Source organism: Streptomyces sp. NRRL S-87, from assembly GCF_000719335.1.
GTDB lineage: Bacteria > Actinomycetota > Actinomycetes > Streptomycetales > Streptomycetaceae > Streptomyces.
In genome coordinates this window covers 57,672-112,884 of record NZ_JOGB01000010.1, presented here as the reverse complement: position 1 = coordinate 112,884, position 55,213 = coordinate 57,672, and the positions used below count along the sequence as shown (strand labels likewise).

The following is a 55,213-nucleotide window of genomic DNA, read 5'->3' as shown; positions in this document are numbered from 1 at the left end:
ACTCGCGGCGACCGCCGGGCTTCCCAGCGGCCCGCCGCGATGGGACCATGTGCCCACCGGCGGCACCCACCATCGTGGAGGAGCGTGCGCGTCCGGAGTCACCGTCCTGGAGTCCCCATGAACCTTCGGCTCCGGCTCACCCGTCGCCTCCGCTTCCTCACCGCCGCCACGGCGGTCACCGGGCTGCTGCTGGTCGGCTGCGACGGTTCCCCAGGGCACCCGACTCCGACGGGCCCGCCGTCCGGCACCCTCAGTGCACCGTCCGGGTCGAACCCGGCCACCCCCACCCCCACCCTGACCCCTGCCTCCACCACCTCGGCACCCGCAGGCGCCGAGCCCGCCCTCGGGCCGGGCCTGCAGCCGCTCTGGCCGTTCACCACCCCCGCGCAGGCCCTGGACTGGCAGCGCTCCCACCGGCAGGGCGGCCACCAACCCTGGCACCTGGACGCGGACCAGACCGCTCTGGCCTTCGTACGGGGCTACCTGGGCTTCGGGGAGATCGACCGGATCTCCTCACGCTCGGTCACCGGCCGCCACGCCCGGATCGGCGTCGGCCCGGGCCACCCCGAGGAGGCGCGACGGGGCACCGCGGCGGTCATCCACCTCGTGCGGTACGGCACCGGCCCGGATGCCCCCTGGGAAGTGGTGGGCACCGACGACACGACGTTCTCCCTGACCCGGCCCGTGTACGGCTCCCCGGCCTCGACCCCGCTCAAGGCGGGCGGACGGATCACCGGCGTCGACGAGAGCATCACGGTGCAGGTGCGCCAGCCGTCGTCGGCACGGCCCCTCGGCGCCACATGCTGCACCTCGGCCGGCGGCTCGCACACGCCCTGGAGCACGACCGTCTCGTACACCCGGCCGACCGATCCGGTCCTTACCGTCGTCGCCTCCACGGGCGGCCACCTGGCCGAGGTCGAACGCTTCACCGTCACGGCCGTACGCACCCGCTGACGCCGTCCACGACCGGCACCACCCCACGAGCGCCCGGCCGCTCGTTCGGCCGGGAGGCCTCGCCGCATCAGGACCGGCCGGCCAGGGACGCGGTACCGGCCGCGCTGCGCACGGCGATCAACAACACCGAGCGGTACGGTCCGGTCGGCGCCCTGCCCGAAGCACAACTTTGCGATCTGCCGCGGTGGTTGCAGCCTCCCCGGGCAGAATGGTCGCCATGGCGGACACAGCAGCGTTGTACGCGCTGATCGGGGCAGCGGGTGGGGCCGTCGTCGGTGCAGCGGGCGCGGTAGTCGGGCCACTCCTGCTGCATCGACGGCAGGCGGCGGAGCGGCGGGAGACGCTGGTCCGGCAAGAGGAGAAGGAGCGCGCGCAGCAGCGTCGCGAAGACGAACTCCTCCATCGTCAACAGCAGTTCGAGTTGCGGGTGGCCGAACTGAACCGGCAGGCAGCCGAGGAGCGGGAGCAAGCCGCGGAGAGACTGGCGCGACAGACGGCCACGACGGAACGACTGAACCGCATGCGCTCGACCACCCGGGCATGGCACCTGCTCCTCCTCGACACCTATGCCGAACTGAGAGACGGCCGGCCCGTCGACCCCGTGACCTATTCCGAGTCGTGGCACGCGGCCAGGGCCGAAGTCAACGAGGCCTTCGACGAAGCGCTCCATGACGGCCTCTGGTTTGCACACGCAGGCTCTGTCCGCACTCTGATGCGCCGCGGCTCGATGCTGCGCGCGCTCGAAGCGAACGGCCACGGGATCGACGCGACCACGCTCGGGCACGCCCTGTCGTCGGCGACCCACACCATGACGAAGTGCGTGGAGGCCGGGATCCCGCTCCCTGAGGACCTGGCCGAACGGGCACGGACCGAGCTGCGGTACCTGAATGCCGCCCGGGAGGCGCTGGGCGCGCACATCGTCGGTCGACTGGCAGCGCTCGGCGTCGACGTACTCGGCCGCACCGCAGCCGACACCGGGGTCGACTGAGTACCCGCTTCCCCCCTCTCCGTGTCAGAACATGGTGTTGTCGTTCTTCGAGGTGGGCGGGATGACCTGGAGGACGTCCCAGTGCTCGACGATCCTGCCCGCGGAGTCGAAGCGGAAGACGTCCATCCCGGCGTACTCCTCCTCCGGCCAGGTCTGGTGGCAGTGCAGGACGACGTGGTCCCCCTCGGCAATGACGCGCTTGAATTCGACCTTCTTGCCGGGGAACTCGGCGGCCATGCGTTCGAAATAGTCGATGAAGGCCTGTTTGCCGTCGGCGACGTGGGGGTTGTGCTGGATGTACGTGTCCCCCGCGTACCGATCGATGGCCTCGGCCGGCCGGCACTCGTTGAACATCAGGTCGTAGAACGCCACGGCGGTGGCCTTGTTCTGCTCCGGGGTACTCATGGTGACCACGGTAGGTCCTGCCGACCGCGGGCACGGCAACGACTCGTTGCGGGCGCGCCCGGTCCGGCTCGGCCCCTTGCCCGGTGCGCGTTCACGGGGCGGATGCCGGCCCTCGGCTCTGACGGGCTCGCGGGAGGCAGCCGGACGGGGGGTACCTGCAGCTTTCCGGGGATGACGCCGATATTCTCGGCAGGGTAGGCGCCGCTCTGCGCGCGCTCTGAGCCAGAGCGCCTGCGCCGTCGGCGGCTGTCCTCCGCGGCACGGCGCGCTCGCGGATCCTTCACGAGCCGGCAGGAACGCCGGCCGCTACCAGCACGACGACAGGACCCACCTTGACCCTGATGCCCGGATCACGCGTGCCGGGACGGACCTGGACGGTCCGCCTCGCCGGCCACTCCGATCACACCGTGTCCGTCACCTGCAGCAACGCCACGTGCCGGATGCCGCCCCGTTCGAAGGACGCCGCGAGCCTGCGACGCTTCGCCGCCGAGCACATCAAGGCCCACGGGCGCCTCGCCGGAGCCCGCCCCAACGCCGCCTGCAGCTGCGGCAGCGCGCAGTGCGCCCTCCACGAATCCCGCGTCCAATGCGCCGGCACCAGCCTGCTGGTCCTCGTCCACAACCCGGCCGTCGGTCAGGTCTGGACCCTGGCCGAGGTCTGCCAGGCCTGCGCCCGGCACGTCCCACACCTCGCGGTCCTGGCCACCGCCAGGCCCGTCCTCCCCACGCCGGCGACCCCTCCCGCGGAGCGCCTGGCGCAGCGGGCCGCGGTGCCCGGCGGATTCTCCTCACCGGAGGCCGCTCCCGAACCCTCACCGGGGCGCCGTCGTCCACACCGGCCCCGCCGGTCTCGGGGCTGAAGCTGGCGCGGTGCACCGCAGGCGGTCTGTCCCGCCGAGTGCTCAGAACGCTGCGACCACCTGCGCGCTCAGCCACGAACGCCGCGGCTTCGGCGCGGCGGGCATGCAGGACGAACGCGCGGGTCGGCGTCGTGCGCCGTACACGTGGCCGGAAGCTCCCACCGCGGTCGTCTTCGCGCACCGCAGGAGAAGCAGGTCGAAGCTGGGCGATGGTTGTCCCTGGATGCCCACCTGGACGTGCGGCGTGGGGAGTTCGTGCCAGAGCTGCGCGCGGCCGTCGACGGGCGGGGTCGGCGGCCGTGACCCACCGACGGCAGCCGGACCGGGGCGCCCGGCCCCCGAGCGGTCCGTCGGGCTGCCCAGGAGGGCGTCCTCGTTCGAGCGGGTCACCGTGTCATCCCACCCAGTCGAAGACCTTCTCGACGTCAGCGTGTCAGGATGCCGGGGGAGGGGGGACACGACCGCCTGCAGACGGACGGAACGGAGCCGGCAATGATCAGCGGTGCGCATGTCATCCTCTACAGCCAGGACGCCGAGGCGGACCGTTCCTTCATCCGTGAGGTCCTCGACTTTCCCGGGGTCGACGCGGGCGGCGGCTGGCTCGTCTTCAAGCTGCCGCCGGCCGAAGTGGCGGTGCACCCGACCGAGGGCCCGCCCCGGCACGAGTTCTACCTGATGTGCGACGACCTTGACTCCCAGCTGGTCGAGTTCCGTGCCAAGGGCGTTGAGATCACCCGCCCGGTCAACGAACAACGCTGGGGCAGACTGACTGCGATCCGTCTCCCCAGCGGCGCCGAACTTCCGCTGTACGAACCCCTGCACCCGGTCGCCCACGAGCTGTGAGCCCGGCGGACTCCACTCAGCTCGTCGCAGAGTGGGATGCCGGGTCGCGCGAGGGGGGACCTCGACGCCGGCCGTGGGGCTGACTCCGTACGGGCCGCCTCCGTACGGGGGCCTCCGCACGGGCCGCCTCCGCACGGGCTGACTCCCGCGGGCGGCGGACGTAGGCCGCGGACCCGTCGACGGTCAAGCCCCGAGATGCAGGGGCATGCCGCGCTCTCCGCGGTGGGGCGTACTGGAACCAGGCGCCGCAGGGCGCCCGAGAGCGAGCCCATGAGCCCGAGACGGACGGGCCGCACGTGAGGAGGCAGCCGTGGCGATGGTGGGACTGTTCTGGATCACCGAGCACTCGGTGTACGTGGGTTCCCCGCCGGATCCGGCGGGGCACTGCGTCCGCATCACCTCGGAAGGAGTGCGGGCGCGGGGCCCCGACGGCATCCGGGCGTGGCCGTGGTCGACCCTGGGCTCGGTGGAGGTCGAGGCCGCGCCCGTGGGCAGCCACGCAAAGGACGCCGGGCGCTTCCTGGCGGTGGTGGCGGAAGCGGTGCTCACGCTCGGGTCCGGTTACGGAGGTGGGGAACCGCCCCAGATGCTGCTCGTCCTGGGGACGCAGGACGGGGCGCAAGAGGAGGTACGGGTGGCAGCGGCGACCAGCGGCTACACCTCCCGGGAGATCGCCCTGTCCCAGAACCTGCTCGCCCGCTTCCGGGAGGGCACCGCAGACCCCCGGACCCTCCTGGGCTGGAGCCGGCAGCACGGCGACGACACCCCGAGACCGCCCGAGCGCGAAGCCCTCCTGCACGGGTGGACGCACGGGTGAGCCCTGGGCGTACGGCTCGGCCCCCCGCGGGCCCGCACGGCCGGTCCCGGACGCGGCGGCCCCGCTCCCGATGCGGCCGGTCCGACGGGACGCTCCTCTACGGTCCGCCGCCGAAGAAGCCGGACCGCAGATCCCCGATCACGCTGTCGATCGCATGGCCGCTCACGATGAACGGTCCACTCCACGGCGCGCTGAGCGCGAAGAGCAACGCCAGGCTCAGCCCGACCACACTCGCCACGCCCACGACGAGCAGCGACGTTCGCAGGCTGCTGCGGAAGACGAGTGCGCCGGCATTCACGATCAACGCCAGTCCGCTGGCCACGAGCGTGACGACGTACAGCGTGGGAACTTCACGCGAGGCGGCCGCGATGCGGGCGCGACGACCACTGGTGACGCCGTCCAGGGAAACCAGCAGCTCCGTGCTCGCCGGAGACCCCAGCTCGGGCCGGGCCGCCTCGGCGCGCACGCTCCGCTCCATCCGTGCGATCGCGCGAGCGGTCGCACGGTCGTCGACGGACGCCGCCGGCGCCCCCTCCCATTCCCTGGCCCGCGTGGTCCGCAGGTAGTCCTGCAGCGCCGTATGAATCGGCTCGGACCGGACGCGCGGACTCGTCGCCGCCCACGCCAGACGGGAGGCCGCGGCCGCCTCGTCACTCACCAACCCCTCCGCCGCGCGCAGGTAGCCGGCCTCGCTGGCCAGGGAGAGCGCCGCGAAGATCGCGAAGGCAGCCCCGAGCGTGGGCATCAGGGGCATGGCGATCTGCGGCACACGGTCCTGCTCCCCGGCCGGTACGAGCGCCCGGACGCCGATCCGCGCCACGGCCGCGACCAGTAAGGCAACGGAGAGCCAGCCCACAACCAGCACCACCGCCGGCAGCGAGGTCAACCAGTCCACCACATCACCCACAGTGTTCCCGGAGCGTCACGCAGCCGCGACACGTGCGCCCCCCCAGCCGTCTCGGAGCTCCTCGTCGATCACCCGGAGCGACCCATGGTCACAGACCGAAGACCTCCCGTTCCGGCGACGCCCGGCACACCCCCCGCTTCGTGGGCCGAACGGCCGAACACGTCCGCGGGCCCGGAGGGGTGTCCCGGCGGGGAGTGGATGCGCGGCCGACAGTGCAGAGGCGGACCGTGAGGCCCTCGGCGCGGACACCTCAACCCGTCCGCGCCCCCTGGCGCGGACGCGGGTCGGGGCGGCGGCGCCGCAGCAGGACGGTGAACGGAGTCGCCACCAGGGCCGCGGTACCCACCCCGCCGGCCGTGAAGACGGTCGGGTTGACCCAGCCCGGCACTTGCTCGTCCCCGTTCCTGCCGTCCGGAGTGTCGGAGCAGACGACGGACACGGGGAACACCGACCTCGTCACCAGGTGCCGTTCAGGGGTTTCCCGGTCAGGGGCCAGCCCGTTGCACTGGGCATAGGGGTCGGGGACGCTGAAGCCGGTCATGTGCCCCCAGCCGAAGGCGAGGGCCGCGATCCCGAGTCCGGCCAGCGCCAGTTGGAAGCAGGCGACCGCTCTCATGAGAGGGCGTAGCGAGCGGTGGCGCACCGAGACGCCCACGCGGACGAACACCGCACCAGCCATGGCGACGGTGAGGACGGGGAGCCCGATCACCAGCAAAACGATCATGTAATCTCCGACGCGGGCGCGCGGCCGGCGGTTGCGCGGGGCGGACAAGTACGGCCGGGCGGCACCAAGGTGGAGTCCACGAGTCCACGAGTCCACGAGTTCACGAGTTCACCCCGCGCCGCAGCCTCCTCCACCGGTTCTGTCGGCCGCCCGCCTGGTCGGCCGGAGCGAACCCTGTAGGGGGCACCCCACCCTGCTACCACCCTGCTACCTTCCAAGGATGAGCAGCACGACGCAGCAGACCCGACTCCGTCCGGAGCCCGACGTCCTGGCCGCCGGGAAGGACGACGCCGCCGCGCGCGGCCCGGACTTCGACCAGTACGTGCAGCGCCTGATCACCGAGGGCACCCCCGGCGCCCGCGCGGCCGGCATGGCAGCCGCCCAACGCCTCCTCGACGCCCACGGCGCCTACCTGGAGCACCTCGAAGCCCGGCTCGACGCCCGGCACACCCCCGCTCCGCGTACCGGCCGGGGCGCTGCCGCGTGAGTATGTCCCTGCATGTCGACCTGACCTGGATCCTGGAAGTCGCCGAACGCGCCGGCCACCGGGACCCGGCACCCGAAGACCTCGGCGTGCCCCTGGCCGCGGTCGCCCGCCACCGGGCCGAACTCCTCGAGCACCCCGTCTACGACGCCCCCCACGTCCGCGCCGCCGCCCTCGTCCACACCCTCGGCCGCCTGCGCTGGCTGGAACGCTCCAACCTCGCCGTCGCCTGTGCCACCGCCGCGATGTACCTCACCGCCAGCGGCGTCCCCGTCGCCCCCACCCGCGACCAGCTCACCGCCCTCGCCCAGGAGCTGTACGACCCCCGCACGACGGTCGGCCGGATCGCTGAGCTCCTGCAGTCCTGGACGCACTGAACCGGCAGGAAGGGCAGGTGCAGTCGGCCGCGGTGGCGCGGCGGCAGGGCGCCCGGGACGCGCCCGGGCGGGTTGCTGCCGCGGCCGGCGGGCGTCGGGCGTGGGATGCCACCCCCGTACGTGCCTGCCGGGGGTGTCACTCCGCACCCCGGGCCGGCGCGCCGGCCGGTTCCGGGGTCGGCTCGGTGAGTTCGGGTTCCAGCCCCTCCGTGAGCGGCGTGCGGTGGCGGCCCGCGTCGGCCCGCCACGCCTCGAACGCCCGGGCGGTAAGGGCGGTGACGGTCAGGCCGAGGAGCCAGCCGCCCAGGACGTCGCTGAACCAGTGCACGCCGAGCGCCACCCTGGTGAAGCCGACGCCCAGCACCGATACGGCGGCCGCGCCCCAGCACGCCGGCCGCCACCCCCGCGGGACCAGCGGGAGCAGCACCAGCAGGAGGACGGCGAAGGACGTGGTCGCCGTCATGGCGTGACCCGAGGGGAAGGAGTAGCCGGGGGCCTGGGCGACGGCGTCCTGCAGCGCGGGCCGGGCGCGCTCCACCACGGCCTTGACCAGCATGCCGGTGAGCCCGCCCACCCCCGCGGTCACGGCGGCCCAGGCTGCCAGCCGCCACGCCCTGCGGTGCAGCAGCCACAGCGTCAGGACCGCGACGACCGTCCGCAGGGTGAACGGGTCCCACACCACGTCGGACAGGAAGCGCAGGGTCCCGGTCCACGCCGGGTGGTGGAGGGCGACCGCGTGCAGCCGGTGCGCCGCTCCCGCGTCCACACGCAGCAGCGGTCTCCAGTGGCCCTCGACGAGGAGCAGCAGCAGCACGAAGGGGACCGCGGTCACGGCGGCGGCAACCGCCGCCGCGAGCAGCCGCGCGCCGAAGCGGAGGTCCGCCCGTCCGAGGCGTCGTTCGCGCAGGCGCCGTACGGTGTCGCGAGTCGGCATTCACACTCCCGGATCGTCTTGGACGGGACCCGGGCGCCGGCCGCGTACGGCTTCCAGCTGCGCGGCGAAGGACAGCCCGAGGAAGAGGGCGATCGACGTCAGGTAGGCCCACAGCAGCAGGGACATGAATGCGCTCAGGGGACCGTAGACGGCGTCGAACGAGCCGCTCGCGTCGAGGTAGAGGCTCAGCAGCCACGTCAGGGTCGTCCACAGCACCAGGTACACGGCCGCGCCGAAGGCCAGCCAGGTGTATCCGGGTTGTCGGCGGCGGGGCGAGCGGCGGAAGACGGCGCTGGCGGCGATGAGGGCGAGCAGTAGGCCGCACGGCCAGCGCAGCAGGTTCCACGCCTGCCGGGTGGCCCCGTCCAGGTGGTAGACGGTCACCGCTGCCGAGGCGAGGGCGTCACCGGCGACCACGGCGACGAAGCCGAGACCGAGCGGCAGCCCGGCGCACACCGCCATGATCAGGCCGCGCAGGTACTTGAGGTGGAAGGGACGGTCCCGTTCGTTGCCGTAGATGCGGTTGGCGCCGCGTTCGATCTGGCACATGGCGGTGGTGACGTTGACCAGGGAGAACGCCGCCCCCAGCCAGAGGGCTGCCGCCGCACCGACCCCGGCGGTGTGGCGACTGCGCTCCAGCGCGTCGTCGACGACGCGGGCGCTGGGACCCTCGGCGATCCGGTGGATCGTCAGTTCGGCCATCCGTCCCGCCCCTTCGGTGTGCAGGGTGCCCGACAGTCCCACGAAGGCGATGAGCAGGGGCACCACGGCAAGGACGGTCTGCAGGGCCAGGGCGCGGGAGTGGCTGAAGCCGTCGGCGTAGCGGAAGCGGACGAAGGAGTCGCGCAGCAGGGGCCAGCCGCCGTAGCGGCGCAGGGTGGCCCACGCCTCGTCGGCGGACAGTTCGTCCCCGCTCATGGCCCGGGTCTCGGGGACCTTGGCGGCCGTGCCCATCAGCCCTCCCGCGCGGACGAGGGTGCGGTCACGGGCAGCAGGACGCCCAGCGCGCCCGGCCGGACCTCGACCTCCAGACGCCGGCCGGGGCCCACCGGGTCCCCGTCCAGCTCCCGGGGCCGGGGGGTCTCGAACGTGAACTCGGCCCGCCGGAAGGCGAAGAACTCGACCGGGCCGCCACGGCGGTCCGCCCCGGGCCCGCGGCGTCGGCCGCGCAGCAGCGCCCGGACGGCCCCGAACCAGCCGCGCGGCCCCTTCGGGTGCAGGACCATCAGGTCGAGGCGCCCGTCGTCGGGGCGTGCGTCCGGCAGGAGGCGCAGCCCGCCCTGGACGGTGCCGACGTTCCCGCAGAGCACCATGCGCGCGCGACGGTGCAGCACCGGACCGCCGTCCAGGCGGATGCTCACCCGTACGGGCGGTGTGCGCAGGACGCGCAGGGCGGCCAGGACGTAGACCGGCCAGCCGAGGAGGGACTTGGCGCGGCCGCTCTCGTTGGCGCGCTGGACCATGGCGGCGTCGAGGCCGGCGCCGGCCATGGCGGCGAAGAGTGCGGCGGGGCGACCGTCGCCCTCGACGCGTCCGAGGTCGATGGGGTGCACCGTGCCGTGCAGGGCGGCGTCGAGGGCGTCGGTCGGGGCCGGCGGCAGGCCGAGGTTGCGGGCCAGGAGGTTCCCGGTGCCGCAGGGCACCACCGCGAGCGGCACCCCGGTGCCGGCCAGTGCGTCGGCGGCGGCACGTACCGTGCCGTCGCCCCCGCAGACCACCACCAGCGACGCGCCGGTCCGCACCGCTTCCGCCGCCTGGCCGCCGCCGGGGTCCTCGGCGGTGGTCGCGACGTACGACGGGGCGGGGCAGCCGTGTCGGGCCAGCACGCGACCGAGGGCGTGCAGGACGGGTGCGGCCACGAGGGTGGGGTTGAAGACCACGACCGTGCGGCCGGAGCGCCCCGGAACCGGATGCGGTGCGGGTGCGGGAGGTGTGTCAGGGGCGGGCGGGCCGGCCGCCCGGGCCGTCCCGTGTCCCTCGGCGAGAACGGCGTGCCTGGCGACCACCAGCGACAGGCAGCCGTTGACGAGGCCGCCCACGATGTCGGTGGGGTGGTGCATGCCCCGGTAGATCCGGGCGACGCCCACCAGGAGCGGGATCACCAGCAGCAGGGCCGCCGCCGCCCGGCGCCAGGGCCCGCGGAGCCGGGTCAGGGCCAGTACCGCCAGGCCCCCGTAGAGGGCGGTGGCCGCGCCCGTGTGGCCGGAGGTGTAACTGGAGGTGGGCAGGGAGCCGTCGAGGCGGTCCACATCCGGTCGGTGCCGCTCGACCGCCGCCGTGACGACCAGGAAGACCAGTGACTGGAGCGACACCGCGAGGGCGAGGAACACCGCCTGCCGCCACAGGGGAAGCCGGGGCACGACGACCAGCCCCAGGCAGCACGCGAGGCAGGCGGTGACCACGGTCAGGGTGTCGCCCGCCCCCGACGCGACGGAGGACAGCGCGGTCAGGACGGGCGTGCGCATCCGCGCCACGGCGGTGACGACGTCGTCCTCGGCCGTCATCGGCCACAGGTGGCGGGCGGGGCCGGTGACCAGGAGACCGGCGCCCACCAGCAGAGCCGCCTGACAGGCGGTCAGGACCCCGATCCACCCGACGGTGCGGCCCACCCCGCGCGGCGGCGCGGCGCGGCCGGCCGGGGCGGCCGAGCGGGCCCGTGGAGCCTGCGTCACTCGCCCGTTTCCACCGCCCCACCCGGCTTCCGGACCTCGCGCCCGGTGCGGAACCCGTCCGCCTCGGGGGCCGCGCCCGGCTCGCCCCTCCGGCGGGCCCGCAGGTCTTCCCGGCACAACGGTCGGCATCGGTCCTCCCCGTGTCCGTCGCCTCGCGGCCGCGTTCGGCCGGAGGTCGCCTTCCCGACTCACCCCGTATGCCCACTGGACCGGGATGCAGACGGGCGACGGCTGTCCCGCGTCGAATTCCGCGCATCACGCTGCGGGCAGGTCAGGACGGCGCTGGTGGCGGGCCGGTGCTCCCGGACGACACCTCTCCCCGCGCGCGAGCCGAGGGGAAACCGGGGCCGCGGGCGGCGCCCCGCGGGCCGGAGACGGCAGGCTGCGCAACCGCGGCTCCGGCGCCGGCCCGCGGGGAGTCAACGCCGGCAGGAGGGCCGGACGCGCAGCAGTTCGGTCCGCAGCACGGGTGCGCCGTCGACAGGTGCCGGGTTCTCCGCGGTCGGCTCGATTCCTCCGGCGGCGGTCTTGTCGAGTGTGGCCAGGCCGTCGGGGCCGACCGTGCCGAACACCGTGTAGTTCGGTCGAAGAGCGGAGTCGCCGTAGACGACGAAGAACTGCGAGCCGTTCGTGTCCGGACCGGCGTTGGCCATCGCCAGCAGGCCGCGCCCGTACAGGCGGCGCGCGCCGGTCGGATCGGTCGGTGCGGGCGGCAGATCCACCGGCAGCTCGTCCTTGTACTTGTATCCCGGCCCGCCCTCACCGGTACCGGTCGGGTCGCCGCACTGCAGGACCTTCAGCGTCGGATACGCCGTCAGACGGTGGCACACCGTTCGGTCGTAGAACCCGTGCCGTGCCAGGTGCAGGAAACTCTGGACCGTGCACGGCGCCTTGGCCCGGTCCAGACGCAGCGGGAGCGGGCCCTGGCTGGTCGGAACAGCCATGTCGACCGTGCCGCGGCTGGGGGTGCGCCGCGGGTCGGGCGGCAGGGGAACGGAGCGCGCGGGCGGCTCGTCCGGGGTCTGTGTGTACTGGCAAGGGCCGTGGGTGGTGCGCGGCGGAGCGCCGTCGGAAGCGGTGGCGGCACTTCCCCCGGACACGACTAACGTCACGGCCGCGAATGCGCTGATCAGTACTCGGTTCATCCTGCGCGCCCTCCTGATGATCGACAGTTGTCGGAGCGGTCGCAGTTTAGGGCGTGGTGTGTCCGGCGGGAATGGTGACTGACAGGAGGCCGGCGCGGCCGCCCGACCGTGACCAGCGGTCGTCACAGCGGCCGGGCCGCGGACCGGATGTCCGAGGGCGGCGCGGCTACCACTCGGGGTGCCGGCGAGGCCCTCCAGGGCGAACTGCGTACGCCTTGGAGGGCCGGTCGGCCTGCGTCCTGCTCACACCGGGGGCTGAGCGCCCGGTGTGGGCGCGGGGATGGGAGGCCTGGCCCCCCCCGCTGCAGGAAGAGAAGCGGGTGTCGGCTCAGCCGTCGCTCCCGGCAGCGGCCTGGGCCACCCGGCCGCGGACCGCGTACCAGCCCGCGACCAGCACCGCGGCAATCAGCGGCACGCACAGCACGGTGGTGCGTGCCGCTCCTCCGTCGGCGTACATGAGGACCAGGACGGAGACGAGGAAGGCCAGCGTCACCAGTTCGGTCCACGGGGAGCCCGGCAGGCGGTAGGAGGGGCGGACCAGCTCGCCGCTGCGGGTCTTTCGCCAGAAGAGCAGGTGGCAGACCATGATCATGCCCCAGGTGGCGAGGATGCCGATCGCGGCGAGGTTGAGCACGATTTCGAAGGCGTCGGCGGGAACCACGAAGTTGAGCCCGACGCCGAGAACGCACATGCCGCTGGTGAGGAGGATGCCGCCGTAGGGGACCTGGGTGCGGCTGAGCCGGGCGGTGAAGCGCGGGGCGGAGCCGTTGACGGCCATCGAGCGCAGGATGCGGCCGGTGGAGTAGAGGCCGGAGTTGAGCGAGGACATCGCCGCTGTGAGTACGACCAGGTTCATGACATCGCCGGCCGCCGGGACGCCGATGTGGGAGAGCACGGTCACGAACGGGCTCTGACCGGCGCTGTAGCTGCTCCACGGCATGAGCATCGACAGCAGGACGACCGAGCCGACGTAGAAGAGGCCCACGCGCCACATGATCGAGTTGATCGCCTTCGGCATGATCTCCTCGGGGTTCTCCGTCTCGCCGGCCGTGACGCCGACCAGTTCGACGGAGGCGTAGGCGAAGACGACGCCCTGGATGATCAGCAGCATGGGAAGCAGGCCGTTGGGGAAGATCCCGCCGTTGCCCGTGATCAGGGCGGGGCCGGGGACGGTGCCGTCGACGGGGTGCCGGGTGGCGAGGAGGAAGATCGCGATCCCCATGAAGACGACCAGGGCGCCGACCTTGACGATGGCGAACCAGAACTCCAGTTCGCCGAAGATCCGCACCGAGATGAGGTTCACGGTGAGGACCACGGCCAGGGCTATGAGGGCGATCACCCACTGGGGGACCTCGGAGAACAGGTGCCAGTAGTGGGTGTACGTGGCGACCGCGGTGATGTCGGCGATGCCCGTGGTGGCCCAGTTGAGGAAGTACATCCAGCCCGCGGTGTAGGCGCCCTTCTCCCCGAGGAACTCCCGGGCGTAGGAGACGAAGGCGCCGGAGGACGGCCGGTACAGGACCAGTTCGCCGAGCGCGCGCACCACGAGGAACGCGAAGATCCCGCAGACGGCGTAGGCGACGAACAGTGAGGGGCCGGCGTCGGCGAGGCGGCCGCCCGCGCCGAGGAAGAGCCCCGTACCGATCGCGCCGCCGATGGCGATCATGTTGACGTGCCGGGGCTTCAAGGACTTGCTGTAGCCGGTGTCGCCGGCGTCGACGTGACGGGTCGTGGGGCGCTTCTCGTCTTTGAGGAACTGCTCGCTCACGCCTCGGGTCTGCCTTCCGTAGGGGCGGTCGCGCGCTGGGGGCGCACGATGTCGGTGAGGGTCGTCTCGACCCGTAGCAGGTGGTGGGACATGGCCTCCACCGCGTCGTGCTCGCTGCCGTCGGCCAGCGCTTCGAGGATGGCCCGGTGCTCGCAGTTGGACTGCTCGCGCCGGCCGCCCAGTTCGTTGAGGAAGGTCGACTGACGCGCCAGTGCGTCGCGGATCTCCTCGATGACGCGGCGGAAGACGGGATTGCGGGAGGCCTCGGCCACCGCCAGGTGGAAGACGGTGTCCATGGCCACCCAGGCGGTGGTGTCGTTCTCCTGCTCCATCCGGTCCAGCAGATGGTTCAGATGGTCCAGGTCCTCGGGGGTGCGGCGCAGTGCGGCGTACCCGGCGACCGGGATCTCGACGTGCCGGCGCACTTCCAGCAGGTCGCTGGCGGCGTAGTCGCCGAAGGTGGGGTCCTCGACCGTGTTCGCCAGGACGAACGTGCCCTTGCCGCTCCTGGAGACGGTCAACCCCATGGCCTGCAGGGCCCGCAGTGCCTCCCGTAGGACGGGCCGACTGACCTCGAGGGTGCGGCACAACTCGGCTTCGGAGGGGAGCTTGTCGCCTACGGCGTACTCACCGCGTTCGATGGCGCTGCGCAGGTGGCCGAAGACCGCTTCCATGGCGCTCACGCGTCGCGGAAGGGGGCCACCTGTCTGGCTGTCTGACAGGTTCACGCTGTGATCTTGCTGGGTGCACCCCGGGGTGTCAAGACCAGCCCGCCGGCCCGCTCGACCACCTCCGCTTCTGCCTCCGGCACGCCCCGAGAGGGGAGCGCGGCGCGGCCGCCGGCTGCGCGGAAGCGGTCCAGGAGGCCACGGGCGGCACCGCGGCGGGCAGGTCCCACCGCCGTCCCGGCGGGGTGGCGAAGCAGGGGAGTCCGGCCAAGGGCGGCTGGGGCATGGCGTACCACTTCCTCTCGGGCAGGGGGTACCTCGGTCGCCGGAGCCGGATCGTCCCCGCGGTGGCCGGTTGCGGCGCGGGTGGAGCGGTACTGGCAGGCACAGGTCACCGTGACGGCGGATGAGGACCGCGGCCCACGGGGGCGCTTGCGTTTTCTCGCCGCGAGCAAGAATCCTGCTGGCGTTCATCTTCAATCACAAGAAAACACATCTTCGCGACAGATAAGTGAGCCTTAACGCCCGTGCATGGACTCGACCCCCGCCTGCTCGCCACCCTCGAAGCCGTCGTACGGCACGGCTCCTTCAGCGCCGCCGCACGCGAACTCGGCTACAGCGCGCCCGCCGTCTCGCAGCAGATCGCCGAACTCGAACGCCGCGCCGGCCTCAGGGTCCTGGAGCGCCGCCCCGTACGCGCCACACCCGCCGGCGAGGTCCTCCTCGACGCGGAACAGGGCGTCCGCAGTGCGCTGGCGGCGGCCTCGGCCGAACTCGGCGCCATGCGCGCCGGTACGGCCGGACGGATCCGGCTGGCAGCCTTCGCCTCGGCCGCCACCGGCATCGTTCCCCAGGCCCTGGCCCGACTCCACGCGGCCTACCCGCACGTCCAGGTCAGCCTCAGCCAGCTGGAGCCCGAAGCCGGCTACCACCGGCTCAAGCGGGGGGACATGGACCTGGCCCTGAGCTACGACTACGACTTCATCCCCGTCCCCCCGCCCAGAACGCTGCGCCGCACGCTGGTGGCGCGGGACCCGGTCGTGGCCGTGGTCCCGGCACACCACCCCCTGGCCGACAGGGAGGTCATCGACCTGGCCAGCCTCGCGTCCGAGACGTGGATCGCGGCTCCCGAGGCCGCGCTGCGCCTGGAACTGCTCTCCCAGATGGCCAAGACGCCCGGCTTCCAGGCCCGCCTGCAATACGAGGGGGACGACTTCAACACCGTGCTCGGGTTCGTGGCCGCCGGCCTGTGCGTGGCCGTCATGCCGAGGCTCGCCCTGCCCCGCGCCAACACCCAGGTCGTGGCCCGCCCCCTGGCCGAGCCGCAGCTGACGCGCTTCATCTACGCCGTCCGCATCGACACCCGGCACACCCCGCGCGCCGTCCTGGACCTGGAACAGATGCTCGCCGCGCAAGCGCTGGCCGCGCTCTCGTAGGACACGGGCCGCGCCGCCGGTGGTCGGGCGACGTGAACGGGCCAGGGAGGTCACGTGAAAAGTGGCCAACTTCGCGGCCGCCGCACGCGCGTAGACCTCCCCGTCCTCCTGACTTCCCACCGTGTCCGACTACCGGACACGGTGGCTGAAAGTTAAACTATTGCGGGACGGGCGCACTACGTTTGCCGCGGTTGACGTTCCACGGAGAGGAAACCCCTCATGACCGCAGCCGACAGCGCGCCCAGAACGGCCCACGTCCTCACCGGCTACCGCCCCGAGGACGGGTTCATGGCCGCAGAGCTCGACCCGCCCCCGGCCGAGTACGTATGGCACGACGAGCACGCCGAGCAGCAGGACCGGCGCTACGGCCCGGGAACCAGCTACCACCAGTGGCTGGCCGTGGACGCACGTGACGGCGCCGTCTGGTTCGGCGACACCGACTGGCGGGCCCCGAAGGAATCCCTCGGCAACCGCCTCCCCGGCCTCCCCCGCAAAGCACTCGGCGACGGGACCGTCCCCGATCCCGGAATCATGGTGCAGCTGCTCGGCCACCTCACCCACGACGAACAGCACGGCTGCGCCTGGCACTTCTTCAGCGCTGACGAACTCCACGCGCTCGCGCAGCGCCTCCTGCCCGCCGTGCAGCGGCTGGTGGACTCGATCCACCGGATCGGGCCCGCGGGCGAGCTGGAATGGTCGGCCGAGGCCGCCACCGCGTGGGACGACATCGAGCAGGCCGCAACCCCCGCCTTCGACCCCTCGGGGAAGCTCCTCTGGCCCAGGCCCCGCACGACGCCCGTCCCGGGATGGCGCGTCGAGGTCGGCGCCTTCCTCGACGCCAACCCCGAGCTCTGCGAGCCGTCCTGGGGCCTCGCCACGGACGCGGAACTCGACGCCTATGCCGACTACAGTCCCCATGACGGCTACGGCGGCGTACCGGGACGGGTGTGCCGCGCCGCAGACCAGCAGATAGAGGAAGGATTCGCCTTCTACGGCCACCGTGCCGCCCTGTACGCCTACCGCGCACGGGCCTGCGGCGACCGAACCCCCACCGACGCCCGCGCCTGGCTGGAGACGACGGAGGCCGGACGCGCCACCTGGGAGGCGGCCAAGCCCCTCGGGGCCACCCTCGCCGACGTCCCCGACCGCGTGCTGGCGTCCCTGGCCGAAGGGTTCCAGAACGCCGCGCACGAACACGGCCTGGCCCTGACGGGCCTGACCGCCCATCTACGGCGCCTGCGCGACGAGGAACGCTCCGCCGTCGACCGGCAACTCGTGTGCGAGGCCGCGGAGGTCGAACGCCTGGAAAGCATGCTCAAGGACTTCCGCGCCGCCCGCAACCGCACCGTGACGCGCATCCTGGCCTGGTCCGACGGACGCGGGGACGCGGAGATCGCACGCCTCGCCTCCATGCCCGACGCGTACGTCCGCGACTGGAGGGCCCGCCTGACCGACGAGGACACCACCACGCCCGGACCGTGAGCCCGCCCGGTCCGCCGGCAATTGGCCCGGGGGAACGCGTCAGCGACGCGCCCGCCCGGCACCCCCGCTCCCTCGGGTCGAGCCGCACACGGGGTCGCCCGACCGGCTCCGCAGGTAGGCCCGAGTCGCTCAACACCCTTGCGCGGAATGTCGATCAGCCGTCTTGGAGGCGCTGCTCTCCCTGAGAGGCGGGAACCCTCAAGCCGGACGGCGGCGGCACTTCTCACGGCTCGTAGCAGGGTGAATTCGACCGGTAGTGTTTAGGTGAATCCTTGACTGAATTCCCGTCAGTAAGCTTGGGTTATTTGTCTTGATCTTGTAACAGCATCACCGAAAAGGTATGGACCTTGGCATGACGACGGTTGCAACCTCCTTAATTTTAAAGGGAATTGACGTGTCATCAGATCAGATGTGCACGTGACATTCTGATATCTCGAGGCCTGTTCCGGTTTGCCGGAATTCTCCGCACGATCCGTCTGGCAGGCTTCCGGGCACCCACTCCTTCGACCAAAGGAATTGAGGTGCGCATGAAGATTCATCGTCGAGAGAAACCTGCCAGGGCCTCGGCGGCGATGGCGGGGGATATCGCCTACACCGGCCTCGGGGGGCCCGCCCATGACACGGTGCGGCTCGGTCCACGACGGCTTCTAGGTCGCGCCGGGGGACGACGGCTAGCGCAAGCGACCGTATGGCACCCGGCACCCACTACACCCTCGGCAGCGGCAGCGGCAGCGGCAGCACAGGCATGGCCGCCGAGCTGCGGGCCAGCCGCAGCGCCGATGGGACGCGCCGTGAGCAACCGTCCGTACCGCGACGAGTGGCTGCCCGACCTCCAGAGCGCGGATGACCGCGCCGCCCGGGTCTGGACGGTCCCCGAGGCCGGCTGACCGTCCTCCAGTCGGCATCCCCACCGGCCGGTCGTCCAGCGGCGGACGGCCGCCCGTGCCTGGCCCGCCGGGGCACCCGCATCCCAGTCCATCAGCCATCGCGCGGGCATGCCGAGAACGAGGCCGTCGTATCGGCGTCGTCGAGTCTGCCGGGGCCCGATGACAGCCCATCACCCCTCGACATGACCGAACCAGAGGTCGCAGTCGCACCCCTCGCCAGCTGCGCCGCAGCCCGGACGGCCGGGTTGCGGGCAGGCAACTTCCCCGAAGCTCTCAGATCAAGGAGCATGATGCACAAACGTCGCACGTCCCCCCGCAAGAAAGCATTGATAGCCGGGATCACCACCGCCCTCTCCGGCGGTCTGCTGTTCGGCTTCGGCGCCCTCGCCCAGGCCGATGCGGTCAGTGGCACGGTCACCGGCGGGCAGGGCCACTACCAGACGGTCAACCACCGTGCCAAGCCGTCCCTCTCGGCCCAGGTCAACGGCTCCTCGAAGGTCGGCGACACGATCCGGATGTCCTGCCGGACCACCGGCGACACCGTGGAGAACAACCCGCGGTGGATCTACACCGGCTCGTACTACATCGCGGACGCGTTCATCCAGGAGAACACCACCTCCCTGCCCGTCTGCGGCTCGAACCCGAACCCGAAACCCACCCGGACGACTCCGACGACCGCGAAGTCGCTCCGGATCGACATGCAGAAGCAGGTCAGGACCCAGTGGTGCTGGGACGCCTCTGGCGTGACCATCGCCAAGTACTGGGGTCGCAACGTCACCCAGGAGCAGTTCTGCCAGCTCGCTGCCCAGGGCACGTGGGTGAACTGCAACAACCAGCCCGCGACGCTGGAGGACATGGCCAACGGCCTGGCCAGGCTGGGAATGAGCAACAGCGGCCGCAGCCTCTACCGCAACGCCTCGTTCAGCGAGTCCGCTGCCGAGATCGCCGCGGGCCGGCCGTTCGCCGTCCGATTCGGCTGGCGCAGCGGCGGCGGCCACATGAACGTCATCTACGGCTACGACCGCACCAGCAACATGATCGCGGTCGGCGACCCGTGGCAGACCACCCAGACCTACACCTGGTGGAACTACAACACGTACGTGAACAACAACCAGTTCCAGTGGACCCACTCGCGCATCGGCATCCAGGGCTGAGGAGAAGACCGACCATGCAGACCACTCAGACCCTGCGACGCGCCAGGCGCGCCGCCGTACGGGCCGCCGTCCTCACCACGGCCACCCTCGCCGCCGCCCTGTGCGGCAGTGTCTCCGCACACGGCGCGGAGGGCGACGGCATCGCGGGCTACCCGTCCGCCCAGCAGACCCTCCGCGACGACCAGCTCCGCGACACCGTCTCCCGCTTCCTGGTCTCGGCCCGACAGGCCGGCACCGCCTCCGCCGCGGACGGCGGCTCGGTCGGCAGCCCGGCCAACGCACCCGCCGCGGTCGGCGCGCCGCCGAGGTTCGACCTCAAGGACCCGGTGCCGATGTTCGAGATCAGCCCCGAGTTCGTGGCCGGCAAGACCCGGGCGACCCCGCAGACCGCACTGCGGCTCTCCTACCTGGCCTCCCGGGTGACCACCTCCGACGGCAGGAACGCCGCCGTACTGCTCGCTCCCAAGGGGGACACCGCCACGAGGGGAAGCGGCCCGCAGAACGTCGGCGCCGAGGGCTGGGAACTGGCCGGCATCCGGGACGGGGACAACGATGTCAGCCTTGCCGAACGCGGCACCCCGCAGAGCCGTGCCTTCACCGAGCCGCAGATCCACGCCTGGTACCGCCTCACCGACGGTGGCATGGTCGAGCCGCTCAACAAGGAGGCGACCACCGGCCTCCGCGGAAAGCGCTCCATGACCCTCGCCGCCTACCAGAAGCTGGTCCACGCCCGGTACGGCGACAAGCTGCCCGGCTCGGAGTACGACCGCAAGGGCCTGGCGGGCGGGTACGCCGGCCTGGCCGAGGGCCGGCCGGCACGGACAGCCGCCGCCGCCCCTGCGATACCCGCGCCCGAGACGTCCTGGCAGCCCGTAGCCGTCACCGGGGCCGCGGTCCTCGCCACCGCTGGCGGCGCCGTGGCGTACGTGCACCGCCGGAGGACGGCCGGCGCCCGCTGACCTGCCCCTTCGGGACGGCCGGGTCCCTCCCGTGTACAGCCTGAGGGCTCGCTCCGCGCATGCCCACGAGCGCGGGAAGGGGATCCGGCCGTGCGGGCGACCACTACGTATCCCCCCGAGCCGACTGCGAGGGTCCCCACGGAGAACCTGCTCGGCTACGGGATCCGGTGAATCGAAGTATTGGGTTGTGATGACAATGCGGCCAATCTGGTCATGTATATGCTCAGCAGCGTCGGCGCTCTGTCGTGACGCACGATGCGAGAAGAGGTCAGGAGCGCGTTTGCGCTCGGTGGGGATCTACACGGCCGTCCTCTCCGTGGCGGCCGGGTCGCTCGTCGGGGCGGGGGTGGTGACGGCGCCGCGGGCGGCCGCGTTGACCGCCCCGGTCGCCATCACGGCGGACGCGCTGCCCACATGGCAGACCAACGGCATCGTGTGGGCCATGGCCCACACGAACGGGGTCGTCTTCGCCGGTGGCACCTTCTCCGCGGTCAGACCGCCAGGTGCACCGGCCGGCAGCAAGGAACGGCCCGCAGTGAACCTCGTGGCACTGAACGCGGCCACGGGCGCGCCAACGTCATGCGCACTGTCGTTCACGGTGAACAGCGGAACGGCGACGGTACGGGCGCTGACGGTGTCGCCGAACCACAAGACCCTCTACGCAGGCGGCCGCTTCGGAGCCGTCAACGGCGTCAAGGTCAGCAACCTGGCGGCCATCGACATCGCCACCTGCACCCCCAAGCCAGGCTTCAGACCGTCGGTGAACGCCACCGTGCGGGCCCTGGCCGCCACCGCCGACAGCGTCTACCTCGGCGGCGACTTCACCAACGTCGCCAACCGGCCCCGCCGCTCCTTCGCATCCGTCACCACCTCGGGTGCGCTGCGCCCCTGGACGGCGGACGCCGACGAACCCGGCCGCGCCGTCGACGTCACCCCGAACGGCCACAACGTCATCCTCGGCGGCGACTTCTTCCACCTCAACGGCGCCGACTCCCACGCGCTCGCCGTCGTCAACAGCAACAGCGGAGCCCTGACCAAGAGTTATCCAGTGGGATTCTTCGCCGCCTCCACAGTGGTGAAGGACATCACGACCGACAGCACCAGCTTCTACACCGCCAGCGAGGCCGTCGGCAGCCAGGACGAAGGCCGGACCGCCATCAGCCTCTCCGACTTCAGCCGGCGCTGGCGGGACCCCTGCAAGGGCGCGACCCAGGCGGTCGAGGTCTACAAGAACGTGGTCTACTCCGCGTCACACGCACACGACTGCAGCGGCATCGACGGGTTTCCCCAGCAGGCCGACGGCGTGCGCCAGCACCTATTGGCCCAGTCGGTCAACGCCCCGGCGCTGCTGGGCTGGACCCCCGATACCAACAACGGGATCGGGGAGGGAGTGGGACCACGCGTCATAACCACCGCCTCCAGGAACGGCACCGACTACCTGTGGGTGGGCGGTGAGTTCACCCACGTGACCGGCACCTCGACCAGCACCCGCGCGGACAGGCCGCAGCAGGGCCTGACCCGCTTCGCCAGTGGCCCGGACACCGGCGCACCGTCGGTGCCGCAGGAGGTCAGGGCCACCAGTACCCGGCGGGGCGAGGTCGACGTCCGTTGGAAGGCCGGCTTCGACCACGACGACAGCAGACTGACCTACCGCGTCTACCGCAACGGCTCCAGCACCCCCGTACGCACCGTCACCGGCTCCTCCATGTACTGGAAACGTCCGCAGCTGACCTTCACCGACACAGGACTCCAGGCCACAGCGACCTACACCTACCGGATCACCGCCAGCGACGGCACGAACACCAGCGCCCTGTCCGCACCCGTCAAGGTCACCACGTCCACGACGCCGCCCCACACAGAGCTGCGCCGCGGCTACAACCCCAGCCAGGGCCACGTCGCCACCTCCCGCGCTCTGCCACCCGGATTCGCCCATGAGGCGACGTGGTACCTGTACACCAGCGCACGGCCCGGCACGGTCAGCCTCTACGAGTGCCAGGTGGGCGGGCACTCCCTCCTGACCCGGGACCCCGGATGCGAGGGCCAGCGCCCGCTGGGCCCCGTCGGCCACATCCGCACCAGCCAGGTACCCGGGACGGTCCCGCTCTACCGCTGCTACGTCCCGGGCAACGGCGACCACTTCGTATCCCCCCGAGTCGACTGCGAGGGTCCCCACACCATGGAGTCCCTGCTCGGCTACGCGATCCCCTGAACCACCCGGGGCGGGAGCCTACGGCTCCGACCCACGCCGGTGTTCGGCGTGATCCCAAGCCCTGGCCCGAACTGTGGACCGGTCGTCCCCGCGGCTGCGGGCCGCCGCGGGGACGACCGGAGACCTAGGCTGGCCGGGGTTCGCCAATGGGCGCGCCCCCCGGGCCGACAGCCCGTGAGCTGCAGCTGCCGTTGGCGACGGAGCCTGGAGCCAGCGCTATGAGCACGGCCTCCCGGTGACCGATCTGCAGCCCGCCGAAGCCGACGGGACCACGGGGACCTGCGTGCGCTTCCTGCCGGACGAAGCCGTACGCTCGCGGTGGTCGTTGACCCCGGACGACCTGGTGCGGTGGTCCGAGTACTGGCCCTACCTGACTGCTCACCTCGACGATCAGCGCGACGGCGCGGACCGGTCAGGTCCGTGACCACGAGGCGGCACGACCGAACCGTGCCGGGGCGGCCGGGAGAGTGCCGCTGCGCCGCCGATGAGGAAGCACGTCGCAGTGCACTGCGTGTCCGTCACCCACGTTCCCCGGCCCTGACCCGCACGCCGCGACGCCCCGTCGCAGGGCGGAGCGTCGCCGCACGCCGGGCGCAGGGGGGCGGCGCTATGAGGACCGGGGGAAGAACCTGACCGGCGTGTCGCCGGTGTAGGGGAACTCGCCCGCAGGCAGGCAGCTGAGGTCACTGCGTCGGGTCAGCCCGTCGCAGTGCTCCGCGCTCAGCCGCATGAAAACCGTGGACGTGTGCGCCCCGGCGCTGAGCGGGGACAGCGGGAGCGACCCGAAGTACGCGAAGGGGATTCCTTCGAACACGGCGAACCGGCGGATGGTCTCGGGGCCGAAAGTGCGGCTCTGCTCCTGTGCCGTACCGATGTCGTTGACGACCCGGATCCCCAGGAACTTGGAGACGAAGTCGTCCATCGGGTTGAACCGCGCGGGCGTGTATCCCCGTGGATAGCGTGCGCGGTCTCCACTGGCCGCCGTACCCCAGCTCGGGAAGGACCTGACCCACTGCTCGCCCACGAACGCCTCACGGCAGGCCGGCGGACCGATGATCCGTTCGCTGATCCCGAGGAAGGTATTGAGATTGGTTCCGTCGGGGCTCAGGCAATTGTGGTCCGCGGGAGGAACGGCCACCCGTGCCGCGGTCGGCGCCTGCCCTTGCGCCGTGCCGGTACCCGTGGCGACCAGCATCGCCGCCAGCGCAGCCGAGACCACGGCCGCGCGCATCCGAATGGGTTTCATGGGGGCTGCTGTCCTTCGGCTCGACTGCGCGATCGAGGCCGAGCATCCCCGCCCCCGTGGCACACCCGGGTCGGCCACGCCGATCGATCTGCCACGCGGCTGACGAATCGTCAGGCAGATGGCGCATCCCCGATCGACGGGTCGACCGGCCCCGACCGCCCCGGGCCCCAAACCGGGCCCCTCCCGGTCAGCTCCACCTCGAGCTCTGCCCGGCGTCTCGGTGCAGGAGACCCAGGACGCCCGACGGATCGCCCGCCGCAGGTGGTGTGTCCCCGCCGCGTCAGGAGTTCTTGGTCTTAAGGGAGTCGTCCTCCAAGGGCATCAGCAGCTTGCGGAGCAGGGATGCCAGCTGCTGGCTCTCCTTGGGGCTGAGGCTCCCGATGAGTTCTCGCTCGTTGGCCAGATGACCTTCGATCAGGCCCTCGGCAACGCTGCGGCCCTCGGCGGTGAGTTGTGTGCGCACCAAGCGTCGGTTGTCGGGGTCGGTGGCGCGGGTGACCAGGCCCTTGGCGACCAACCGGTCGATGCGGTGGGTGAGGGCCGCGGGGCTGATCATCGCGGCGCCGGCCAGGTCGCTCATGCGGAGGGTGTTGCCGCCGCCCGCGCGCAGGAGCGTGGCCAGGATGTCGTACTCCCAGGTCTCCAGTCCGTGTTCGTCGAAGTAGCCCTTGATGCCCTGCTCGAGGAGCCGTGACGCACGGAAGATCCGTAGGACGACGCCGATCGGCTCCGTGTCCAGTCCGGGGCGGATCGCGTCCCACCGCTCGATGACCTCGTCCACCGTGTCGCGCATGACGCCGAGACTACCAGCATGCTTCGACGTCGAACCGTTTGACTCCGACGGGATGCCTCGTTAGCGTTCATTCAACAAAAGCTTCGACGTCAAAACTTTCGCCATGCGACCTTTCGAAGCTAGGTGCGTGCCCTCGGCGGGCACGCCGGAGCGACCAGGAGAAGCCTGTGCACTACGTACTGTTCGTCCGCACCGACGACACACCCGACAGCGCCCTCGGCCACTACCTCACCCACGTCGGCCCGACCCTCGACCCGTTCGGCGGACGGCTGCTCGCCTTCGACAGCCCGACCCGGCTGGAGGGCCCCTCCACGTTCACGAAGACCGCCCTGGTGGCCTTCCCCAGCGACCGGTCCGCGCACGACTGGTACGCCTCGCCCGCGTACCAGGAGCTCGTCGACTGGCGGGTCAAGACGATGGGCCACGAGGTCGACGTCCACCTCATGGCCGGCCTCCCCGACTGACCCCACCCACCCAGGAGAGAGCGGCAGACGGTGGTCAAGGGCGGCTCGGGTCCTGGCCCGTGGTGGTGCCGCCACCCGGCCCACTCCTGCTCAGGCCGCTCAGGAAGCTCCGTTCCCCGGGGCCTTCCCGCCGGCTCGAACGGCCAGAGTGGGCTCGGGAGCGTGGGGGCTTCCTATGAGGGGACCCGCAGCGTTGTTCACTCGGCCATCAGATGCGTGAACAACGCTGCGGGTCATACACGTTTCCCTTGGCCTCGGCAGGAGTCCGTCGCAGGTCAGCTCGCGCTGGAGTTCGCTGGCGGCGGCGAGGGCCCGGAGCGTCAGAACGCGTAGAGCGCGTTGCCGTTCAGAGCCGCGGACATTGCGCACCCGTTGGAGAACGTGTGCTTCCACGCGAGGCGGCTGCCCCGCCAGACGCCATCGGCCGTGACGGTGACGGGGTCGTAGTACAGCGGGCAGGCCCGGTCCGGAGTCTGGGCGGACACAAGGCGGTTGAGCTCGCCGTCGGTGGCGTTGAGGGCGTCGCACGCCGCCCGCGGGTCGGGGTGCGTGCCCTCTGCGGTGTAGGCGCAGCTGAGGACGGTCGCCCGCAGGACGGTGCCCGTGCCCGGGTCGTCCCCCTGGGTGATGGTGAGGACCACGGCGGACGGGGCGTACAGGCTCGCGGGCGCCGCCTCGGCCGCGCCCGTGGCGCCGGCGAGGCAGAGGAGGGCGGCGGCGGAGACTGCGGCTAAGCGGGGGCGCATGACAACACTCACTTTCGATCCGAAGGTCAAAACAGCCGCCATATTCCGTATACGGCGGTGAATTCACGTCGAGCCTGGCAGATGCGAAGGTGGGTCGCACGTCGACGGTCGAATTACGGACAGACGGTGCGGACTCTGGATCACATTGGCGTTCGCACAGCTCCCGCCGGGTGCGGGCGCGGTTGCCCCGCCCGAGTGCGCGCCCCTGCGGCGCCTCCGCGCTGGTGGCGGCCGTGTTCGGTGCACAGGAGGGCCGCCAGGGTGACCGGATCGATCCGGTCAGCGAGTTCGCCCGCTCCCGCCCATCCCGGTCCAGCCGGTAGCCGCCGGACAGGCGCCCGAAGTCCACGCCGTCGACCTCCTCGCCGACCAGCCCCGGCCCGACGGCACGACCCCGTACGGCTCCCCGGACCTGCGCCGGATGCAGGCGGGCCGCCCGGGTCCTCTACGAGATCACGGAGGCCACCGCCACCATCGTGGTCATCCACGTCGGCAGCCCTCGGCTGACGCCCGCGACAGCGCGCAGGCGTACCCCTCCCGCCGCGCCGCGGTCCACGGCACCTGTTCAGCTGACGGGAGGCGCTATTCGAAGCGAGCGGTATCCGCGGCTGGAGCGGACCCACCGCCGCTCGGAGCGCGGCACCCCCCCGAAGCGCTCGCCAACCGGGAACGCAGCACCTCCCACCCGCCGCCTCCCTCGGGTGGGGGAGGCGTATACGTCCGGCGGGCGACGCGGCCGGACTGGTGAGGCCGAAGACTGGGATTCCTGCTGATGGAGGGGGAGTTCGGAGTGGATCGCTGGGACCAGGTCGGGCAGAAGGCAGCCTATGGGGCTGCTCTGGCGCTGTCGCCCTACTTACTGATCAAAGTCTCGTGGGTGGTCGGCTCTCTCGCGGGGGTGCTGCCGATCGGCACGGGGTTCGGGCTGGCGGAGTGGGTGGTGCTCAACACCGTCACGGTCGGTATGGCGGTGATCGGGATCGCTCTGGCGCTCGCGCTGGTGCGCCCGTGGGGGATGCGGATACCGGGGGCCCTGGTCGCCTTCTGTTCCTGGGTGGGGTCGGGGTTCCTCGTCTCGGTGCTGCCTTTCGGTTTGCTCAGTGCCCTCCTGGATGTGGGCGGTGACTCGCAGGGCGGCGGCGGTGACGACCCGGCCATGCCGGTCTGGGAGGGAGTGCTGGTCGAGTTCGGCTTCGTGGGGATGGGTCTGGGGCTGGCTCTCGCCGTCCCGGCGTATCTGCGGCGCCGCTGGCCGGACGCGTTCATCGGACGCGTCGGTGACGGGCCGCCTACGGTGCGGCCGTGGGCGGCCGCCGTCGGTGCCGCAGTCGGCCTGGTCTGGATCTACTGGGCGGCCGGAGGCACTCTGGGAATCGCCCACCCGGCTCATCGGAACACCGACTGGTACGTGCTGGCCACTGTGGGGGGATTCTGGGCACTGACCGGATCCGCCGGCATCTGGACGGTGGCACGGGCACGTCCTGCCAGGCTCCCGCGCTGGCTTCCGCTGACGTTCGGGTGGGTCGGATCAGGCTCACTGTTCGCATGGAGCGCCTGGAAGCTGCCCCTCACGGTGTACGTGGCGCTGGCGGATCCGGCCGATGCCATACCGCCGGAGAACGTCAGCGTCGCGGTGCTGCTGCATCTGTCCGCCGTGATGGCAGGCGCGACGATGATGCGGAGACTGGTCCGCACAGGTAACCGAGTCACCAAGTCCCGTGCCCTGCACGAGATTACCGACCGGTTCGAGGGCTGACTGCAGACAGGCCGAGCACGCCACCCAAAGCACCCGCACGAGCCGGATCACCCCGGCGAACTCGCCCCGCTCAACGCCACCTCCGCGTTGCATCAGATGCGACATCCTGGCGTTGGATGCCCCGCCGCAGGTCAGACCTCACCTACCGTCACCTCGACGAGCCGCAACCCCATCCCCACCTGCCCCGAGCCGTCATTGCGCCAGAGCAGCACGGCGCGTCGAGCCCAACTCCGCCTCCGCGGAGTCGTAGACCTCGGCGGGCACGAAATGGTCGACGTCGAGTCGGGCTGCGTCGGTCACGACGACGTCTTCGTGTGCCCTGCGCCACCCCCCGCCGGTCAGCTCGCAGCCGGCCGCGACCTGCGGCGCCTCGACCACCTCGCTCCGGAGGACTTCGTTTCGGGTGGGGGCTCCGAGCTGCGGATGCGGTCGGCTGCGGGCAGGCTCAGGATGGGATGAGGCATGACCTCGCCAGGGTGGGGGTGAGGAGGACTCGGGGTGGGCTTTGACCAGCTGCCGCCCAGGTGGCTCTTCTCGGGTGATCACGACGCCCTTCTGGCCGCAGTGGCGGGGGCATCGGCCACCGATGCCCCGGAGCAGGCTCGCGAGTACGGGATCCTCCGGAGCATCATGGACGGTACTTCGGCTGCTGTGGCCGTCCTGGACGAACACTTGCGCTATCTGTACGTCAACGCCGCCATGGGCCGGATGGGCGGGGTACCGGCCGCGGCGTTCCTGGGCCGGACCATGACGGAGGTACTGCCGGACATCCATCGCCCCGACGAGATCCTGCGTATGGTCCTCGCCGACGGACAGCCCCGCACCCTGGCGGTCACAGGCACCACTCGCGCGGCCTCGCCGTTCCGGCGCCGTCAGTGGAGCGCGGTCTATCACCGGCTGGAGGACAAAGGGCGGGTGCTCGGCCTGTGCGGCATCGGAGTCGAGGTCAGCGGACTGCGCCAGTACATGGACGATCTGGAGAAGGCCCACCAGCGGCTGGCGCTGCTGGACACCGCAGCCACGCGTGTGGGCACCACGCTCGGTGTGGACCAGACCTGCGCCGAACTGGCCGACTTCGTCACACCGAGTCTGGCCGACGCGGCTGCCGTCGACGTCATCGAGGACGAACCGTTCGGAACACCGCCGCCGGCCCCGGGCATGCTGCGCGTACGCATCGCCGCCGTGGCCGGGGATCCGGACATCCTCCGGCGCATGGAGCGGATCGGAAGAATCGGGGACCACGTCGACGTACCGCGCCGCTCGCCGCTTCGACACTGCTTCGACACCGGCCGACCGTGGATCGGCAACCTCGCGCCCGACGAAGTACTCCGCAAGATGACCCCGAAACGCGAACACGTCGCGGTCCTGCGCGCCGCAGGGATCCACTCCGGCCTTGTCATCCCGCTGCCGACGCGGCAGCACCCGGTCGGCGCCCTGTTCCTGGCCCGGGCCGCGAACTCCGCGCCGTTCACGGATGACGACCTGGTGGTGGCGCAGGACTTGGCCACTCGCGCCGCCGTGGCCATCGACAACGCCCGCCAGTACACCCTCGAACACACCATGGCCCTGGAACTGCAACGCGCCCTGCTGTCCGAGCCCGGGAGCCCTCACCCGGACATCGAGGTGGCCTCCCGCTACCTGCCCGCCGGCCGCAGCGCCCTCGTCGGCGGCGACTGGTTCGACTCCATCGCCCTGCCCCGAGGTCGCACACTCCAGGTCATGGGCGATGTGATGGGCCACGGCTTCACGGCGGCCGTAGCCATGAGCCAGTACCGCTCGCTGCTGCGCAGCCTGGCCCTCTCCAGCACCTCGGTCGAGGGACTCCTCGGCGAAGCCGACCACCGCGTGGCCGGCATCGGCCTCGACCGGGTCGCCACCTGCCTGCTCGCCCTCATCGACCCCCGTCACGGCACCTGCACGATCTCCAGCGCCGGCCACCTGCCCCCGGCACTGCTGAGCACGGAAGGCCGCATCGAACTCCTCCCGGCACCGACCGGTCCGCCGCTGGGCACCGAACTGGGAAGCTACGAGGCACTGACCATCCCCATCCCTCCCGGAGCAGTGCTCCTGCTGTACACCGACGGCCTGGTCGAACAACGAACCCTGGACATCGACGCCTCACTCCAGCGCCTGAAGAACCTGCACCTGACCGTGGACGGCCCCCTGGAGGACATCCTCGACACCCTCCTGGACCACCTGCTGTCCGGCCCTGCCGAGGACGACGTCGCTCTGCTCGCCACCCGCCGCCACACCTGACGGGGGTGGCGGCCGAGACGCTGACGGAGACTCCGAGCGTGCCGTTGCCACGGCGTCAGGGCCGCGAGCGACCGCCTCCGCGGTCGGTCACCTGGCGAGCTCGCGGCGGCAGCGTCCCGGCCCCCGCCTCCGACGGCCTCGTGGGAGGGTTCGGTCGGGCTGGCCGGCGTCGGCGCGTCGAGGCGGAATCCCGCGGCCACCAAGGCGTCGACCGGGATCAGCCACCCGCGCCCCTCGTCACGGGCCACGAGGTCGGCCTTGCCGTTGTCGGTGATGTAGCTCTACCAGGGCACCGGCAAGATCTCCACGCCTTTCACCGCATGGACGAAGGTCGGTGGGGGCTGGAAGGGATATAGCGCCCTGGACTCAGTCGGCGACCCCGAAGCCGCCGGGGGCCACGACCACGTCGCGGCTCGCGAAGGCAACGGGGTCATCGGCCGCCACGGCCGCAGAGACCGCCAGCGCCGCTGCCGCGCGCTGAAGTGTGCTGCTCAAGTGGAGCGCCCACCTGCTGGTCTGACGCCGCCGTTGCTCGTGTGGCACAGTCGCGTAGACCTGCCGCAGCGACGCTGGCGCTCTCGGTCTGCCTGTGCCTGCCCACCGACCATCGGATCCGGCCCCCGCCAAGCGGTCCGGCCGGCAATCGGCGTCATCGCGCGTACCGCGCGCACGTCACGGGACGAAGGCAGTCTCTCCGAGGCCGCTCGTCGTCGTGAACCGCCCCCTATCCTGCGGGAATGATCAAGCCGATTGAACTTGTGATATTTGACTGCGACGGTGTGCTGGTCGACAGCGAGCGCATCGCCGTGCGCATCCAGGTCGCGCTGGGCTCGGAGCTCGGCTGGCCGTTGACTTCGGCGGAAGTTGTCGACCGGTTCATCGGGCGCTCCCGGGAGTCCATCTGCGCCCAGATCGCTCAACGGTTGGGCGAGGAGGCAGCAGCGTTTTGGTGGGACCAGCTGGTCGAGCGTCACCGGGATGAGGTTGATACCGGGCTGGAGGCCGTGGAGGGGCTACCCGAGGCGCTGGCCGAGATCACCCTGCCGGTCTGTGTCGCCTCCAGCGGTTCCCACGAGAAGATGCGGCACACGCTCGGCGTCACTGGACTCTACGACCGGTTTGCGGGTCGCATCTTCAGCTCCACCGAGGTCTCCCACGGCAAGCCGGCCCCTGACCTCTTCCTCCACGCGGCACGACAGATGGGCGTCGACCCTGCGGCGTGCGTCGTGGTCGAGGACCCGCCCCGGTGTCCAGGCCGCCCGCGCCGCCGGGATGCGAGCCTTCGGCTTCGCGGGCGGGCTCACCCCGGCCGAACGTCTCGAGGGCCCTGGCACCATCGTCTTTCACGACATGCGCAAACTCCCCGACCTCCTCAACCAGCAGTAGCCGCCGTCCGGCCACCCAGGGGGAGTCCTGCGACACGAGGGATACCGTCCTCGAGCGCGAAGGCATGAACGTCAAGCGGGACGCTGAGTGTAAGGCGGTGTCCGGCACCTGGGTGTCGGTCTACGACAACAAGACGATCACCGACGCGGGCAAGCTCGACATCGTCCACAGTATTTCAGCGTCCTGAAGACCGAATGTGTGCGCCGCACCCCCTTCGCCACCCGCACCGATGCCGACCTCGCGCTGTTCGCCTATATGGACGGCTGGTACAACACCCGCCGCATCCAAAGGACCTCGGCTGGCTCAGCCCCGACGAATACGAAGCGAAGTACCACGCCGATCAATTTCAAGGACCGGACCATGCGCTTTTCACCGCACGTCAGAAAATGATCACCGCCGAGCATGAATTCGGGCACGCCTACGGCCTGGATCACGTCCTAACCGGATGCGCAAAACCCGGACCTGCTGTCATGAAGCAGGGAACCAGCAAGTTCTACTGCGGAGGCGACGGGCCGTGGTGAAACGACGTACAGGGCGCCATCGCCAAATATTAGAAGGGGGAACAAATGAGAACAGCATGGGCGGCAGGAGCGGTAGGAGCGGCAGCGGCAACTGTGCTGATGACCGGCTGTACGGCTGGCAGCTTTGAGCATTCCAGCATGGACTACGAGTCATACCCCAGTGCGGAGGAACTCACGACCGCTTCCGAAGCCGCCATTACCGGCACGGTCCTTGGCGTCAAGACCAAGGAGTGCGACAAGGGCGGCGATCCCGCGGGAGTACCTACGATCGACCCTACGGACGCTTGGACGGCCGACCCCAACCCTGACCCATCGGTCCAACCGACGACCGCCGCGGAGACGCCGCCCCCTGGCGTCGAAGGTGACGCACCCAGCGGAGCGGACTGTCAACCGATGGTGTTCTTGCGCGTACGAGTAAGTGGAATGATCAAACGCTCCGCCGGCCTGAACGAGGGCGACGAGATCGTAGTCGGCAACATCGATACCAGCAAGACCGACATGGAGGGCGTAACCGAGCTCGTCACCGGACAGCAGTACGCCCTCTACCTCGAACAGCTCTCGCCCGGCGAACATCCCGGCATCACGACCGTGCCCACCTTCTGGATTCCCAAGGGCGGCAATCAGGGCATCTTCATCATCCGCAAGGGCGAAGTGACCCCGGCATCGTCGTCGGTTGTCGCGCTGACCGCCGCGGAAGCGCAGGGACAAGACGGCCCCCAGACAACAGAACGAGCCGCAGGCTCTGATGGCTTCCCCACCACCATTGCGGAGCTGAAGCGCGCAGCCGACCTGGCGGAAGCCCATTCGCGCAAGTAGAACACAGCACAGGCGGCCCCTATCCATACGGCAGGGGCCGGCCGCTCGTGGCGGCTGATGCCCGTTGAGGAGGTCCCGAGGCGGCTGACCTGAACTGAGCCGCCTGGGGGAAGGGCCGCAATGCCGGTTTGGCGGAGGGGGTGTCATGAGTGCGGTCTCTGAGCCGAAGGGGCAGTAGAGCTACCTGGAGATGCTCCCCGGTGGGCCCCGGCCCGGCCCGGTCACCCTGGAGGGGCGTCACGTTCGTCTCGGCGTGGGGGAGCCGGGACGTCTCGGACGTCACGCTGGTACGCCCGGACGCGGTGGCGGAGGTGAGCGCGGACCGGGCTATTGACCAGGGCGTTTTCCGCCACCCGCTGAGGTTCCGGCGGATCCGTCTGGACGTGACCGCCGACGACGTCCCGCCCTTCGGCCAGGGGTCGGCTGCGACGGCCGGCTGACCGTCCGCCGAGCCCTTGGCAATCGCGTTCGGGGGCAGCCCCGATGGGTGCCGGCCCGCCCCACTCTTCGTGCCCTCCGCGACAATTGACCGTGCACGTCCCCTTCGGCCCCGGACCAGGCCGCTCGGCGCCTCGGCGTCCGCAGGGCGGATGGGGACCAGGCGGTCAGGCTCGGTCGTGTTGCCCCGGTCGGCACGGTGGAGATCGACTTCCTGGGGCAGGGCGGCGTCACCGTCAGGACCGCTACGACGCCCCATGCCACCTGCGCGCGGTCGGCTGGACAGTCCCGCTGCGCCCGGTGAGCCCGGCAGGTCGGAGAGCACCTGCAGCGGCCGACGCCGAGCACCCCTGGACCGGGGTGCGGTTCGCCTCGCCTGGGGGAGCCGCGATTTTCTGGACACCACGCTGGTGCGGCCGGAGGTGATGGCGGAGGTCAGCGTGGACCGGGCGGTGGTCCACGGCGGGGTGTTCCGGCATCCGGTCCGCTTCAAGCGGGTCCGGCTGGACCATATTCTTCAACGTCGTGTGGAGGTAGGGCAGTACCTTCCGGCCGGCCTGCCGGGATCGGTCAGCCACCGCTCGTAGGCCCTGCTGATGGCCTCGGACACCATGGACTCGGCGAACGGTGCGAGCCGCGGGTGCTTCCGGGAGAAGGGGGCGGATCAGGGCCTCCTTACACTGATCTGCGGGTTTCGCAGTCACGCTGCGTCCTGGTGTGATTGTCCGTCACAGACGTGGACCGTTTGGCCTGTCGGTTGCGGACAGAGGAATGGCTGTCGCGGGCAAGTGGGGGCACGGGGATGGCAGGGGCACGCCGCCCGAGGGGGTCGTTACAGGGGGCCAAGGCGAGCTGCAGCTGCGCCTGGACGACGCCCGGAAGGGCCAGCTCAAGGCCGGGCGGGTCTTGCTCGAGGTCGGGCAGCTGGTGCTGATGCTCCTGTCCGTGATCGCATCACTGCAGGAGCGCTGCAGGATCCTGGAGATCGTCCAGCAGGAGCCGCCCCGCCGTCGGCCGTGTCCGACGCCGTGCTCAGGGAACTGGAGGAGACCCGGCTGCGCCTGCAGCAGGCCTAGGCACAGCTGGAACAGGCCCGCCAGGAACGTGAGGACGCGGAGGAGATCCGCCTCGGCGCGCACCTGCTCGCCGCGCTGCACGAGCGAGAGTTGGAACGCCTGCCCATGGAGAGCGCCGCTTCCGTCGCCGAGCCGGCAGACGAGGGGGAAGGGGCGGCCCAGGCCTTGGAGAACCTGCAACTCCCGCCGCTCTACGAGTACGACGCTGTCCTGGAACGCAGCGCCGCCCGGCTCCACGCCACCGGCCACGACCTCGGTGCGCTGCGCGACGAACTGGGCCTGCCCGCCGGAGACCATGAGCCAGGTGAGGTACTCGGTGGTTGTCCGCGGACGCGTTGCGGACAGCGAAGGACCTGGTCCCTGCCCGGTGGCCAGTTACGGACACCCAGACCCACAGGACGCCGACGAGCATCTGTCCGCACAGCCCGCGGACACGCGGTTCGGACCCCCTGAGCGCACGGCGGAACGGGACGCCGCGAGCGTTTCGACATTCCCGCGCGCTCCTTCGGCGATCCCGGGCTTACGTCAGTGCGCCTCGGCCCCCGTGAGCCCTACCTCCAGCACGCGTTGCCGGAGAGCATGCTGAGCGGCGTCTCCACGCCCCAGGAGTTCGCGTTCCACCTGCGGGCACTGCATGAATGGGCCGGAGCCCAGGCGAACTCCGACCTTATCGAGCGAGTCTTCGGCATCTCGGAGAGTGCCGAGGCGGAAGGGATCCTGGCCCAGTGGTTCGATGGGCAGAGTCTCCTCATACCTGGAGATAGCACCTGCACCCGCTCCTGGCCGCCCTGGGCGCCTCGCCCGCCGAGGCCGCGGAGTTCAGGGGAGCCTTTATCAGGACGGTCCGCGCTCACCCCACCTACCCGAGCGGCGGCAAGCCCCCGGAACCGGCGCGCTGGAAGGCTCAGCCCACCCTGCGGCGTGTGCCCGGCTGGATCCTCGACGTGCTGGTCCTGGCGACGCTGGCCACCCTTGCCGCAGCGCTCACCGCCGGCCTCCAGGCCGACCCCCGCCCCTCGCTCCGGGTCACGCTCGCGTACGGTGGCGGCCTGATCCTCGTCTTCGTTCTCCTGGTTCACTGGCGCGGGGGGACGCAGCTCTTTGACCGCTGCGTTAGCGGGGCGATGATCGCTGGGTTCGGCCTGCCCTGGGTCATTGGAACCGACGTGTGGGGACGTTGGCTCGCGGAGGCCGTGGGCTTGCTGTAGCTCACCACAGCGGTTCAAGGGGTGCGGATGACTGCTCCGGAGACGAACCACTGCGCGAGCGTGGCGGCGAGGTGCACGCCGGCCCGAGCCGCCCCAAGGCTCTGGGGCACGATGCCCCTCAGGGCGCGGTGCCGTGAGGTCCGTCCGAGAGGGAGAGACCCCCGACGATGACCGCGTACCAGCCGTGTGGCGGTCGCGGGAAAGGCTTGATAGCGGAGCGGGAATCGTGGACGACGGACGAGTTCGGAACGTCGCAGGAGGGCGCGGTCAGCGTGGTCGGGCCGGACGGCACCGTCCCGGGCGGTGCCGCCGATGGTGGTGATGCCGTAGCAGGCGAGCCTCCGGGCGGTCGTGGGCCGATCCCGGGCAGGGCGGCGGCCTGCTTCGGTCGACGTCTGCCGGTGCGGTGAGGTTCCCACGGTGGGGAGCCTCACCGCACACGGAGCTACTGGGAGGACGCCGGCGGGTCGAAGGTGCCGCTCTCACCGGGCGGGCACGTAGTGACTGCTACGGCGAGTGCTGTGACCGGAAACGTTCACCGGTTCCGCTGAGAGGGCACCCGCGTACTCTGCTGCGAGAGATGGGTCGGTTGGTGACGGAGGAACATTGACAGCGCAGGAAGCACCGGTGGCACGTCTACGGGTTCAGAACAACGGTGTCGAGCTGTTGGAGTTGGTCCTGGAGTGCTATGGGAGTGACCACTGGCTGCGTCCCGGTGAGACTTTTGTCGTCTGGACGGTTGGCTCCTCCGAAGGAGATCCCTGGCCTGGGACGACACTCGGCAACGAGCCCTTCCAGGTGGACTACCGGCCAGGTTCGGTAACGGTGCACTTCAACGGGGTCCATGGATATGTCACGGATGTCGCCGGCCACGAGATCGACTGCGGCCACAGGCGCCCGGCCGACGCCGAGAGAGTGTGACCCGGGCGTCCGGGGAGGGTCAGGCCACCTTCAGCGGCCGTCCGCCCCAGCGGATGCCTTTCTCGCAGCGGATGCGGGCGCGTTCGCGGCGTTGGGCGGCCAGGAGATCAGGGTGGCGGGCGTTCTGGTTTCGCCAGCGCAGGTAGGCGTGAAGGGCCCGGGTCTGGACGGTGTGGTTGGGGTGGTGGGAGCTGGCGAGGGTGAACTGCCGTAGCGGTCCGAAGTGGGCCTCAATGGGGTTGGCCCAGGACGCTTGGGTGGGTGTGAAGCACAGCTCGACCTTGTTCCTGGCCGCCCACCTGCGGATCTTCCAGTTCAAGTGGGCGGAGAGGTTGTCCAGGATCACGTAGATCGGGCCGCCGTCCGGGCGGGCTGCTCGGATCGACCGCAGGGCGGCCCAGGTTGGTCGATGCCCTTGCGGCGCCGGTTGATACCCCACAGCTTGTCGTCGCCGAACGGAGTAGCAGCCGTGGAAGTGGGTGATGCCGTGGGTGCGGCGGTAGGTGGCGGGCAGCCGGTCGGGGCGGCTCTGTTCGGCCCAGCACGAGCCGGCGGTGGGGCGGATGCCCAGTGGCCCGAACTCGTCGAAGGCGAACGTGCGGTACGGACGTTCGTTGACCGCGTACTCGATGCGCTCCAGCTTGGCGTCGGTCCGGGGACTCTTTCCAGGTCTTCGTCCGCTGGAAGGTGATCCCGCGGCGGGCCAGTAAGCACCGCAAGGCCTCGCGGCCGATCCGGACGGGCCTGGCTATGTTGCGGCACAGGTGGTCGGCAAGTTTGCGGACCGGCCAGCGGGTGAAGGGCTTGCCCAGCACGGTCGGGCGGGTAGCGGCCAGCCGGATGACGAAGTCCTCGTCGTCACTGCTCAGCAGGCGGGGACGGCCTCCCGCCCACTGAGGGTTAATGCATGCGAGCCCGATCTCGTTGAAGCGGTGGATCACGTCACGGACGGTGTCCTCGTCCCCCTGGACCAGACGCGCGATCACCGGGACCGCGCTGCCGCCGGCCGAGGCCAGCAGCATCATCGCCCGCCGAATCCGCACCGAGCTCGTACTGCCCCGTCGAACGATCTGCTGGAGCTTCTGCCCCTCCTGCTCCGTCAGCCTCCGGACCCTGACCGGTGGTGCCACCCCGCCCCCCTACCGGTTGGAACCGACATCACTTCCAACCAGCACAACGAGCAACCCGGTGAACCTATGCGGTCACAGCACTCGGTCGGACCGGGATGTGGGCATCGAGGGCAGCGTTGTCCAGGCGTTGGTGGCGGGGTTGTACGACTCCACTTTTGCCACGACGTCGCCAGCGGTGCCGCCTACGGCGTAGAGGCAGGTGCCGGTGTGTCCCTGCGGGCAGGGAGCGGCCGCAGCCCCCAAACCACTTCGAGGAGTGGACATCGACATCACCGTGCTCCAGGCGTTGGTCGGCCGGGACATAGGACTCCACCCTTGCCACGATGCCGCGGGCACGGATCCGGTCATGTCCAGGTGTCGACCGAGAAGACCAGCTTCACCTTCACGGTGACCAGCGACGACTACTTCGACGACCCCGGCTCCACCATCACGTTCGCCATCATTGAACGGGACAACGATCTGTACACGGGCATCGCGCCTGCGCCGCTTCAGCGGGCCAGGCGCCGCCCCATGACGGTCGCGGCCCAGGCTGGCTGCAGTTCTCGCGGGGAGGTGCTCACCGCACACAGCAGGGGCCTGGCCGGTGCCAGCCCGTCCCGGGAATCAACCGCGCGGCGGGCGTGGGCACGGGTGCGTGCCGGACGGCCTCCCCAGCCGCCCGGCACACTGGCCCCACGAGGCCGGTCCGCCGCCCGCCCACCGTCGCGTCATCGCCATCGTCCGGGCCGGCTGGGGATGGCCGCGGTGGTGGCGGGGGAGGTCTCGGCAGGCGTTTGGGTGGTCGTGGCGTGTCCCCTCGCTGAGGGGTAGCTCCCTTCGGCATCGGTCAAGGGCCACGGGGCGGAGTGCGTCTGCGCTCAGGTAGGAGCCGGGGGCCGCCTCGCCCAACGACGACCATCTGACCATTCCCAACCGGGCCTGGAAAAGCACCTGGCCGCAGCCGCCGCTCAACCCCGCTCAGCTCGCCCTCGTCGCCAACGGCCTCTTCGACGTCAAAGCCACCCCAGCACAGATGGCCATGCTGATGGCCACCATCGGCAACGGCGGCATCCGCGTCACACCCACCCTCCTTGCCCACCCCGAAAGGAAGGACCGCCCGGTTCGGGCCATCTCACAGCGAACCGCCGACCAGCTACGCTCTGCCCTCCAAGCACCAGTCACGGCATGGGTCCCCTCCGCTTCCGCCACGTGGAGCCTGTCCCTCTCGCAGACGGCCGGGGGGCAGCCGATGGCTATCGCCGTGTTCCTGTCCCCCTCAGGCAACGCCACCGAGGCCGCGCGCGGAATCGCCCAGCAGATCACCGAGGCCGCCAAGCAGTGACCGTCGCCGCCAGGATCACACTGGCGACCCACTCGAGATTCGGCACGCACCACACGACTCCTCCTCGGCGCTCCACGCCGTCGCCTGTGCGCCACGAGACCCGTTGGCTGGCGGCTCTGGCTGGACGCGACGTCCGTGTTGCAGGACGCGATTACGACGTAAGCCTCCGGCCGCCGAGTAGCCGCGCGCTTGAGCCCCCACCCATCGGGGCAGGGGGTCCGTGCTGATCGGGCCTAACTGATCGTTTCAGAATGCCGTCCTGCGGAGACGCTGCTGGCCCATGGAACAATCCCTTCAGTCACGGGCTCAGGGGGATGACGCCGTATGGAACGGGTTGGGGATGCACGGGGGCTCGTGCTTGGTTACGTCGACGCTCTGAAGGCGGTTGACGAGGTGATGAGGGCGGCGATCCCCTCGCTTGAGCGACTCGCAGATGTCCTCAGCCTGGTCCGCGCGCCGGATCAGCCGGAGTGGGCAGGTGGCCTCGCAGCTGCTGGTAGCGGCGGGCCTCGCTCATCGGCATGGTGTCACTCGCTCTCACGCTCCCGGTCTTCATGGGTGGGGGCCTGCCGCAGCCGGTCGGCGACGGCGGCGTAGTGAGACAGGTCGATCACGACCCGGTTCGCGACGTCTGTTTCAGGTCGGCCGCGAAGCTTTTCGGCTTCCGCCTGGGCCGCGGCCGACGGGGGCCGGCGGACTTTGGTGCGGCAGGGAGCCTTGTCGGAGAACGAAGCGAGAACGGCTCGTTCGAGGGCAATGACGTGCCGGGCGTCCCGGATGGTCTGCCCGGCTCCGTCCGGTGCCCGGCGGTGGTGGGCGATGACCGCGCGGCCGGCGGTGACCACCTGCAGGTCGTCCTCGCCGAGGCGGATCCGGACCGTGACGTGCGCGCCGGTCAGCCCCGGCGGAACAGAGTAATGGTTGCCGGCGGAGGAGACGAGTCCTTGCGGACTGACGACGCGGGTCTGCTCCAGCTCGGCGGGGGACGGGCGGTTCGGCAGTCCCAGTAGCGGCTCGGCTTCCGCGCAACGCGGCGACCGTGGTCGACGCTCCGTCGAGCTTGCGTTTGCGGCTGTCCATCTGGACGGCCAGCTTGTCCACGCCGTTCTGGCCCGCCCCGATGCTGATGCCGTCCGGTACGGTTCGCCACCAGCGTTGGGCCGCTGAGTGGTTGGCCTTCTCAACGACGCCCTTTCGGTGCCCCGCCGGGGCGGACAGATGTCGATGCCGGCTCCGTATTCTCTGAACTTCCTGTAGCCCAACAGTCCGCCTCGCGGCCCTGCCCGTCGACATGTCGGTGGGCCCTGACAGCACCACGGTCATGACCGACATTGATGACCTCGTGCAACGCGTTGCCGTCCGGGCCGCATCCGAGAGCGAGGACCTTCCCGCGCCTGTGAGCAATACCCAGATTGCGGAGGCCGAGGCGCAACTGGGCTTCGCGCTGCATCCCCTACTTGCGCGCCTGTATCGCGAGGTCGCTGACGGCGGCTTCGGCCCTGACTACCGACTGCTGCCACTCCTTGGTCCGGCCTCCAGCGTCGCTGGCGAATACCTGACGCGACGTGAGGCGTCCGTTGGAGTGGAGCACCCGGAGTGGCCCGAAGGCGTCGTACCGATCCTGACCTGGGGCTGTGCCATGTACGCAGGCGTTGATTGTCTCAGTGAGGGTGGTCAGGTCCTGCTCTTCGAGCCGAACCCGTATAGCGGCGGATCGTGGGATCAGTGCTGGTTCCTCGACTCCGCCAGCCTCGCAGCGTGGCTGGAGACATGGCTCGCGGGGACGGGCTGGTTCGAGGAGGATGCCTTTGACAGGGACGACCTGATCGAGCCTCAGCCATGGGACCAGGCCGCAAGCCGACTGTCCTCCGGCGCATAGCGAAACACCAGCGCTTTGTCCCGTTGGTGCAGGCGCCGTCATCCCGGGCATGCTCACGGCTCCCTTCGGAGCGTCGGCATCGGGAGGGCGACCGACGCACTGGCCGCGCGTCTGGTGATCTGCGCGAGTTTGTCTTCCGCTCCGGCCAGGCTGACCCGGAGTCCTTCGACCTCCCCGAGCCAGCCCTCGCGCTCGGCCTCCTCGATGCGGGCGTGAAGGTTGTCGCGGATCTCCATCAAGCGGCCGCGTTGGGCGGGGTCGGGCCAGAGCATCGGGCAGCGGACGCAGGCTTCTCTGAACTATCGGTAGCGGGTGCGGATTACGTCTCGTCGGAGCCGATTGCGGCGTTCAGCGCGCGCAGGGCGTCGTCGTATTGGCGACGGTCGAACTGAAACGGACCGAATGCCGTGTACTCGCGGGTCTTGCGATGGGGTTGCTCAAAGGAGTCCCAGATCACGGAGGCGGTCGTCGGGGTGATGCGGGCCATGAGGGGCCAGCATCCCCATTCGCCGCATTCACAACCGAGAACAGGTGATTTCGGCCCCATCGCGTTGGTGGACCGTCCGAGGAAGTGATCCTGCATCGGGCCGAACCGGAAGAACTCCGGAATCAGACCGCCGTAGGCGTCGCCTGCGGGCTGCATCCCGGCGGCGATCTCGAACCCGTCGATCAGCTCGGTGAGTGGTGCTCCGTCGATGCGGGGGACGATCACGAGCGGGCCGCCGTCCCCACGGTGCTGGCAGTCGAACCGGATGTCATTGCTGGTCATCCAGTGATTGTGTCAGCGAAGCCGTTCCCTCCACCTGGGTAATTTTGAGCTGGGGCTATGCGTGGCATGCCGAGGTCGATCGCCGTACCGCCGGAAGCTCGTCGGTCCATGTGAGCGAGCTTGTCTTCGGCGCCGGCCAGGCTGACCCTGAGCCCTTCGACCTCCCCGAGCCAGCCCTCGCGCTCGGCCTCGGCGATGCGGGCGACGAGGTTGTCGCGGATCTCCTCCAACCGGCCGCGCTGTGCCGGGTCCGGCCGGAGAAGCGAGCAACGAACGCAAGCGTGTTCATGAACACAAGGGCTTGAAAAAGCGCGACCGCAGGTGCCGATGGAGACCTTGCGCTTCTCGAAGTGCGCGAGGAAAGCGTCCCATTCCTCCTCGGTGGGGGTCCGATACTCTTCGCTGGGCCGGGCAGCCCTGCGACGGGCGATGAAGGCGCGGTGGGCCTCGATGGTCTCGGCCGGGTAGATCGCCTTGTAGCCCATCGTCGTGTCAAGGCTCCGATGCCCGCAGAGCACTTGCGCGATGTGCGGTGGCAGGCCGTTCATGATGGCTTCGGTCACGAAGATTCTGCGGAAGTCGTGCGGGGAGAAGACGAGCGGTTCGCCGCCAGCATCGGTCAGGCTCGTGGTGGCCAGCGTGTTGAGCAGGAGCTTGCGGAGGGCGGTCGGAGTGAAGGCGCGGTGTTCGGTGGCGATATCGCGTTGGAACAGCAGGGGCATCGGCGGGTTCCAGACCCGCTCGTGGACGTCGTAGGAGGTCACCAGCGGGATCGCGCGGCTGCTTCCTCGCAGGCGGCGGACGATGGTGGAAAGGATGTCCGCCAGTTCCGGGCTGACCAGCAGGAGCCGTTCGCTGTCGGTCTTGGAGGGGGGCGACCTGCAGCAGGGGCACGACTTCGCCGGTGCTGGGGAGCCGGTATTCGGTGATGCTGTGGTGGCTCAGCTCCAGGAGCTCCTCGTTGCGGATGCCGGTCAAACGCAGGACCTCGGTCGCGGCGAAGGCCCAGAAGGCTTCGGTCTCCTCGTGGGTGAGGTTCCGGCGCCGCCCGGTCGAGGTCTCCTCGGCCCAGATCAGGTGCCCGGCGGCCTTGGGCGCGACGGCTCTGCGCAAAGCCCCGGCGGTGTCGGGGATCAGATCCCCGGGCCGGGTGCGCTCGGCGGCAGCCAGTAGTTCGGCCGCGGCGCGGCGCCTGCGGTCGGCGGTGTCGGTCAGCACCGGCAGGACGGGAAGCCGTTCGCGGGTGCGCTGATCCATCCGGGCCTTGCGGTGTTTGCGGTCCTTGGCCTTGCTGATCTCCTCGTCGCTGATCGGGCAGGGCACCACCCACGGCGCCCAGCGGGCCGGCTCCTCCGCGGCCCAATGGGCGATGTCCAGATAGAAGGCGCGGACGCGGATGAGCTCGTCCTTGGCGTTCAGCCGGGGGCTGGCGATCTCGACGGCGGTGCCGTCCGGACCGGTCGTGGTGCGCTTCTTGGTGGCGATGCCCGTCTTCCAGGCCCGGGCCAGTGCCGGTGGCAGGCGCAGGAAGTCGATGCCCGGGGAGAGCGCTTCGATCCGGGTCCAGAACAGCCCGGCCAGCGTCCGCGACACCGCGTCCAGGCTGGTGTAGTCCAACGACGGTTGCCGTTCGCGCAGGTAGTCCACGATCAGGTCGCGGACCGGGCGGCACTGGATCGGATAGCGATCCACGAGTTCTTCGATGCTCAGCCGGCCAGCGGCAAGCCCGAACGCCCGGATCGTGGCGGGGGCGTCCTCAGGGAAGACGCCCAAAGCCCGCAGCCGAAGGTAGAAGTCGACTTTGCGCTGACCCCCGCGGACATGGACTCGACGCAGGGTGTCGACCAGCTCCACGCAGTCGCCGACGGTGATGTCAGCGATCGACCCGCCCTTGCAGGCCAGGAGCATCGCGATCCGAGTCGCCGCGATGGTGGCTTCCCCTCGGGCGCTGACCGGCCCGGACTCGGCCGCCTGTGCGAGCCGTGCGAACCCTTCGGGGTCGCGGATCTCGGCCATGACCGGAGCCAGGTGCTTGTGGGTGCGGGTGAGCATCCAGGCCAGGTCGGGGCGGATGACGTCGCCGCAGGCCAGCATCAGCAGCCCGGAGGTCAGGTCAACGCGCTCATACGATGGCGACGGCCCGCTCTGGCGCAGGAATCGCAGCGGGAGATCCGTCCAGTCAGCGCCAGGAATGTCCTCGGCGCGACTGGCCTTCCACCGTTGCTGCCAGGTATCCCCGGGGAGGCTGGACAGCCAGTGCAGAATTTTGGTGACCCCGCGCCGCCGCCCGGCCCGGGTGGCGTTGGCCGCCGGCAAGAACGGTGGCGCCGTCAGCCGCCGCAGCACCTCGTCCGACGACTGCGTTGTCGTCGGCCACCAGTCTTCTGCGGAGCGGGGCGGGAACCGTTCCCGCAGTACGTTGTTCCGTGCTCGGGCCTGTTCGGCTGTTGCATTCGCGGTCTGCAGTTGTCGGCGGGTCGAATGCTTCGTGGTGGTGGTCATGAAGACCGCCCGAACAGCACGTCCAAGGCTTCGGGGTTGTAGCCGGGTGCGGGAGGCGGCGGCACCGGCCCGGTGAGCCGGTCTGCCTGTCGGGCGTGGTGGGCCAGCACCTGGGCCACGACCTCGTCCTGGCGCGGCGCGAGGTAGATCTCGGTCGTGGTCAGATGCGCGTGCCCGAGGACCCACTGCACGTCGGTCAGCGTCAGCGCCGGGTCGCGCACCATGCGGGCGGCGGCGCTGTGGCGAAGGTCGTGAAGGGTCCAGTCCGCGCCGAAGGCGGCGTTTACCCGCTCGAACATGCGGTGGGCGCCGTGGTAGGTCAGCGGCTGAAACGGACGCCGCAGCGTCCACCACACTGGCCGCGTCCGACCCCTCGGCACCAGCCCGTGCAGCTCCTGCTGGTAGAGCCGCAGCCATACGAACGCATCTGCCGAGGCCGGCACCTGCTGCCGTGCTCGGGAGCCCTTCCGCACAACGCTGATCAGCTGCTGCCCAGGGTCAACGTCGCACTGCCGGACGCCGATCAGCTCCGAGGCCCGGACTCCGCTGGAGATCCAAAACGCGATCATTGCCCGGTCCCGGTTCGACCGCAGCGCCGCGAACAGCGAGTTGAACCACTCGTCCGGGATCGAGCGCGGAATCCGGCGGGGAACCGTGGGCCGGTAGCGGCCGGTCCGCTCTGGAGCCCAGGCGTCCATCGGGTTGTGGTGTGCGTGTGCGCGGCCGGAACGACGAGCCAGGTCCAGTGGGAACGGGTTGAGCAACGGCCCGGATCCGGCATCACGGTGCAGGTCGTAGAACTTACGCAGCACCGTCTCGCTGTGGGCGACGGTCGACGGGGCATAGCCGAGCCCAGGGCTCGTCTTCCCGGTCACGGGGTTCGGGGCGCCGATGGTGCGGGCTGGCCGCCGCTTGGCCGCGGTTGCTCGCGGCTTAACCGTCAGCTGGATCCAGCAGCTGAAATCCCGAGCGTCCACGCGTGTCGCTCGATCCCACGGCACTTCGACCGCGCGCAGGAACCGCCACCAGCGCAGTAGGTCCATGCCGTAGGAGCGGACGGTCGCCGCCGCCTTCCCGGCTGCGAGCAGTTCCTGGAAGAACACCGCGACTGGCGCCACGACCGCGCCGTCGGCGTCGACGAGCCGGTAGGGCTCGTAACGGTCGCCGGTCTCCACCAGCCGACCCCACGGAGGAACAGCCAACCTCGATAGATCCCGCTCGGGCACACGATCGTTCATCACGACCGCAGACCGTACTGAACCGCAACCTCACCTGTGCCCTGAACTGCACAATCAACCTGGTTCGTTCAGTCAACGGGGCGTGCTCGTGGATGCAGGGGGTGCTGAACGAGCGGCCGCAGGTGCCGATGGAGACCTTGCGCCGTTCGAAGTGGCCCAGGAACTCGGTCCACTCCTCGTCGGTCGGGACGCGGTATTCATCGGTTGGCCGCATGGCTCGTCGACGGGCCAGGAAGGCCAGGTGGGCTTGGACGGCCTCGTCGGGATAGACCGCCTTGTAGCCGAGGGTGACGTTGATGTCCTGGTGTCCGGCGATGACCTGGGCGATGTGCGGGGGGAGACCACTGAGGACGGCGTCGGTAATGAACAGCCGGCGGAAGTCGTGCGGCGTGAACTGCAACGGGCCGCCGGTAACGGAGTCCGTCAGCCCGGTGTGTGCGAGCGCGGTGGTGAGCATCTTCCGGACGGCGCCCGAGCTGATCGCCCGGTTCTCGTAGCCGCGGTGTCGCTGGAACAGCAGTGGTGCGGGCGGCAGCCAGGCGCGCTCGTAGTGGTCGTAGGCGGGGACCAGGGGGACTCGACCGTTCTTGTCGCGGACCCGGCGAATGATCGTGGAGAGGACCTCGGCGAGTTCGGGGCTGACGACCAGGAGCCGTTCCGTGTCGGTCTTCGACGGAACGATCTGCAGGAGCGGGATGAGCTCGCCGGTGGTGGGGAGCCGGTATTGGATCAAGCTGTGGTGGGAAAGCTCGGTGAGTTCCTCGACCCGGATGCCGGTGGCCCGCAGCACCTCGACGATGGCGAAGGCCCAGAAGGCGTGGTCCTCCTCGCGTCCGAGATCTCGCCGGTGCCCGGTGACGGGGTCCTCGGCCAGCACTTTGGCCGTCGCCGACCGGCGCGGGACAACACGTACCAATGTCTGCCCGGCGGCGGTGAACGTCTCGCCCGGTGCAGCGTCGCGGGCGGCAGACAGCACGGCGGCGGCGTCCTTGCGCCGCTTGGCGGGAGCCCACTCAGGCACGATGCCTGAGATGGAGTTCCTGGCCCGCAAGCTGCGGGAGTCTGGCGTCGATGCTGTTGCCGCTCGGCCGTAGAAGCCCCGACCTGGCTAGTCAGCTGGTTCTCCGCGGTTTCGTGCCGACCTTGTGACGTGCTGGGCGGATGTATGCCTCGCCGGAGGCAAGGACGCGTCCAATGTCGTAGCGGTTCTGCGAGCCGAGCGGGCGGCCGGGGCCCGGACGGGTGGGTTTTGGTGCGCCGGCTGGTGTTCCCAAACGCATGGGGGAACGCGGCGGCGCCTCATGGGCCTGCGCAACCGCTACGGGACCTTCATTCCGAGGCAGTGGACACTTCTGGCTTTGTTCACCAGAACCGGTTCTCGTGAACAAAGCCAGGACCTGTCGGCCTGCCCGACAGGCTCCCTGACAATGGCCGGGTGCCCACCGAGCAGGGGTCGACCAGAGGGTGGTGTGGCGGGCAGACTCGGGGGAGCAGTCAAGGTAGGGGAGTGGGCGTGATGAGTGCACAGCCGGTTCACCAGGCCGGGCCGGAGCGGGTGCCGCGCAACGCGCGGGGTATCGGCTCCGCGCTCGCGCCGGAGGCTGCCAAGGAGTTCTACGCCGAGCTGCTGGCCGCCCGTCCGGAGGAGGCCAAGGCCGTGCTGCTGCGCTGGTGGGGCCGGGCGATGCTCGACAGCGACCCCGAGCAGGCGGCCCGGGTGGAGGCGGTGCTGGCCGGCAGGATGCCGACGCTGACCGTGGCCGAACTGCTCGAGAGGCGTCGGGCGGCGGGCCTGCCCGTTGAGTGAGCCGTACGACGACGACCTGGCCGGCTGGCCCTGCGTGCTCTCCGAGGGCGCTGCGCAGTTCATGATGGACCCGGCGCTGCCGCCGTGGGCGACGGGCCCGATCGTGGCCGCCATGGTCGAGATCGGCGAATCCCGCGGCCAGGCCGCGGGCAGCACCGCGGCCAACGACTGGCCGGAGTGCCGACTCCTGCCGCTCGGCGTGGACGGAGCCATGGGCGTCATCGAGTACGTGATCGCCAAGGACGCGGCCCCGCCGCAGGTGGTCGTGACCCGCATCCCGCTGTACTGACGGACGACGCCGACCGGCCCGCGCACGTGCAAGGCGCCGGCCGGACGGTCCCGCTGCCCAGCTGGCCGAGCCCCGGACGGCTGCCGGTCCCGAGCACCCTAGACCGGGTACAGCTCGGCTCCGCGGGGCAGCCACGACGCTTTCGGACACCACGCTGTACGCGCCCGGCCGGCGGCGGAGTTCAGCACGGACTGGGCTGCGGATCGGGGCGGCCCGTCGCGGTACCCCGCTGCGCTACCAGCGGCTGAGTCTGGACCTGAACGCCGCCGACGCCCCCGAGGTCCGGAGGCCGGCTGCCGCTGCCGCCTCCGGTCTCGACGGGTACCCGATGCGCGGCGGATCCTGTCGGCCCCCGCGGCCTGGGGCCGGGCCGTGGTGGGTAGGGTCTGGGGAAGGCCCGTGAGCGGCCGGGCCCGAAGTCCGCCGCGCCCCTGCCCGCACCTCGCGGAAAATAGTCCGATCTCCGCTTCAACCTTTCCCGGCCCGCAGCGCTCGAAGAAGGGATGACAGGACAAGGGCCCGGCGACAGGGCCTGGAAAGGACGAGCAGATGCCGGAGAACGGCCGGGCCTGCGAAGCACCGGGGGGCTCCCCGAAGCCCGAGAGCTTCGAAGCCTTCGCCCGGGCGAGCCAGAGACGGCTCTACCGCGTGGCGTACCTCTTGTGCGGGGACGCCGACGCGGCCCGCGACCTGACGCAGACCACCTTCGCCAAGCTGTTCCAGCACTGGCGGCGGGCGAGCGCCGCCGACAACATCGACGCCTACGCCAGGACAGTGCTGACCCGCACCTACCTCGCCGAACGGCGGCGCCGGCTGCGCGACCTGCTGGCCCAGCCCCGTCGGGACCACCACGCCGCTCCCGACCACGGCGCCCTGCGGGTGACCCTGCTGTCGGCCTTGGCCGAGCTACCGCCCAGGGCGCGCGCCATGGTCGTCCTGAGGTACTGGGAGGACCAGAGCGTCGAGTCCGTCGCAGAGCTACTGAAATGCAGTGAATCCACGGTCAAGAGCCAGTGCTCGCGTTCCCTGGCGAAGCTGCGCGTCCGGCTGGGCGAGGCCCACGTCTACACCACGGGGAACTGAGGAACCGACATGGCGAACAACCACATGCCCGAAGACGACCGCGGTGACGCCACGCTGGTCAGGGAAGAGATGGAGCGTCTGATCGCGGAGCTGCCGCCCGTGGAGGATGTGGTGCCCGCCGCCGTGGCCCAGGGGCGGCGGCGCCGGACGCGCGCCCGGGTCGCGGTCGCGGCCGGCGTGGCCACGGCGGCGGTGCTCGGGGTCGTGGCGCTGCCGCTGGGGCAGGGGGGCGCGACGACGGTCCGTCCGGCCGCGAGCACCGAACCGCCCCGGCCGTCCCTGGCGCCTCGCTGGGATCCGTCCTCCGTCCCTGTCAGACCCACCGGGGGCGGCGGACCTTCCGCGTCCCCGTGGCCGTCCACCGATGAGGAGATCCGGAGGGAGGTCAGTCGGTTGCCCCCCCAGCAGCAGCGGCGGGAGGAGTTCCGCCTGTGGTCCACCGCCGCCCTCAACGAGCTGATGCCGCGCCTCCTCGGCCCGATCCGGCCCGTCGACGCGGACAAGGGCCGCTACCAGGCCGAGGCCCCCGACGGCAACGTCTTCCCGGTCGTCCTCTCCGTACGGCCGTCCGGCGGCGCGCCCGACGTGCCGCGGCCATGCCCCGTTCCGCCCCGTGTCACGGCCGCCGCGTGCGAGCGGATCGTCTCGGACACCGGCATCGAGATGACCTCGTGGCGCATCAACTCGGGTGGCCCGAACCTGGTGGGCTTCCGGGCCTCGTTCACCTACGAGAAGGCCAGTGTGTCGCTCACCGTCCTCCCCGACACGAAGGCCCGCGTCTCCGCCCCGGTCAACCACGAGCGGCTCCTGAGGACCGCCTCCGATCCCCTGTTCCTCCACCTGGTGCGCAAGACCGTGGAGAGGTAGGAGGCGCGAGGCACGGCCGACGGGGGCCGCTGACACCGCCGCCCGCCCCGCGCGCCCGTGCCGCCACGGGCCCGGACGCCTGCGGACGCCGGCGCGGGCGGACGGGCAGGCGGGCGGGCCTCAGCTGACGATCGCCAGGTCGTGCGGGGTGTTGTTGAAGCGGCGCCCGGCCGTCTCCGTGACGGTGACGATGTCCTCGATGCGGAAGCCGAAGCGGCCCGGGAGGTAGACGCCGGGTTCGATGGAGAAGCACATGCCCGGGACCAGGAGCTGTTCCTCGCCCTCCACCACGTAGGGCGGCTCGTGGGTGGTCAGGAAGATGCCGTGGCCGGTGCGGTGGATGAAGAACTCCCCGTACCCGGCCTCGGTGATGACGGCGCGGGCCAACCGGTCGACCTCCTGGCCGGTGATCCCGGGCCGGACGGTCTCGAAGGCCTTCTGCTGGGCCCGGCGGACCACCTCGTGGACGGTGCGGACCTCGTCGGGGACGTCGGGGCCGACGTGGACGGTGCGGGTGGTGTCGGAGCCGTGGCCGTCCTTGAGGCCGCCGAAGTCGAGGACCACGGTGTCGCCGGTCTTGATGGTCCGCTCCGCGGCCTCGTGGTGGGGGTTGGCCCCGTTGGGGTCGGAGGCGACGACGGTGAAGTCGACCTGGCTGTGGCCCTTCTCCATCAAGAGGCGGGCGAGGTCTGCGGCGACCTCGCTCTCCCGACGGCCGGCGAAGGGCACCGTCACGATCTCGCGGAACGCGTCGTCGGCGGCGGCGCCCGCGGCGGCGAGGCGTTCGAGCTCGTCCTCGTCCTTGACGGCGCGGAGTATGGGCAGGGCGCGGGTGAGCGGCTGGTAGCGGCTGTTCGGGAGGGTCTCCTGGAGGCCGAGGAGGTGTATGGCCCAGGCCGAGTCGGAGTTGCCGTACCGGCCGTCGGGGGTGAGGAGCCGGCTCGCGGCGGCGTACGGGTCGGGTGCCGTCCTCCCAGTCCGTGATCTTGAGGGCGGTGGCTCCCGGGGTGCCCTCGGCGTCGGGGCGTTCCAGCTTCGGCACGAGCAGGGCGGGCTGCCGGCCATCTTTGGGGGTGGGTTTTGGTGCGTCAGGGCTGGTCCGCGCAAGTTGCGGTGATGGTATGTCTGGCGATCGCGTCGGTGGCGGGGCGCACCGCGCAGTCCGATGGCGGGGAGGATGCGAAGCCGGGCCCGAAGACGTCGTCCGCGCCGGCCGTGCCGTCGGGCGGGGGCTCGGCGCCGGGCAGGCGGCGGGCAGGCGGTGCGCGGCCTACAGGGCCTGTCAACGAGCGCCGCAGCCAAGAAGCAGCTCGCCGAACGATGGCCCGATCGTGGCCGCCATGGTCGAGATCGGTGAAACCCGGGGCCAGGCCGCGGGCAGCACCGCGGCCGACGACTGGCCGGAGTGCCACCCTCACGACGACCGCCGGCCACGGCCTGACCATCGCCACCCTCGACCAAGGCCGCCTCGACGCCTGGCTCGCGGCCAAGCCCGGCACCCGGTACGAAGTCCGCGACTTCGTCGTCTGGGCCCACCGCCGCCACCACGCCGGCGACCTCCTCGTACCGCACCGCCCGAAGGCCGACCCGGTCGGCCTGGACGAGGACTCCCACTGGGACCTCCTCCACCAGTGCCTCACCGACACACGCCTCGACCTCGACGTCCGGGCCGCCGGCGATCCTCCTGCTGTTCGGCCAACACCTCACCCGGATCGCCGCCCTCCCCACCACTGCCCTGACCGCCGGAGACGGGACGATGTTCCTCACTCTGGGCCGGACCCCGATCCCGCTGCCCACCACCCTGGCCAACCTCTTGGCCACCATCGCCGACCGCCCTGCTCCCCAGGGCTGGGCCGCGAACATGAGCGCTGGCTGGCTGTTCCCCGGCCACCTGCCCGGCGCCCACATCTGCGCCGCAGCCCTGAGCCGACGTCTGGCCGCCTGTCACATCCCCAACCGGCCCGCCCGCGCCACCGCCCTGGTGGCCCTCGCCTGCGACCTGCCGCCCGCGGTCCTGGGACCGATGCTCGGCCTCCACCCGATCACGGCCGTCCACTGGCGCCGCCGTGCCGCCACCGACTGGACCGCCTACCTCGCCGCCCGCAGTGAGACCGTCGCCACCAGCTCCGAGGGGGAGCATGGACGATTCGTAGCCTCCGACCCGCGTCCTATGCCGGGCCACGGCCACCGCACGAGCTGCGGATCGGAAGGAGGTTGACCCCCTTCGCCACCATCCGCCTCCGTCGGTGACGCCCATTCTTCTCGACGCGGCGACGCAGCAGTCCGGAGGCCCCGGTGCTGATGAGCAGCGGGAGCGGGACAAGCGACACGGACACGGCCGAGCCCAAAGGTGAGGGCCTCCGTTTCCTCACCTTTGGGGACCCGGGGGAAGCCGCAAGTTTTGATCGTGTTCAAATAGAAGTGTGCGGCCGCGGGGCCCGACACCCAACCTCTGGGGAGAGGTCTGTGAACATGCGCGGATGGCGTGCGATCCTTCTCTCGGTGACTGGGGCGGTGCTCACGGCGTCCTGTGGGTATGCCGCAGCAATCCACTCGGCGGAGATTCCGCAGGAACAACTGATAGGGACATGGACCAGCTCTGCCGGGACGTCTCTGACCTTCTCGGAGGAGCACACCTTCGCCGGAACGGGTTTCGACAAGGTCGAAGCGATGGCTGATTGCGCTCGTCCCGAGACGCTGTCCACTGGTCGATGGGCCTTCTACGTCAGCCCCGAAGGCAACGGCTTCATCGTCCCCGATGAGACCGCCACACGTGGTCATGAACTTCAGCTGTCCTTCGACGGGGATCCGACGTGCACAGTGTGGGTCTATCTTTACGGGTACTTCGGCGATGCAGAGGACCCGAGCATGTGCCCCACGAAGGACCCTGACGCCGGCTGCCCTCCGGACGGCTACCTGAAGCGGGATGAAGCCGCTTTCCACTCCTGACACCCATTGGCGCCGGAGTGAACGCACACTCTTGCCAGCCCCGGCCGCATGAACAGACCACCGGCTCGAATCTCGCAACCACCGGGACCGGACAGGAATACCGCACGTTTCGAATGACGCTCCCCGCCAGCTGGGGCCTCCGGGTGGACGGCGGCGCGTCGGGAGGCGTACGCGAACGACCAGGGCCAGCCGTCCTCGCTCGTCGCGGTCACGGCCCGCTTCAGCAGGCGCGGGCAGCTTGAAGGCGGGTTCACCGAACAGGGACTCCACGTACTTCGGTCGAACCAACGGGGCGAGTCGCCGGAAATTCTTGGCCCACTTCCTTCGCCTACCAGGGCCGTTGTCCCACCAACTGGCGACTGCCTGAGTACGGCCATAGCCGCCACCACCCCACCAATGATCTTGCCAATGTCGCCCAGAGGACCGAGCCACTCGTTACCCAGAAGCCAGTTCACGGTGGAAGTCTGCACGGCATGCTGCGCTCACCGTTGGTCGTTCGTCGGATGCCAGACGGCCGGTCCGCCGCCGCGCCACTCGATGAGGAGCACGTCGTCCAAGCGGACGTCATCGGGGTCCAGGCCGGCCCGGCGCAGGAACTCCAGAAGACCGCCGGGGCCGAGGGCGCGGCCGAGGATCTCGCCGTCGACGCGGACGCGGTGCCCACCTTCGGCGTCTGGCGGGTAGACGATGACGCGCAGGTCGGGGCTCATCCCCTCCACCGTGCCGGTACCCGGTCATTCGAGCACTCCGAGGGCGGTGTCCGGGCGGCAGTGGATGCAGGCCGGCACGCCCTCGGCCAGGAGCCGGCGGACCAGCTCGGCGGCGGCCGGGACGCAGCGCTTGCCGGTGTCCCAGCAGTCCCCGGTGTGGAGGCGGCTCGGGAGCCGGCCGACGCCTATCGAGCGCTCCACCAGCCACGCCGGGGGTTCGGGCGGCGGCTGCTGCCGGGCGGTGGCGGCCTCGCGCTCCTCGGCGGCGGCAAGGGCCTGTTCCGCGCGGCCGAGTTCGCCGCGCAGGTAGGTGATCAAGGTTTGGAGCCGGGGCAGGTCCGGCGGCAGCACGGACATCCGGGTCAGCCTCCGTACTGCGCCTGCCGGGCGGCCCGGCACGTCTCGCACAGCGGGTTCTCTCGGGGAGGCGCTGTGGTGTGAGCCGTAGCGACGGCAGTTTGTGCAGCTCAGCGGTGGTGTGCTGAACGCTACCCGGTGCGACAGGTGTGGCGCTATCGCTGATGCGGGTGACCGTGAACCGGATGCTGCTACCGGTTCACGCCCCCCGAGCGTGAGCTGGGGTTTGGATTTCGTAACCTCAGCGGATGCTCCGTGACCAGTTCGAATGCCGTTGCATCCTTTGCCATGACTATGGCGATCGTGCTGAAGCAGACCGTGTGGAGCAGACCATCATCAGCAACGTGCGGCGGCACGGGTGGCATGTGGTCATGGTTCCCGAGGATGAGATCGGTCCGGGGTTCGCGTACACGATCGGCCTCGCGCACACGTATGGGGTCCCTGAGCTGGGCATCTTCGGTCTTGACGTCCACGAGATGCACCGCATGCTCAACATGATCGGAGACCGGGCGGCTGCGGGCACCGCATTGGAGGAGGGCCAGCATCATGAGGGTGTGGTGGACGCCCGGCGGGTGATGCTGCGGAACGTTGACCTGCGCTGGTACCGGACCTTCTTCGGCCGAGCTATCGGGTTCTACCGGCGGCCTCCGTTCCCGTTTCTTCAGGTTGCGTGGCCCGATGGGAATGAGGGTTACCACTGGGAGGAGCAGGCTGGTCATGGCCACCGGCATTCCCAGCCTCAGCTGTGGTTGCCGCCGACCGAGCATCCTCCGGGGGTCTGGACCGCCGAACTCTGACCGTGTGAACGAGGGAGCCCGAAACCAGGCTCCGATGGTAGTCACTGTCACGGTGCGGGGTCGTCATCCGCGTTGGTTGAGGGCGCGGGTGAGATCTCGGTTGGCCGCTCGGGCGGCGTCGAGTTCGCCTTGTCGTTCCTCCAATGCCCAGACCAGTTCGACGTTGCGTTGTTCGAGCTGGGTGATGCGGCTGGTGAGTTCGGCGACGTCGGTGGGGGTGGCCAGGCCGGAAGTTCGCCAGAAACTCTTCGCCGAGCGCCTTTGAAAGGCGCTCTTCTAGCTGATGGATGCGTGCGGCCAGACGGGCGCTGCGGGCACTGGCGTTGGCGAGGTCGGCTTGAAGCGAGGCCCAGGTGACGGCTGGCCCGGTGCCGGCGGGTGCAACTGGTTCGTGGGCGGCGGTGCGAAGGGCGGTGAGTAGGTCGCGGTGACGGTACAGAAAGGTCCGGTCGACGCGTGCGGTGCGGGCGATGGCCGACACGGTCAGCGGCGTCCCATCGCGCCGCGCAGCCGTAATGGCGGCCTGCACCCGGGTAAGGCGGCGTCCGGTGTCGGCCTGGCGGCCGTCGTTCATGGTGCTGGTCACGGCGTGGGGTTCCTTGGGGGTCGGACGTCGGGCAGGGGGCTGGCCGATGCGGGGCATGCCGAGGTGGACGGTGCGGGAGCGGCGTACGAGGGTGATGGCCTGCTCGATCTGGGCGCGGTCCTCGGCGGTGAGGTGGTCGAGGTCGGTGGTGACGCGGTCGATGAGGCGCCGGACTCGGCTGATTTCCTGCTCGCTGGGCATGGCCTCTGCGCGGCCCAGTCGTCCGCCTCGAATGCGGACATCAGTTTCTCCCGGCTGCGCAGCAGGTCGTCGAGATGGGCCTTGAGGTCGGGGAGGTAGGAGACATCGGTGGAAAAGTGCTCGCAGCCCAGGCACCAGAACCGCAGAGGGCAGGCGTGGCCGCCTGCGGCGACGTTGGTGGGTTCCCGACAGACCCCGTAGGGGGTGGCAACCTCGCCGATCACGCGGCGGACGTGTTCGGAGTCCAGCAGACTCTGCGCGGCTCGCCAGACCCGGTTGCCGTGTCGGTCGAACTGGAGGGCCGTGACCCGGTCGACGGCTTCGCGACGGCGTTCCTCACCGACCCGGTAGTAGCCCTGGGTGGTGGTGATGAGCCGGTGGTCCATCAGCTCCTTGAGGACGTCCACCGGCACGCCGGCGTCCGCGTG

Annotated in this window: 53 protein-coding genes and 8 pseudogenes (1 of these 61 running past the window's edge); 32 read left to right on the top strand and 29 right to left on the bottom strand. The window is 70.6% G+C overall.

All coding sequences use genetic code 11. The annotated features are described in order from the left end of the window. The first annotated feature begins 117 nt into the window (after positions 1–117). Both IF43_RS0109020 and IF43_RS0109015 read left to right on the top strand, forming a co-directional pair. Positions 118–954, top strand: a complete 837-nt coding sequence (locus IF43_RS0109020; RefSeq protein WP_051794972.1) for a hypothetical protein — start codon at positions 118–120, stop codon at positions 952–954. A gap of 217 nt (positions 955–1,171) precedes the next feature. Then, positions 1,172–1,942: a hypothetical protein gene (locus IF43_RS0109015; protein ID WP_158939250.1), complete on the top strand. Its 771-nt coding sequence runs from the start codon at positions 1,172–1,174 to the stop codon at positions 1,940–1,942. A gap of 24 nt (positions 1,943–1,966) precedes the next feature. Here IF43_RS0109015 and IF43_RS0109010 read toward each other — a convergent pair whose 3' ends face one another. After that, positions 1,967–2,347 carry a nuclear transport factor 2 family protein gene (locus IF43_RS0109010; protein ID WP_030196499.1) on the bottom strand — a complete coding sequence of 127 codons (381 nt, stop codon included), beginning with the start codon at positions 2,345–2,347 and terminating at the stop codon, positions 1,967–1,969. A gap of 341 nt (positions 2,348–2,688) precedes the next feature. On the opposite strand from IF43_RS0109010, the gene IF43_RS0109005 reads away from it, so the two are divergent. The 3 genes from IF43_RS0109005 (at position 2,689) to IF43_RS0108995 (ending at position 4,867) form a co-directional block, all read left to right on the top strand. Further along, a complete protein-coding gene (locus IF43_RS0109005) occupies positions 2,689–3,207 on the top strand; it encodes a hypothetical protein (RefSeq protein ID WP_030196497.1) in 519 nt (172 codons plus the stop codon). A gap of 492 nt (positions 3,208–3,699) precedes the next feature. Then, a complete protein-coding gene (locus IF43_RS0109000) occupies positions 3,700–4,050 on the top strand; it encodes a VOC family protein (protein WP_030196494.1) in 351 nt (116 codons plus the stop codon). A 310-nt stretch (positions 4,051–4,360) separates the two neighbouring features. Beyond that, complete coding sequence (locus tag IF43_RS0108995; RefSeq protein ID WP_030196492.1) at positions 4,361–4,867, top strand: hypothetical protein; 507 nt, start codon at positions 4,361–4,363, stop codon at positions 4,865–4,867. 97 nt (positions 4,868–4,964) lie between these two features. On the opposite strand, the gene IF43_RS0108990 is transcribed toward IF43_RS0108995, so the two are convergent. Together IF43_RS0108990 and IF43_RS37895 are read right to left on the bottom strand one after the other, a co-directional pair. Beyond that, a complete protein-coding gene (locus IF43_RS0108990) occupies positions 4,965–5,762 on the bottom strand; it encodes a hypothetical protein (RefSeq protein WP_199922695.1) in 798 nt (265 codons plus the stop codon). 262 nt (positions 5,763–6,024) lie between these two features. Next, positions 6,025–6,498 carry a hypothetical protein gene (locus IF43_RS37895; protein WP_051794969.1) on the bottom strand — a complete coding sequence of 158 codons (474 nt, stop codon included), beginning with the start codon at positions 6,496–6,498 and terminating at the stop codon, positions 6,025–6,027. Between the two features lie 220 nt (positions 6,499–6,718). On the opposite strand from IF43_RS37895, the gene IF43_RS0108980 reads away from it, so the two are divergent. Together IF43_RS0108980 and IF43_RS0108975 are read left to right on the top strand one after the other, a co-directional pair. Beyond that, positions 6,719–6,985: a hypothetical protein gene (locus tag IF43_RS0108980; RefSeq protein ID WP_078910010.1), complete on the top strand. Its 267-nt coding sequence runs from the start codon at positions 6,719–6,721 to the stop codon at positions 6,983–6,985. Positions 6,986–6,987: 2 nt separating this feature from the next. Then, on the top strand, positions 6,988–7,359 hold the full coding sequence (locus IF43_RS0108975; protein ID WP_030196480.1) for a hypothetical protein: 372 nt from the start codon (positions 6,988–6,990) through the stop codon (positions 7,357–7,359). A 136-nt stretch (positions 7,360–7,495) separates the two neighbouring features. On the opposite strand, the gene IF43_RS0108970 is transcribed toward IF43_RS0108975, so the two are convergent. The 6 genes from IF43_RS0108970 to IF43_RS0108945 form a co-directional block, all read right to left on the bottom strand. After that, positions 7,496–8,293, bottom strand: coding sequence for a phosphatase PAP2 family protein (locus IF43_RS0108970; RefSeq protein WP_030196477.1), 798 nt, complete (start codon positions 8,291–8,293; stop codon positions 7,496–7,498). Then, positions 8,294–9,247 (bottom strand): YihY/virulence factor BrkB family protein, encoded by a 954-nt coding sequence (locus tag IF43_RS0108965; protein ID WP_030196475.1) that lies wholly within the window; start codon positions 9,245–9,247, stop codon positions 8,294–8,296. Further along, positions 9,247–10,902: a diacylglycerol kinase family protein gene (locus IF43_RS0108960; protein WP_037887844.1), complete on the bottom strand. Its 1,656-nt coding sequence runs from the start codon at positions 10,900–10,902 to the stop codon at positions 9,247–9,249. Before IF43_RS0108960 ends, IF43_RS0108965 begins: the two co-directional genes overlap by 1 nt. A 482-nt stretch (positions 10,903–11,384) precedes the next feature. Beyond that, positions 11,385–12,110, bottom strand: coding sequence for a peptidylprolyl isomerase (locus IF43_RS0108955; RefSeq protein WP_030196470.1), 726 nt, complete (start codon positions 12,108–12,110; stop codon positions 11,385–11,387). Positions 12,111–12,438: 328 nt separating this feature from the next. Further along, positions 12,439–13,878 (bottom strand): amino acid permease, encoded by a 1,440-nt coding sequence (locus IF43_RS0108950; RefSeq protein ID WP_030196467.1) that lies wholly within the window; start codon positions 13,876–13,878, stop codon positions 12,439–12,441. Further along, on the bottom strand, positions 13,875–14,552 hold the full coding sequence (locus IF43_RS0108945) for a FadR/GntR family transcriptional regulator (RefSeq protein ID WP_030196464.1): 678 nt from the start codon (positions 14,550–14,552) through the stop codon (positions 13,875–13,877). Before IF43_RS0108945 ends, IF43_RS0108950 begins: the two co-directional genes overlap by 4 nt. A 521-nt stretch (positions 14,553–15,073) precedes the next feature. On the opposite strand from IF43_RS0108945, the gene IF43_RS0108940 reads away from it, so the two are divergent. The 6 genes from IF43_RS0108940 to IF43_RS42055 all read left to right on the top strand — a co-directional run bounded on the left by IF43_RS0108940 (position 15,074) and on the right by IF43_RS42055 (position 23,097). After that, positions 15,074–15,982, top strand: coding sequence for a LysR family transcriptional regulator (locus tag IF43_RS0108940; RefSeq protein WP_051794968.1), 909 nt, complete (start codon positions 15,074–15,076; stop codon positions 15,980–15,982). Between the two features lie 219 nt (positions 15,983–16,201). After that, on the top strand, positions 16,202–17,464 hold the full coding sequence (locus tag IF43_RS0108935) for a hypothetical protein (RefSeq protein WP_030196460.1): 1,263 nt from the start codon (positions 16,202–16,204) through the stop codon (positions 17,462–17,464). 1,174 nt (positions 17,465–18,638) lie between these two features. Further along, a complete protein-coding gene (locus IF43_RS37890; RefSeq protein WP_158939248.1) occupies positions 18,639–19,505 on the top strand; it encodes a papain-like cysteine protease family protein in 867 nt (288 codons plus the stop codon). A gap of 14 nt (positions 19,506–19,519) precedes the next feature. Further along, positions 19,520–20,464: a hypothetical protein gene (locus tag IF43_RS0108920; protein WP_037887801.1), complete on the top strand. Its 945-nt coding sequence runs from the start codon at positions 19,520–19,522 to the stop codon at positions 20,462–20,464. A 316-nt stretch (positions 20,465–20,780) separates the two neighbouring features. Further along, positions 20,781–22,673 (top strand): fibronectin type III domain-containing protein, encoded by a 1,893-nt coding sequence (locus tag IF43_RS0108915; RefSeq protein WP_234332042.1) that lies wholly within the window; start codon positions 20,781–20,783, stop codon positions 22,671–22,673. 235 nt (positions 22,674–22,908) lie between these two features. Continuing rightward, complete coding sequence (locus IF43_RS42055) at positions 22,909–23,097, top strand: hypothetical protein (RefSeq protein ID WP_030196454.1); 189 nt, start codon at positions 22,909–22,911, stop codon at positions 23,095–23,097. Positions 23,098–23,280: 183 nt separating this feature from the next. Here the strand turns inward: IF43_RS42055 and IF43_RS0108905 are convergent, their stop codons facing one another. Both IF43_RS0108905 and IF43_RS0108900 read right to left on the bottom strand, forming a co-directional pair. Further along, entirely contained in the window at positions 23,281–23,904 is a 624-nt protein-coding gene (locus tag IF43_RS0108905) for a hypothetical protein (RefSeq protein WP_030196452.1), read from the bottom strand. Between the two features lie 295 nt (positions 23,905–24,199). Then, on the bottom strand, positions 24,200–24,712 hold the full coding sequence (locus IF43_RS0108900) for a MarR family winged helix-turn-helix transcriptional regulator (RefSeq protein ID WP_030196450.1): 513 nt from the start codon (positions 24,710–24,712) through the stop codon (positions 24,200–24,202). Between the two features lie 167 nt (positions 24,713–24,879). Between IF43_RS0108900 and IF43_RS36260 the strand changes: the two genes are divergently transcribed. Then, complete coding sequence (locus tag IF43_RS36260; protein ID WP_037887799.1) at positions 24,880–25,176, top strand: DUF1330 domain-containing protein; 297 nt, start codon at positions 24,880–24,882, stop codon at positions 25,174–25,176. Positions 25,177–25,496: 320 nt separating this feature from the next. On the opposite strand, the gene IF43_RS0108890 is transcribed toward IF43_RS36260, so the two are convergent. Next, positions 25,497–25,922: a subtilase-type protease inhibitor gene (locus tag IF43_RS0108890; RefSeq protein ID WP_030196446.1), complete on the bottom strand. Its 426-nt coding sequence runs from the start codon at positions 25,920–25,922 to the stop codon at positions 25,497–25,499. 343 nt (positions 25,923–26,265) lie between these two features. Here IF43_RS0108890 and IF43_RS42540 point away from each other — a divergent pair. Beyond that, a pseudogene (locus tag IF43_RS42540) lies at positions 26,266–26,416 on the top strand (type II toxin-antitoxin system RelE/ParE family toxin); the annotation flags it as partial. A 278-nt stretch (positions 26,417–26,694) separates the two neighbouring features. Continuing rightward, a complete protein-coding gene (locus IF43_RS0108885; RefSeq protein ID WP_234332037.1) occupies positions 26,695–27,678 on the top strand; it encodes a hypothetical protein in 984 nt (327 codons plus the stop codon). A 192-nt stretch (positions 27,679–27,870) separates the two neighbouring features. Here the strand turns inward: IF43_RS0108885 and IF43_RS42535 are convergent, their stop codons facing one another. Next, positions 27,871–28,056 (bottom strand): hypothetical protein, encoded by a 186-nt coding sequence (locus tag IF43_RS42535; protein ID WP_030196441.1) that lies wholly within the window; start codon positions 28,054–28,056, stop codon positions 27,871–27,873. A 252-nt stretch (positions 28,057–28,308) separates the two neighbouring features. Between IF43_RS42535 and IF43_RS0108875 the strand changes: the two genes are divergently transcribed. After that, positions 28,309–29,934, top strand: coding sequence for a SpoIIE family protein phosphatase (locus IF43_RS0108875; RefSeq protein WP_051794963.1), 1,626 nt, complete (start codon positions 28,309–28,311; stop codon positions 29,932–29,934). A 366-nt stretch (positions 29,935–30,300) separates the two neighbouring features. Here the strand turns inward: IF43_RS0108875 and IF43_RS43415 are convergent, their stop codons facing one another. After that, entirely contained in the window at positions 30,301–30,429 is a 129-nt protein-coding gene (locus IF43_RS43415) for a hypothetical protein (protein ID WP_267884741.1), read from the bottom strand. A 242-nt stretch (positions 30,430–30,671) separates the two neighbouring features. Between IF43_RS43415 and IF43_RS36255 the strand changes: the two are divergent. From IF43_RS36255 to IF43_RS0108830, 5 genes and pseudogenes are all read left to right on the top strand, one after another. Further along, positions 30,672–31,320 (top strand): annotated as a pseudogene (locus tag IF43_RS36255) (HAD family hydrolase). Between the two features lie 64 nt (positions 31,321–31,384). After that, on the top strand, positions 31,385–31,507 hold the full coding sequence (locus tag IF43_RS43410; RefSeq protein WP_267884740.1) for a hypothetical protein: 123 nt from the start codon (positions 31,385–31,387) through the stop codon (positions 31,505–31,507). Between the two features lie 11 nt (positions 31,508–31,518). Then, positions 31,519–31,710 (top strand): hypothetical protein, encoded by a 192-nt coding sequence (locus IF43_RS39185; RefSeq protein WP_158939246.1) that lies wholly within the window; start codon positions 31,519–31,521, stop codon positions 31,708–31,710. Positions 31,711–31,979: 269 nt separating this feature from the next. Then, positions 31,980–32,657, top strand: coding sequence for a hypothetical protein (locus IF43_RS41540; protein WP_158939244.1), 678 nt, complete (start codon positions 31,980–31,982; stop codon positions 32,655–32,657). Positions 32,658–35,094: 2,437 nt separating this feature from the next. Further along, entirely contained in the window at positions 35,095–35,379 is a 285-nt protein-coding gene (locus IF43_RS0108830; protein WP_030196425.1) for a hypothetical protein, read from the top strand. 940 nt (positions 35,380–36,319) lie between these two features. On the opposite strand, the gene IF43_RS42530 is transcribed toward IF43_RS0108830, so the two are convergent. The 3 genes and pseudogenes from IF43_RS42530 to IF43_RS43865 all read right to left on the bottom strand — a co-directional run bounded on the left by IF43_RS42530 (position 36,320) and on the right by IF43_RS43865 (position 37,694). Next, on the bottom strand, positions 36,320–36,865 hold the full coding sequence (locus tag IF43_RS42530; RefSeq protein WP_234332041.1) for a transposase: 546 nt from the start codon (positions 36,863–36,865) through the stop codon (positions 36,320–36,322). A gap of 208 nt (positions 36,866–37,073) precedes the next feature. Then, a pseudogene (locus IF43_RS42525) lies at positions 37,074–37,322 on the bottom strand (helix-turn-helix domain-containing protein); the annotation flags it as partial. A 180-nt stretch (positions 37,323–37,502) separates the two neighbouring features. Further along, the gene (locus IF43_RS43865; protein WP_369405185.1) at positions 37,503–37,694 is read right to left on the bottom strand and encodes a Kelch repeat-containing protein; all 192 of its coding nucleotides are present in this window, start codon (positions 37,692–37,694) and stop codon (positions 37,503–37,505) included. A gap of 634 nt (positions 37,695–38,328) precedes the next feature. Here IF43_RS43865 and IF43_RS43860 point away from each other — a divergent pair. After that, a pseudogene (locus tag IF43_RS43860) lies at positions 38,329–38,583 on the top strand (penicillin-binding transpeptidase domain-containing protein); the annotation flags it as partial. A gap of 695 nt (positions 38,584–39,278) precedes the next feature. On the opposite strand, the gene IF43_RS42050 reads toward IF43_RS43860, so the two are convergent. Further along, the gene (locus tag IF43_RS42050) at positions 39,279–39,596 is read right to left on the bottom strand and encodes a hypothetical protein (protein ID WP_199922694.1); all 318 of its coding nucleotides are present in this window, start codon (positions 39,594–39,596) and stop codon (positions 39,279–39,281) included. A gap of 476 nt (positions 39,597–40,072) precedes the next feature. Here IF43_RS42050 and IF43_RS0108800 point away from each other — a divergent pair, with 476 nt between their 5' ends. Then, positions 40,073–40,630 carry an SMI1/KNR4 family protein gene (locus IF43_RS0108800; protein ID WP_030196411.1) on the top strand — a complete coding sequence of 186 codons (558 nt, stop codon included), beginning with the start codon at positions 40,073–40,075 and terminating at the stop codon, positions 40,628–40,630. A gap of 53 nt (positions 40,631–40,683) precedes the next feature. On the opposite strand, the gene IF43_RS41530 is transcribed toward IF43_RS0108800, so the two are convergent. From IF43_RS41530 to IF43_RS42510, 7 genes and pseudogenes are all read right to left on the bottom strand, one after another. Continuing rightward, positions 40,684–40,902, bottom strand: coding sequence for a hypothetical protein (locus IF43_RS41530; protein WP_030196408.1), 219 nt, complete (start codon positions 40,900–40,902; stop codon positions 40,684–40,686). A gap of 47 nt (positions 40,903–40,949) precedes the next feature. Continuing rightward, positions 40,950–41,399, bottom strand: a complete 450-nt coding sequence (locus IF43_RS0108790; RefSeq protein ID WP_030196406.1) for a hypothetical protein — start codon at positions 41,397–41,399, stop codon at positions 40,950–40,952. Continuing rightward, a complete protein-coding gene (locus tag IF43_RS42520) occupies positions 41,396–41,962 on the bottom strand; it encodes an integrase (RefSeq protein ID WP_234332035.1) in 567 nt (188 codons plus the stop codon). Before IF43_RS42520 ends, IF43_RS0108790 begins: the two co-directional genes overlap by 4 nt. Then, on the bottom strand, positions 41,892–43,901 hold the full coding sequence (locus tag IF43_RS36245; protein ID WP_234332031.1) for a hypothetical protein: 2,010 nt from the start codon (positions 43,899–43,901) through the stop codon (positions 41,892–41,894). Before IF43_RS36245 ends, IF43_RS42520 begins: the two co-directional genes overlap by 71 nt. After that, positions 43,898–44,713, bottom strand: a complete 816-nt coding sequence (locus tag IF43_RS0108780) for a site-specific integrase (protein WP_234332040.1) — start codon at positions 44,711–44,713, stop codon at positions 43,898–43,900. Before IF43_RS0108780 ends, IF43_RS36245 begins: the two co-directional genes overlap by 4 nt. Before the next feature lie 153 nt (positions 44,714–44,866). Next, a pseudogene (locus IF43_RS42515) lies at positions 44,867–44,944 on the bottom strand (integrase); the annotation flags it as partial. A gap of 472 nt (positions 44,945–45,416) precedes the next feature. Next, positions 45,417–46,016: pseudogene (locus IF43_RS42510) on the bottom strand (tyrosine-type recombinase/integrase); the annotation flags it as partial. Between the two features lie 639 nt (positions 46,017–46,655). Between IF43_RS42510 and IF43_RS36240 the strand changes: the two are divergent. From IF43_RS36240 to IF43_RS0108755, 4 genes are all read left to right on the top strand, one after another. Beyond that, complete coding sequence (locus IF43_RS36240; protein ID WP_078910015.1) at positions 46,656–46,946, top strand: hypothetical protein; 291 nt, start codon at positions 46,656–46,658, stop codon at positions 46,944–46,946. Next, positions 46,939–47,235 (top strand): hypothetical protein, encoded by a 297-nt coding sequence (locus IF43_RS0108765; protein ID WP_030196395.1) that lies wholly within the window; start codon positions 46,939–46,941, stop codon positions 47,233–47,235. Before IF43_RS36240 ends, IF43_RS0108765 begins: the two co-directional genes overlap by 8 nt. Positions 47,236–47,784: 549 nt before the next feature. Further along, positions 47,785–48,318: a SigE family RNA polymerase sigma factor gene (locus IF43_RS0108760; protein WP_030196392.1), complete on the top strand. Its 534-nt coding sequence runs from the start codon at positions 47,785–47,787 to the stop codon at positions 48,316–48,318. A gap of 9 nt (positions 48,319–48,327) precedes the next feature. Further along, on the top strand, positions 48,328–49,185 hold the full coding sequence (locus IF43_RS0108755; RefSeq protein ID WP_030196389.1) for a hypothetical protein: 858 nt from the start codon (positions 48,328–48,330) through the stop codon (positions 49,183–49,185). Between the two features lie 120 nt (positions 49,186–49,305). On the opposite strand, the pseudogene IF43_RS36235 reads toward IF43_RS0108755, so the two are convergent. Continuing rightward, positions 49,306–50,248, bottom strand: a pseudogene (locus tag IF43_RS36235) (M24 family metallopeptidase); the annotation flags it as partial. 693 nt (positions 50,249–50,941) lie between these two features. Here IF43_RS36235 and IF43_RS0108745 point away from each other — a divergent pair. The 3 genes and pseudogenes from IF43_RS0108745 to IF43_RS42505 form a co-directional block, all read left to right on the top strand. Then, positions 50,942–51,403, top strand: coding sequence for a hypothetical protein (locus IF43_RS0108745; protein ID WP_030196388.1), 462 nt, complete (start codon positions 50,942–50,944; stop codon positions 51,401–51,403). A gap of 248 nt (positions 51,404–51,651) precedes the next feature. Then, positions 51,652–52,134, top strand: a complete 483-nt coding sequence (locus IF43_RS0108740; RefSeq protein ID WP_030196387.1) for a hypothetical protein — start codon at positions 51,652–51,654, stop codon at positions 52,132–52,134. A 129-nt stretch (positions 52,135–52,263) separates the two neighbouring features. Beyond that, positions 52,264–52,362, top strand: a pseudogene (locus tag IF43_RS42505) (HNH endonuclease); the annotation flags it as partial. 254 nt (positions 52,363–52,616) lie between these two features. Here IF43_RS42505 and IF43_RS0108735 read toward each other — a convergent pair. Both IF43_RS0108735 and IF43_RS0108730 read right to left on the bottom strand, forming a co-directional pair. Then, positions 52,617–52,844, bottom strand: a complete 228-nt coding sequence (locus tag IF43_RS0108735; protein WP_030196386.1) for a hypothetical protein — start codon at positions 52,842–52,844, stop codon at positions 52,617–52,619. 24 nt (positions 52,845–52,868) lie between these two features. After that, positions 52,869–53,201, bottom strand: coding sequence for a DUF6233 domain-containing protein (locus IF43_RS0108730; protein WP_030196385.1), 333 nt, complete (start codon positions 53,199–53,201; stop codon positions 52,869–52,871). Between the two features lie 248 nt (positions 53,202–53,449). Between IF43_RS0108730 and IF43_RS0108725 the strand changes: the two genes are divergently transcribed. Continuing rightward, positions 53,450–53,998, top strand: a complete 549-nt coding sequence (locus IF43_RS0108725) for a DUF4262 domain-containing protein (protein ID WP_030196372.1) — start codon at positions 53,450–53,452, stop codon at positions 53,996–53,998. A 582-nt stretch (positions 53,999–54,580) separates the two neighbouring features. Here IF43_RS0108725 and IF43_RS42045 read toward each other — a convergent pair. Next, positions 54,581–55,213 carry the 3' portion of a hypothetical protein gene (locus IF43_RS42045; protein ID WP_199922693.1) on the bottom strand. The gene runs 129 nt beyond the window's last position, so the window shows 633 of its 762 coding nt (coding positions 130–762); its start codon lies beyond the right edge, outside the window; the stop codon is at positions 54,581–54,583.

Excerpts from the sequence above, each read along its gene's own strand:
- IF43_RS0109020 (WP_051794972.1), top strand. The coding sequence starts at position 118 with ATGAACCTTCGGCTCCGGCTCACCCGTCGCCTCCGCTTCCTCACCGCC.
- IF43_RS0109015 (WP_158939250.1), top strand. The coding sequence starts at position 1,172 with ATGGCGGACACAGCAGCGTTGTACGCGCTGATCGGGGCAGCGGGTGGG.
- IF43_RS0109010 (WP_030196499.1), bottom strand. The coding sequence starts at position 2,347 with ATGAGTACCCCGGAGCAGAACAAGGCCACCGCCGTGGCGTTCTACGAC.
- IF43_RS0109005 (WP_030196497.1), top strand. The coding sequence starts at position 2,689 with ATGCCCGGATCACGCGTGCCGGGACGGACCTGGACGGTCCGCCTCGCC.
- IF43_RS0109000 (WP_030196494.1), top strand. The coding sequence starts at position 3,700 with ATGATCAGCGGTGCGCATGTCATCCTCTACAGCCAGGACGCCGAGGCG.
- IF43_RS37895 (WP_051794969.1), bottom strand. The coding sequence starts at position 6,498 with ATGATCGTTTTGCTGGTGATCGGGCTCCCCGTCCTCACCGTCGCCATG.
- IF43_RS0108980 (WP_078910010.1), top strand. The coding sequence starts at position 6,719 with ATGAGCAGCACGACGCAGCAGACCCGACTCCGTCCGGAGCCCGACGTC.
- IF43_RS0108975 (WP_030196480.1), top strand. The coding sequence starts at position 6,988 with ATGTCCCTGCATGTCGACCTGACCTGGATCCTGGAAGTCGCCGAACGC.
- IF43_RS0108970 (WP_030196477.1), bottom strand. The coding sequence starts at position 8,293 with ATGCCGACTCGCGACACCGTACGGCGCCTGCGCGAACGACGCCTCGGA.
- IF43_RS0108965 (WP_030196475.1), bottom strand. The coding sequence starts at position 9,247 with ATGGGCACGGCCGCCAAGGTCCCCGAGACCCGGGCCATGAGCGGGGAC.
- IF43_RS0108955 (WP_030196470.1), bottom strand. The coding sequence starts at position 12,110 with ATGAACCGAGTACTGATCAGCGCATTCGCGGCCGTGACGTTAGTCGTG.
- IF43_RS0108945 (WP_030196464.1), bottom strand. The coding sequence starts at position 14,552 with ATGGAAGCGGTCTTCGGCCACCTGCGCAGCGCCATCGAACGCGGTGAG.
- IF43_RS0108935 (WP_030196460.1), top strand. The coding sequence starts at position 16,202 with ATGACCGCAGCCGACAGCGCGCCCAGAACGGCCCACGTCCTCACCGGC.
- IF43_RS37890 (WP_158939248.1), top strand. The coding sequence starts at position 18,639 with ATGATGCACAAACGTCGCACGTCCCCCCGCAAGAAAGCATTGATAGCC.
- IF43_RS0108920 (WP_037887801.1), top strand. The coding sequence starts at position 19,520 with ATGCAGACCACTCAGACCCTGCGACGCGCCAGGCGCGCCGCCGTACGG.
- IF43_RS0108905 (WP_030196452.1), bottom strand. The coding sequence starts at position 23,904 with ATGCGCGCGGCCGTGGTCTCGGCTGCGCTGGCGGCGATGCTGGTCGCC.
- IF43_RS0108900 (WP_030196450.1), bottom strand. The coding sequence starts at position 24,712 with ATGCGCGACACGGTGGACGAGGTCATCGAGCGGTGGGACGCGATCCGC.
- IF43_RS0108890 (WP_030196446.1), bottom strand. The coding sequence starts at position 25,922 with ATGCGCCCCCGCTTAGCCGCAGTCTCCGCCGCCGCCCTCCTCTGCCTC.
- IF43_RS0108885 (WP_234332037.1), top strand. The coding sequence starts at position 26,695 with ATGGAGGGGGAGTTCGGAGTGGATCGCTGGGACCAGGTCGGGCAGAAG.
- IF43_RS0108875 (WP_051794963.1), top strand. The coding sequence starts at position 28,309 with ATGGACGGTACTTCGGCTGCTGTGGCCGTCCTGGACGAACACTTGCGC.
- IF43_RS43410 (WP_267884740.1), top strand. The coding sequence starts at position 31,385 with ATGAACGTCAAGCGGGACGCTGAGTGTAAGGCGGTGTCCGGCACCTGG.
- IF43_RS41540 (WP_158939244.1), top strand. The coding sequence starts at position 31,980 with ATGGACTACGAGTCATACCCCAGTGCGGAGGAACTCACGACCGCTTCC.
- IF43_RS43865 (WP_369405185.1), bottom strand. The coding sequence starts at position 37,694 with ATGTCCACTCCTCGAAGTGGTTTGGGGGCTGCGGCCGCTCCCTGCCCG.
- IF43_RS0108800 (WP_030196411.1), top strand. The coding sequence starts at position 40,073 with ATGACCGACATTGATGACCTCGTGCAACGCGTTGCCGTCCGGGCCGCA.
- IF43_RS41530 (WP_030196408.1), bottom strand. The coding sequence starts at position 40,902 with ATGCTCTGGCCCGACCCCGCCCAACGCGGCCGCTTGATGGAGATCCGC.
- IF43_RS0108790 (WP_030196406.1), bottom strand. The coding sequence starts at position 41,399 with ATGACCAGCAATGACATCCGGTTCGACTGCCAGCACCGTGGGGACGGC.
- IF43_RS36245 (WP_234332031.1), bottom strand. The coding sequence starts at position 43,901 with ATGACCACCACCACGAAGCATTCGACCCGCCGACAACTGCAGACCGCG.
- IF43_RS36240 (WP_078910015.1), top strand. The coding sequence starts at position 46,656 with ATGAGTGCACAGCCGGTTCACCAGGCCGGGCCGGAGCGGGTGCCGCGC.
- IF43_RS0108760 (WP_030196392.1), top strand. The coding sequence starts at position 47,785 with ATGCCGGAGAACGGCCGGGCCTGCGAAGCACCGGGGGGCTCCCCGAAG.
- IF43_RS0108755 (WP_030196389.1), top strand. The coding sequence starts at position 48,328 with ATGGCGAACAACCACATGCCCGAAGACGACCGCGGTGACGCCACGCTG.
- IF43_RS0108745 (WP_030196388.1), top strand. The coding sequence starts at position 50,942 with ATGTTCCTCACTCTGGGCCGGACCCCGATCCCGCTGCCCACCACCCTG.
- IF43_RS0108735 (WP_030196386.1), bottom strand. The coding sequence starts at position 52,844 with ATGAGCCCCGACCTGCGCGTCATCGTCTACCCGCCAGACGCCGAAGGT.
- IF43_RS0108730 (WP_030196385.1), bottom strand. The coding sequence starts at position 53,201 with ATGTCCGTGCTGCCGCCGGACCTGCCCCGGCTCCAAACCTTGATCACC.
- IF43_RS0108725 (WP_030196372.1), top strand. The coding sequence starts at position 53,450 with ATGCTCCGTGACCAGTTCGAATGCCGTTGCATCCTTTGCCATGACTAT.